At 48.0% G+C, this 57,671-nt stretch carries 44 protein-coding genes (2 of these 44 cut by a window edge); 28 read left to right on the forward strand and 16 right to left on the reverse strand.

Translation table 11 applies throughout. The features are described 5' to 3' along the window. On the forward strand, window positions 1–886 hold the 3' portion of the coding sequence (locus HI950_RS24135; protein ID WP_169088309.1) for a glycosyltransferase family 2 protein. 407 nt of this gene lie to the left of the window's left edge; only the last 886 of its 1,293 coding nucleotides appear in the window; the start codon falls outside the window, past its left edge; it ends in the stop codon at window positions 884–886. Here HI950_RS24135 and HI950_RS24140 read toward each other — a convergent pair. Both HI950_RS24140 and HI950_RS24145 read right to left on the reverse strand, forming a co-directional pair. Further along, a complete protein-coding gene (locus HI950_RS24140) occupies window positions 883–1,086 on the reverse strand; it encodes a hypothetical protein (RefSeq protein ID WP_187768158.1) in 204 nt (67 codons plus the stop codon). The genes HI950_RS24135 and HI950_RS24140 overlap by 4 nt on opposite strands. Window positions 1,087–1,107: 21 nt before the next feature. Continuing rightward, the gene (locus HI950_RS24145; protein ID WP_169088311.1) at window positions 1,108–1,578 is read right to left on the reverse strand and encodes a hypothetical protein; all 471 of its coding nucleotides are present in this window, start codon (window positions 1,576–1,578) and stop codon (window positions 1,108–1,110) included. 250 nt (window positions 1,579–1,828) lie between these two features. Here HI950_RS24145 and HI950_RS24150 point away from each other — a divergent pair, with 250 nt between their 5' ends. The 3 genes from HI950_RS24150 (at window position 1,829) to HI950_RS37090 (ending at window position 5,553) form a co-directional block, all read left to right on the forward strand. Further along, entirely contained in the window at window positions 1,829–4,450 is a 2,622-nt protein-coding gene (locus HI950_RS24150; RefSeq protein ID WP_169088313.1) for a glycosyltransferase, read from the forward strand. Next, on the forward strand, window positions 4,426–5,202 hold the full coding sequence (locus tag HI950_RS24155) for a sulfotransferase (protein ID WP_169088315.1): 777 nt from the start codon (window positions 4,426–4,428) through the stop codon (window positions 5,200–5,202). Before HI950_RS24150 ends, HI950_RS24155 begins: the two co-directional genes overlap by 25 nt. 105 nt (window positions 5,203–5,307) lie before the next feature. Then, the gene (locus tag HI950_RS37090) at window positions 5,308–5,553 is read left to right on the forward strand and encodes a DUF3934 family protein (protein ID WP_169088317.1); all 246 of its coding nucleotides are present in this window, start codon (window positions 5,308–5,310) and stop codon (window positions 5,551–5,553) included. Between the two features lie 81 nt (window positions 5,554–5,634). On the opposite strand, the gene HI950_RS24165 is transcribed toward HI950_RS37090, so the two are convergent. After that, on the reverse strand, window positions 5,635–6,243 hold the full coding sequence (locus HI950_RS24165) for a TetR/AcrR family transcriptional regulator (protein WP_169088319.1): 609 nt from the start codon (window positions 6,241–6,243) through the stop codon (window positions 5,635–5,637). A 198-nt stretch (window positions 6,244–6,441) separates the two neighbouring features. Between HI950_RS24165 and HI950_RS24170 the strand changes: the two genes are divergently transcribed. Together HI950_RS24170 and HI950_RS24175 are read left to right on the forward strand one after the other, a co-directional pair. Then, the gene (locus HI950_RS24170) at window positions 6,442–7,200 is read left to right on the forward strand and encodes an SDR family oxidoreductase (RefSeq protein ID WP_169088321.1); all 759 of its coding nucleotides are present in this window, start codon (window positions 6,442–6,444) and stop codon (window positions 7,198–7,200) included. 268 nt (window positions 7,201–7,468) lie between these two features. Then, a complete protein-coding gene (locus tag HI950_RS24175) occupies window positions 7,469–9,844 on the forward strand; it encodes an EAL domain-containing protein (protein ID WP_169088323.1) in 2,376 nt (791 codons plus the stop codon). A 29-nt stretch (window positions 9,845–9,873) separates the two neighbouring features. Here the strand turns inward: HI950_RS24175 and HI950_RS24180 are convergent, their stop codons facing one another. After that, complete coding sequence (locus HI950_RS24180) at window positions 9,874–11,454, reverse strand: response regulator transcription factor (protein WP_317618439.1); 1,581 nt, start codon at window positions 11,452–11,454, stop codon at window positions 9,874–9,876. 1 nt (window position 11,455) lies between these two features. Then, on the reverse strand, window positions 11,456–13,225 hold the full coding sequence (locus HI950_RS24185; RefSeq protein ID WP_169088327.1) for a sensor histidine kinase: 1,770 nt from the start codon (window positions 13,223–13,225) through the stop codon (window positions 11,456–11,458). A 230-nt stretch (window positions 13,226–13,455) separates the two neighbouring features. Here HI950_RS24185 and HI950_RS24190 point away from each other — a divergent pair, with 230 nt between their 5' ends. From HI950_RS24190 to HI950_RS24205, 4 genes are all read left to right on the forward strand, one after another. Continuing rightward, on the forward strand, window positions 13,456–14,394 hold the full coding sequence (locus HI950_RS24190) for an ABC transporter permease (protein ID WP_169088329.1): 939 nt from the start codon (window positions 13,456–13,458) through the stop codon (window positions 14,392–14,394). 19 nt (window positions 14,395–14,413) lie between these two features. Further along, window positions 14,414–15,370, forward strand: a complete 957-nt coding sequence (locus HI950_RS24195; RefSeq protein ID WP_411268137.1) for a carbohydrate ABC transporter permease — start codon at window positions 14,414–14,416, stop codon at window positions 15,368–15,370. Window positions 15,371–15,470: 100 nt separating this feature from the next. Then, complete coding sequence (locus tag HI950_RS24200; RefSeq protein WP_169088331.1) at window positions 15,471–16,976, forward strand: ABC transporter substrate-binding protein; 1,506 nt, start codon at window positions 15,471–15,473, stop codon at window positions 16,974–16,976. 57 nt (window positions 16,977–17,033) lie between these two features. Then, window positions 17,034–21,701, forward strand: coding sequence for an endo-beta-N-acetylglucosaminidase (locus HI950_RS24205; protein WP_169088333.1), 4,668 nt, complete (start codon window positions 17,034–17,036; stop codon window positions 21,699–21,701). A 1,134-nt stretch (window positions 21,702–22,835) separates the two neighbouring features. Here HI950_RS24205 and lplA read toward each other — a convergent pair. The 3 genes from lplA to HI950_RS24220 form a co-directional block, all read right to left on the reverse strand. Beyond that, entirely contained in the window at window positions 22,836–23,828 is a 993-nt protein-coding gene (gene lplA, locus HI950_RS24210) for a lipoate--protein ligase (RefSeq protein ID WP_169088335.1), read from the reverse strand. A gap of 127 nt (window positions 23,829–23,955) precedes the next feature. Next, window positions 23,956–24,360, reverse strand: a complete 405-nt coding sequence (locus HI950_RS24215) for a bactofilin family protein (RefSeq protein ID WP_169088337.1) — start codon at window positions 24,358–24,360, stop codon at window positions 23,956–23,958. A 1-nt stretch (window position 24,361) separates the two neighbouring features. Continuing rightward, complete coding sequence (locus HI950_RS24220) at window positions 24,362–25,339, reverse strand: M23 family metallopeptidase (RefSeq protein WP_169088339.1); 978 nt, start codon at window positions 25,337–25,339, stop codon at window positions 24,362–24,364. Between the two features lie 126 nt (window positions 25,340–25,465). On the opposite strand from HI950_RS24220, the gene HI950_RS24225 reads away from it, so the two are divergent. Beyond that, window positions 25,466–26,158, forward strand: coding sequence for an NUDIX hydrolase (locus HI950_RS24225; protein ID WP_223285476.1), 693 nt, complete (start codon window positions 25,466–25,468; stop codon window positions 26,156–26,158). 74 nt (window positions 26,159–26,232) lie between these two features. Here the strand turns inward: HI950_RS24225 and HI950_RS24230 are convergent, their stop codons facing one another. Continuing rightward, window positions 26,233–27,150: an AraC family transcriptional regulator gene (locus HI950_RS24230; RefSeq protein ID WP_169088341.1), complete on the reverse strand. Its 918-nt coding sequence runs from the start codon at window positions 27,148–27,150 to the stop codon at window positions 26,233–26,235. A 132-nt stretch (window positions 27,151–27,282) separates the two neighbouring features. Here HI950_RS24230 and HI950_RS24235 point away from each other — a divergent pair, with 132 nt between their 5' ends. The 9 genes from HI950_RS24235 (at window position 27,283) to HI950_RS24275 (ending at window position 39,058) form a co-directional block, all read left to right on the forward strand. Further along, a complete protein-coding gene (locus tag HI950_RS24235; RefSeq protein ID WP_169088343.1) occupies window positions 27,283–28,338 on the forward strand; it encodes a Gfo/Idh/MocA family protein in 1,056 nt (351 codons plus the stop codon). Continuing rightward, window positions 28,338–29,069, forward strand: coding sequence for a ThuA domain-containing protein (locus HI950_RS24240; RefSeq protein ID WP_169088345.1), 732 nt, complete (start codon window positions 28,338–28,340; stop codon window positions 29,067–29,069). Before HI950_RS24235 ends, HI950_RS24240 begins: the two co-directional genes overlap by 1 nt. A gap of 190 nt (window positions 29,070–29,259) precedes the next feature. Beyond that, window positions 29,260–30,582, forward strand: a complete 1,323-nt coding sequence (locus tag HI950_RS24245; protein WP_169088347.1) for an extracellular solute-binding protein — start codon at window positions 29,260–29,262, stop codon at window positions 30,580–30,582. A gap of 82 nt (window positions 30,583–30,664) precedes the next feature. Continuing rightward, window positions 30,665–31,624, forward strand: a complete 960-nt coding sequence (locus HI950_RS24250; RefSeq protein ID WP_169088349.1) for a carbohydrate ABC transporter permease — start codon at window positions 30,665–30,667, stop codon at window positions 31,622–31,624. A 12-nt stretch (window positions 31,625–31,636) separates the two neighbouring features. Then, complete coding sequence (locus HI950_RS24255; RefSeq protein WP_169088351.1) at window positions 31,637–32,470, forward strand: carbohydrate ABC transporter permease; 834 nt, start codon at window positions 31,637–31,639, stop codon at window positions 32,468–32,470. Window positions 32,471–32,492: 22 nt separating this feature from the next. Further along, complete coding sequence (locus HI950_RS24260; protein ID WP_169088353.1) at window positions 32,493–34,280, forward strand: glycoside hydrolase family 66 protein; 1,788 nt, start codon at window positions 32,493–32,495, stop codon at window positions 34,278–34,280. A 136-nt stretch (window positions 34,281–34,416) separates the two neighbouring features. Then, window positions 34,417–36,186: a cache domain-containing sensor histidine kinase gene (locus tag HI950_RS24265; RefSeq protein WP_169088355.1), complete on the forward strand. Its 1,770-nt coding sequence runs from the start codon at window positions 34,417–34,419 to the stop codon at window positions 36,184–36,186. A 46-nt stretch (window positions 36,187–36,232) separates the two neighbouring features. Then, on the forward strand, window positions 36,233–37,780 hold the full coding sequence (locus HI950_RS24270; protein ID WP_169088357.1) for a response regulator transcription factor: 1,548 nt from the start codon (window positions 36,233–36,235) through the stop codon (window positions 37,778–37,780). Between the two features lie 18 nt (window positions 37,781–37,798). Next, entirely contained in the window at window positions 37,799–39,058 is a 1,260-nt protein-coding gene (locus HI950_RS24275) for an extracellular solute-binding protein (RefSeq protein ID WP_169088359.1), read from the forward strand. Window positions 39,059–39,133: 75 nt separating this feature from the next. Here HI950_RS24275 and HI950_RS24280 read toward each other — a convergent pair whose 3' ends face one another. Beyond that, window positions 39,134–40,147: a zinc-dependent alcohol dehydrogenase family protein gene (locus tag HI950_RS24280; RefSeq protein ID WP_169088361.1), complete on the reverse strand. Its 1,014-nt coding sequence runs from the start codon at window positions 40,145–40,147 to the stop codon at window positions 39,134–39,136. A 114-nt stretch (window positions 40,148–40,261) separates the two neighbouring features. On the opposite strand from HI950_RS24280, the gene HI950_RS24285 reads away from it, so the two are divergent. Beyond that, a complete protein-coding gene (locus HI950_RS24285) occupies window positions 40,262–40,654 on the forward strand; it encodes a winged helix-turn-helix transcriptional regulator (RefSeq protein ID WP_169088364.1) in 393 nt (130 codons plus the stop codon). Between the two features lie 65 nt (window positions 40,655–40,719). Here the strand turns inward: HI950_RS24285 and HI950_RS24290 are convergent, their stop codons facing one another. Together HI950_RS24290 and HI950_RS24295 are read right to left on the reverse strand one after the other, a co-directional pair. Then, the gene (locus HI950_RS24290) at window positions 40,720–44,055 is read right to left on the reverse strand and encodes a DEAD/DEAH box helicase (RefSeq protein WP_169088366.1); all 3,336 of its coding nucleotides are present in this window, start codon (window positions 44,053–44,055) and stop codon (window positions 40,720–40,722) included. 411 nt (window positions 44,056–44,466) lie between these two features. Further along, a complete protein-coding gene (locus tag HI950_RS24295) occupies window positions 44,467–46,530 on the reverse strand; it encodes a methyl-accepting chemotaxis protein (RefSeq protein ID WP_169088368.1) in 2,064 nt (687 codons plus the stop codon). A 167-nt stretch (window positions 46,531–46,697) separates the two neighbouring features. On the opposite strand from HI950_RS24295, the gene HI950_RS24300 reads away from it, so the two are divergent. Beyond that, window positions 46,698–47,672 carry an aldo/keto reductase gene (locus tag HI950_RS24300; protein WP_169088458.1) on the forward strand — a complete coding sequence of 325 codons (975 nt, stop codon included), beginning with the start codon at window positions 46,698–46,700 and terminating at the stop codon, window positions 47,670–47,672. 108 nt (window positions 47,673–47,780) lie between these two features. Here the strand turns inward: HI950_RS24300 and HI950_RS24305 are convergent, their stop codons facing one another. Further along, complete coding sequence (locus tag HI950_RS24305) at window positions 47,781–49,154, reverse strand: YheC/YheD family endospore coat-associated protein (protein ID WP_169088370.1); 1,374 nt, start codon at window positions 49,152–49,154, stop codon at window positions 47,781–47,783. A 114-nt stretch (window positions 49,155–49,268) separates the two neighbouring features. After that, window positions 49,269–50,021, reverse strand: coding sequence for a YheC/YheD family protein (locus HI950_RS24310; protein ID WP_169088372.1), 753 nt, complete (start codon window positions 50,019–50,021; stop codon window positions 49,269–49,271). 222 nt (window positions 50,022–50,243) lie between these two features. Between HI950_RS24310 and HI950_RS24315 the strand changes: the two genes are divergently transcribed. From HI950_RS24315 to HI950_RS24325, 3 genes are all read left to right on the forward strand, one after another. Beyond that, a complete protein-coding gene (locus HI950_RS24315; RefSeq protein WP_169088374.1) occupies window positions 50,244–51,287 on the forward strand; it encodes a YheC/YheD family endospore coat-associated protein in 1,044 nt (347 codons plus the stop codon). A gap of 158 nt (window positions 51,288–51,445) precedes the next feature. Then, window positions 51,446–52,477 (forward strand): NlpC/P60 family protein, encoded by a 1,032-nt coding sequence (locus HI950_RS24320; protein ID WP_223285477.1) that lies wholly within the window; start codon window positions 51,446–51,448, stop codon window positions 52,475–52,477. Between the two features lie 223 nt (window positions 52,478–52,700). After that, on the forward strand, window positions 52,701–53,789 hold the full coding sequence (locus HI950_RS24325) for a CapA family protein (RefSeq protein ID WP_169088376.1): 1,089 nt from the start codon (window positions 52,701–52,703) through the stop codon (window positions 53,787–53,789). Window positions 53,790–53,933: 144 nt separating this feature from the next. On the opposite strand, the gene HI950_RS24330 is transcribed toward HI950_RS24325, so the two are convergent. Continuing rightward, window positions 53,934–54,452, reverse strand: coding sequence for a C40 family peptidase (locus tag HI950_RS24330; RefSeq protein WP_169088378.1), 519 nt, complete (start codon window positions 54,450–54,452; stop codon window positions 53,934–53,936). 584 nt (window positions 54,453–55,036) lie between these two features. Between HI950_RS24330 and HI950_RS24335 the strand changes: the two genes are divergently transcribed. Genes HI950_RS24335 through HI950_RS24345 form a run of 3 tightly spaced genes read left to right on the forward strand, consistent with a single transcriptional unit; the run spans window position 55,037 to window position 57,582 of the window. Beyond that, a complete protein-coding gene (locus tag HI950_RS24335) occupies window positions 55,037–56,185 on the forward strand; it encodes a Ger(x)C family spore germination protein (RefSeq protein ID WP_169088380.1) in 1,149 nt (382 codons plus the stop codon). Window positions 56,186–56,206: 21 nt separating this feature from the next. Continuing rightward, the gene (locus HI950_RS24340) at window positions 56,207–56,452 is read left to right on the forward strand and encodes a hypothetical protein (RefSeq protein WP_169088382.1); all 246 of its coding nucleotides are present in this window, start codon (window positions 56,207–56,209) and stop codon (window positions 56,450–56,452) included. Window positions 56,453–56,481: 29 nt separating this feature from the next. Further along, entirely contained in the window at window positions 56,482–57,582 is a 1,101-nt protein-coding gene (locus HI950_RS24345) for a GerAB/ArcD/ProY family transporter (RefSeq protein WP_317618441.1), read from the forward strand. A 20-nt stretch (window positions 57,583–57,602) separates the two neighbouring features. On the opposite strand, the gene thpR is transcribed toward HI950_RS24345, so the two are convergent. After that, window positions 57,603–57,671, reverse strand: the final stretch of a protein-coding gene (gene thpR, locus HI950_RS24350) for an RNA 2',3'-cyclic phosphodiesterase (protein ID WP_169088386.1). Its footprint extends 507 nt past the window's final position; only the last 69 of its 576 coding nucleotides appear in the window; its start codon lies beyond the right edge, outside the window — the gene reads right to left on this strand; the stop codon is at window positions 57,603–57,605.

Genomic DNA, 57,671 nt, shown 5'->3' on the forward strand with positions numbered 1-57,671 from the left:
ATTAGCGCTAGAGGAAAGCTGGCCATTCAAATGTGTAAAATCAAATCAATGGCTTCCGAGGCCTCCGCATTCTGAGGGCTGGAGGAAGCGTGATATAGAATCTAGCGTCATCCTGCCTATTCTTCGCATGAAGCAACCCGGCGAACAATGGGATGAAGCTCCTATTATAACGGTCGTCATTTGCACGTTCAATAATGCGGATTATTTGCTCTGGGCGATACGCAGCGTCTGTATGCAGTCTTATCCAGCATGGGAACTCCTAATTGTAGATGACGGATCGACGGATGGAACACAAGCCATATGGGAGTCGAGCCCTTACGCGATGCATCCCCGAATACGGTTTATTAGAAATGGAACGAATAGAGGAAAAGCTGCCTGTTTGAATCAGGCTCTGATTGCGGCTAAGGGAGAATGGCTGCTAGAGCTTGATGCAGATGATTGGCTGGATACGACATGCATGCATACGCTTATTAACCATATTGCGATATCGCCGGATGGCGGAATGGTCTATGCCGACCATATGGATTGGTATGAGCGGAGTGACAAAAGCTTAGTGCTAAACATGACGCAGCATGAACAAGGCGATATGACGGTGGACAAATTGCTAAAAAACGCCATTCCTCTCGCACCGAGAATGTACAGCATCCAAACCGTAACCGATCTGGGCGGCTGGAGCGCTGCCGATCCATTCCATGGGCGCCTCTACGAAGACTTTCAAATGCTGGCCCGCATTATGCTTGAGCGGCCTGCAGCCTACATTCAGAAAGCACTATATCACCGAAGAATTCGGTCTTCGAGCATTACTCATCAGCATCCTGATAGCTACAGCGTTTGGACTAACTGGTTGCTCGAATTCATTTGTTCAAATAAGCGCATGGACACTTAGGCGGCAAGAACGCGGACATACTCTACATTTTGCATTAGCACAGTGGACTGTGTAACGGGAGTGCTGTAACTTGGGCTTGCGACCTGTAAAGTGAAAAAGCCATCTCCAACGCTTACTAAAGTGCCCTGCACGAATTGATTCGTTAAAAAAACTTCAATACGCCGTCCCGTATAGCCTCTTAACATTTCCGTGAAATTCATAAAGCTTCAACCTCCATTTCGTTATGCGATCGTTGTAATACTGCTAATCGGAATAATGACAATATCGCCAGCGGGCTCCAAAATTTGCACAAAATCGATCCCAACCGCGAGCGTTGTTCCGGAAATGCTGCCGGCATTCGTTTCAATCGTAACGGTAGTTCCGATTCTCGCTTGCAATAACGCCCGTGTACCTTGATTCGGGCCAGTAATGGCATTCACTTCCGCAGCAAGCACGCTTACCTGTTGATTTAACTGGGTTACTTGATTTTGTGTTTGATCCGAGTCAGTGGCTACCTTTCTTACACTGGCCGCTAATCTATTGATCCGCCAAGTAATTAATCGTGAAAACTTTAATAAACTGCTGCGCAAAGCTAGTATTTTTTTTAGAAGAGAAGGCTTCTTCGAATGGGAAGGCTTCTTTTTTTTGTTAGTCGTTTTTCTGCGGCCCGCATGGGACGGAACGCATCGTAATCTTCTTTTGATCAAATACATGCCAGCAACACTCTCCTTGGTGAGTTATGTAGTACGGTATGGTTTTATCTAATTTCTGGAAACTTGTCTGTCCTAAATTAAGCAAACAACCTATATCAAATCGACGCAAAGGTACAAGTATGACGGGAAAAGGGTATTTCGCCATGGCCAATCATCCATTCGATGAGAAGGGCGTTTACATAATATGAGAAATGCATTGGGATTTTCAAAAAAATGTTTATTCTTTTTCCTTTGAAGGAGGTCCACTTCTTTGACTGCTGGAACCATTCATTTCCGGTCTCATTATTTAAGTCGTCAGCACATCTACAATGAGTTTGTCCATGGCCCATTCGTGCCACAGTCTCTGGAATTAATGAACCTGTTGGGGGAAAAGACGTATAACGCAATCGTGGTTTATCCGGAGGCTGTGTACTGGGAGCCGAATCAGCGCCCTCATCAAATGCTGAGGGAATTGGCGAAACGAGGCTATCTTTGTTTTTTTTGCGAATCAACCCCTGGTCCTTTCGGGTTGCGCGAAGTGGAGCCCAATCTCTTTATCGTTAATGGCGATAAATATCTGTTATCCGTTCTCCGAAGCCAATCGGTCATCGTGCTGTGCAGCTGGTTGGTTCAAATGGCTTGGGCGGATTTCTTGCCCCATAAAACGCTTTGGTACGATGTACTGGATCAGCTGGAGTTTTTTTCGTTATACGATGATCAAATGTTACAAAAACATAATGAAATCGTGGAACAAGCGGATATCGTCACGTATTCGGCACAAGCTCTTCACGCTTACGTTGCCTCAAGAAGCGATGCTGTTCTATTGCCAAACGCAACAAGAAGCGAGGATTTTCTAGCCTCCTCCGCTTCGGTGCCCGAGGATCTCGCGCCTATCATCGCCAAGGGATCGCCGGTCATCGGTTATTTCGGAGCCATCGAAGAATGGTTCGACGCGGATCTATTGGAAGCATTAGCAGCCAAAAGGCCGGATTGGCAGTTCGTGCTCATCGGCAAATTCGGAATGGATAATCAGCGGCTGCAGGCTCCTAATATCCATTTGCTTGGCATGAAGCCGTACCGGCAGCTCGCTCAGTATGGGCAGCACTTCGATGTCGCGATCATTCCGTTCCTAGTCAATGATTTAACCAATAGTGTCTCACCTGTTAAATTTTTTGAATATGCGTCCCTTGGCTTAACGGTCGTTTCTACTCCAATAGCGGAGATCAAGCCACTCCAATCCGATTGGGTTTTTATCGCGGAGGGAATGGACGGCTTTGAGAGAGCGATTATAGAAGGGTTAAAGCCTGATGCCGCTCGCAGGGCGAAGGAGGCTGGCCGGATTTTTGCCAATCAGAATCAATGGGCTGCCAGGGCCGAGCAATTGGAACGATGCTTGATGAATAAGCCAGCGGCTTGGCAGGCATACGCCAATTACGATGCAACCGGGAAAATTGCGGTTATGGCAACGACGTTTTTGGATTTTGATGGTGAAAAATTTTACTCTGGGGGCGCGGAAAGATACCTTATGGATCTGTTTCAATTATTTAAACAGAAGGGGTATCAGCTTGCGATTTATCAATACGGGAATTCCCCTTGGATACGCAGGTTTCGGGGAGTGGATGTCGTCTCCTTATCCAGAGGAGGACAGCATGCGAAGGAATTAAGCATCAGCGCGGTGAAAATCTATAATCGTTTGTTTCAAGAACAAACGGCTGAACGTTCTATTCTGAATGTATACTCCGCGTTTTTCAACGCGTGGCCTTATGAGAACGGAAAAGCAAGCATTGGCATTATACATGGGGTTGCGTGGGATAACCCAGCTAGCCATTATGTGGATGGTCATTCCTTTTGGGAAACGAACAGGCGATTTATCGAAGGGGCGAGGCTGTGCGAAAGCCTAGTTTCGGTAGATAACAATTCGGCAAACTGGTTTCAGACGGTAGACTACTCCCTTCGCCAAAGGATCAAGGTAATCGCAAATTACGTAGACCCGGTCGAATTTTCCTCCAGCAAGGATGACAAGCAGGACGATCGGATCGTCATTTTATACCCGCGCAGACTATACCATGCGAGAGGTCTTCATCTCGTTTTGCAAATTATTGACGAAATTCTGATCAGGTACCCGCATGTTGATTTTCATTTTGTCGGTCAGGGCGAAGATGAAGATATTCGTATGGTGATGATGAAAATGAACCGATGGCCTGGTAGGATCAAAACCTACTCGCTCCCCTTCGATAGAATGCCACAAGCGTACAAACAAGCGGATATTTCTGTAATTCCGACGCTGTACAGCGAAGGAACAAGCCTGTCCTGCCTGGAGGCCATGTCCTGCGGAAATGCCGTTATCGCTACTAGAGTCGGGGGATTGTCGGATCTCGTCATTCATGAATATAACGGTTTATTAATCGAGCCCCATGCTCATGCGCTAAAAGAGGCTATTACGGACTTGATCGAAAACCCGAGTAAGCTGGCCTTATTTAAACAAAGAGCAGAAGCGGTGTCGCTAAGCTTTTCCAAACAAAGCTGGGTACAGCAGTGGTCCAAATTAATCGATGCGGTGCTGCAAAAAAAGCAAAACCTTTCTATTGCAAGGGATAAAAGTCTATTGATTGACGTTTATTTATCATCGTATCCGCAAAATGACGGCATCGGAAAGACAATCATCCGGCTTTTAAACCAAGGGAATTTGGTTTATGTGAAGCTAAAAAGCTTGCCGGCAGGTCACATGCCCAGCTTTGGGCGCTTGCAGTGGTTGAATTGGAATGCGGTCTCTCATTCCAATCCTGATCTAGTCATTGCCGATGAGGCTGCTCAGGCGGAGTTAAATTTAACGGCTCACGCGCGATTCAATGAGGGTGGGGATTTGGAATGGATGTCATCATATCCGCTTTGACGCAGCGGACGGGATCAACGCTGGTGCAGCGAATATTCAACTGCCGAAAAAACACGTTGATATGGGGAGAGCATGGCGGGATTGTATCTGAGTTTATACGGATCCAGGATCTCGCCTCCCACTTCTCTACGCACAGCGAGGACGAGAAGCTTGCTTTCTTTCAAAATGGCAGCGATCCTAACCAATGGACAGCCAATATGACGCCTGATGTACCCTATATTGAGGATGCCGTTGAGCAGGCTGTTAAAGCGCTGTTTAATCAAATGTATATCCAATACCGGGATACGCATGACCGTATCGGATTTAAGGAAGTCCGGTACGGGAGACGCGAGCTTATGCTGCTGCAGAAATGTTATCCGAATGCCGTCATCATTCTGCTTGTCCGAAATCCGATTGATATATGGAGAAGCGAGACCGCGTATTGGGAGGGCGACGTCGAACAATTCGGACAGATCTGGAACGAGCGTGCCAAACAATATCGGGAGCTTGTGGATGAGCTGCCGCATGCACACTTGATTCGTTACGAGGACATAGTCGGCCGCAATGAAACGACGCTTCAATTATTATCGAAGCTTGCCCGTGTTTCCTTAGACGAGATTCAGCAGGTGTTGTCCATTCGGCTTAATAGTACACGAAGCTCTCGCCCGCAGGCGGAAATGGATCAAATCAACCATTTATGCAAAGAGGGAATGGACCTTTTCAATATGAGCAGCAAGGGAACAAAAGCGATAAGATTTTATAAGCGGAATTAATGGTATAATGATTAGGAATGATAACGAGGATCAAGGTTCTGATAGATGCTGTGGCTGCATTTTATGAAATTTAACTCGGCATAGAAGATATAATGGAGTGATGTTATGAGCAGCGCAAAGGGCAAGGGCGGAACCGGCAGAGGCACGGACAAGAAGGGCTGGAATCGTTGGCAAGCAGGGGAAAAGAAGAAATTAGCCAAAAAGGTGTTCGGCAGAAACCAAGGCGCTAAAGGAGCCGAGGGCGAAAAAGGCGCAGCAGGTGCAGGCAGCACAGCCAATGCGAAAAGCGCTAATATGCCAAAGGGCAGCACCGCTTTTAAAGGCGGCAGCGCGGCTAAAGGCAAAAAATAAGGATATGCTTTGAAAAAATGCGATGCAGCTCGCAAATAGAGCCGCATTGTTTTTTTTTGCAATTTAATAGGTACCGAGAGCTTATTTTCGTTCTTTTTTATTGATCATAATTGTAGAAGGATGCCAATTGATAATGCGCACCAATTGTTCCTGCATATAGGCCGGTGAATAGTTGAAACCGCCTTCAATCCAGTGGAATACGAGGCCAAGTACGGCGTGGATCGAATAAATGACATGAAACTCGCGGTTCAAGCCGTTAGCGGAGGCGGAGTCATCCAGATCCTCGATTAGAATCTGTTTTAAGGCAAGGAACATCTTCTCTCTAATATCCGATAATACTTCTGAGTTCATTAGAACAGTATATATAGAGGCATTTTGAAAGATATGGTCAAATATCATGACGGCATTAGCCGGCAGCTCATCGATACGGAACAATTCCGAGGCTTCGTAAGGAGCGCGAAAAGATTTTACAAGCTCAGAAATCAGCTCATTTAATATATCGTCGAGCAGCCCTTCCTTATTTTCGTAATGGGAATAAAAAGTGCCGCGATTATAATTGGCAAGCTCCACGATTTCGGTAATGGAAATAGACGCGAAGGGCTTTTGGGACATAAGCGTCAGCAAAGCCTGCTTTAATGCAGCCTTGCTGCGTACAATACGCCGATCTGATTTGATGATATCTGCTGCCATTGTAATCATCCCTTATATTTTAATCAACAACTTGCTTGCCGTTGTGCGTTATTGTACAAACAGAAAGTTTTTACTGATTGTTGGCTTTGTAATAAATTATTATACTTTAAATAACAACTCGTTGTATATTCAACAAGTGTTCGATGACTTTCATTTCAGTAGCCATTTATACGAGTAAACACTACAGGAGGAATGTACATGAAACTCTCTGGAAAAGTAGCAATCGTTACAGGCGGAGCATCAGGAATGGGTAAGGCGATTGCTGAGCTTTACGCTGCCGAAGGCGCTAAAGTCATCGTGTCTGATATTAATGCAGATGCTGCAAAGGCAGTTGCTGCCGATATTGAGTCGAAGGGCGGCTCTGCAATAGCAGTTGCAGCTAATGTGGCGAAGGAAGAAGATGTCGTGCAATTGATTGATACTGCCGTATCGACTTACGGAACTTTAGATATACTAGTAAACAATGCGGGCATTATGGACAACTTTGTTCCCGCGGGAGATATGACCGATGAGCTTTGGGATCGCGTTTTTGCGATTAATACGACAGGTCCCATGAGAACGACACGAAAAGCTCTGCCGATCTTCATCGAGAAGAAAAGCGGAGTTATTGTGAATATTGCTTCTGCTGGAGGCTTGTACGGATCTAGAGCCGGAGCGGCCTATACAGCATCCAAGCATGCGGTTGTCGGATTTACGAAGAATGTAGGGTTTCAATATGCTAATTTGGGCGTTCGCTGCAACGCGATTGCGCCAGGCGGGGTAGCTACAAATATCGCTACCTCCATCAACACGCCTAATGAATTTGGAATGGGGCGGGCGATGGCGGGCATGCATTTGAATCCGCGTACGGGCGAGCCGCTAGACATTGCAAAAGTAGCGTTGTTTTTGGCTTCGGATGATTCCAGCTTTGTGAACGGTACGGTAATTACGGCGGACGCAGGCTGGACAGCTTATTAATCTTTGGCGCTAGGCAGCAGTATAGAATTAGGATGATTCGAAGCCGCATAACTGCGGCTTCTTTTTGTTTGGTATAAACCATTGAGATAGTCGGAATATGGATTGTCCTGCCGAGCGTAAAGCTCTATAATAGGAATAGAGGTTTGGATAAATATGTGAAAATATGATTATATATTCGATACTGCCAAAGTGCAGCAGGCAAAATAGTAGACTTGATGAAGCGTCGCAAATCCCATTTTATTCATACTAAGCGAGGAGGCATCAAGCGATGAGCGAGTACCAATCTGTCCTGCTTCTGTTTTTATTCATGCTGCCTGTCATCTTCATGGTCGATACTTCCTTGGTCATGATAAGACGGGCCCCCCTCCATATTGAGAATCGTCTAGCTGCCATCACGACCAGCCTGCTCGCACTCATGATCTTTTTACGGTATATCCAGCAGCTACTTCCAGCTGATCAGACGCTGACCATAGCGGCATATGGGGTATATCCGCTCGGCATCGCTTCTTCTAGCATGAGTGTTTTGCTGCATATGACAACGACGTCTAAATATCTTCGTTTTTCTCGCCTGAGCAGCATCGGCGCTGCTTTCGCCCCGCTTATTCTTTACTACCTGCTGCTATTTATAAAAGGGAAGCACTTTTTATTTACAGGTGTTAGGACAGAGGCGTTCTGGAAGCAGGCTCTCTTTGCACCAGCCATGCATGTCGTATTGGGAACTATTTTTTTATTCTCCATATTCAATTTGACGGTCAGCTTGATCGCGAGAGCTAAAGCGATAAATATCGTAGAGAGCAAACGCTACACGGTGCTTTTTAAGGCGAATCTGTTTTATCAGCTGGCAGCCCTCTTGGCAACTTTGCTCTTTTTTGGCTTTTCCCCACAGATTTATATTCCGGATACGTTCATTTTTTTGGCTATCATTATTTGGTGCATATCGCTTCGTATATTTATGAGATATGATTTTTTACCTTCTGCAGAAAAAAAGTATGAGCTTCTTTATCATTTGTCTCCAGCTGCGATTGTGATGCTTGACAAGAAAATGATCATGAAGGAGGCAAATCCCGGCGCGCTCCGTTTGCTGGGCGTCTCCAAAGAGGAGGAGCTTAAAGGCCTTTCTCTGTCTGCGTTTATTAACGAGTCCGAACGTAAAGGCGTGGAAGAAGACTATGCGGCATCCTTTCCAAGGGAAGCTTGGAGAAATCGCGAGCTGACAATCAGGGACCGGCAGGGACAGAAGCGGACGATACTGGTAGACACGGAAACGATGTCCGAGAGCGAGGAAGGGTTTGTTCTCGTGGTCATTCGCGACATTACGCAGCAGAAGGAAGAGGCGCGTCTCGTACATTTTTTGGCACATCACGATGCGTTGACTAAGCTTCCAAACCGCTATCATTTCAATAGAGAGCTCGAAGCATCGCTAGATGCGGTCAAATCGTCCAAAGCGCTGCTTGGCGTTATGCTGATCGATCTGGATCGGTTTAAGCTGATTAACGACACGCTCGGGCATCATTATGGCGATGAAGCTTTAAATGAAATTGCCAAGCGGCTGCTGAACAATATCAATGATGATCATCTGCTCGCCCGGCTTGGCGGCGATGAGTTTATTATTTTGATTAGAGATGCTAACGAATATGACGAGATCGTATCGTTTGCCGAAAAGATCCATCAAGCTTTTCAGCATCCCATTACGCTTCAAGGGCAAGATTTTTACTTAGGCGGAAGCATCGGCATCAGCGTCCATCCATTCGATGACAACAGCTCTGCCGGATTGATCAAGAGAGCTGATATTGCCATGTATAATGCCAAGAACAGCGGCGGCAATCAGTACCGTCTATATACGAGCGATATGATTGTGCTTGTCCAGCGTGACGTCAAGCTGGAGAAGCATCTGCGCAAGGCTCTTGCGCGAAATGAATTTGTACTTCATTACCAGCCGCAGATCGATTTGCTAAGCGGACGATTAATCGGTGCCGAAGCGCTTATTCGCTGGCAATCGACGGAGCTCGGAATGGTCCACCCGGGGGAATTTATTACGCTTGCGGAGCAGACCGGATTAATCAATGAAATTGGGCAGTGGGTCATTGCGGAGGCATGCCAGCAGGGAAGGCATTGGCAAGAGCTGGGCTGGGATGATTTTATACTGTCGGTCAATGTCTCTTCGAGGCAATTCATGCAGCCCGATTTTGTGGACAAGGTACAGGAGATTTTACGCTCCAGCAGCTTGGAGCCCGCAAGGCTGTGCTTGGAAATAACGGAGAGCATGGTGGTCAACAATTTGAATGTAGCGCGGAAAATGCTCGATGAGCTCGTAGCGCTAGGCATTCATATCGCGATTGACGATTTTGGAACGGGCTATTCCTCATTGAGCGTGCTGAGACAGCTGCCAATCGCTATCATTAAAATTGACCGCTCCTTTATTACAGACATGGACGCCTATCAAGGCGGGATCTCCATTGTAAAAACGATCGTGTCCATGGGCCATGACCTGCAAAAGCAGGTCGTAGCCGAGGGCGTAGAAACGCTAGACCAATTGAAGCAGCTAAAGCTGCTAGGCTGTGACAAAGCGCAGGGCTATTATTACCATAAGCCGCTTCCGCTCGTTGAATTTAATAAGCTGCTAATCAACAAGTGCGGTGCTTAAACGAAGCGAATAAGAACGAGACCGCCAGCTTATAGCAGCTGACTGCCTCGATACTCCTTCGGAGAGACGCCGGTATATTTCTTAAATTGTTTATAGAAATACCCGGGCTCCAAATAGCCGATATTTTTGGAAATATCGCTTGTTTTCATCGCGGTTGTTTTCAGCAGCTTCTGCGCTCTGCTGATCCGGTACGTATTTACATAGTCGGAGAAGCTTTCGCCCGTTTCCTTCTGGAACAGCTGTCCAAGGTAGAACGGGTGGATGTTCAACGTCTGGCTTAACGTTTTGAGCGACAGCTCCTCCGAATAGCGCGTCTGAATTTGATGAATGACCTGCTTGATAACTGGACTGAAATCATCATCCTCGACCGATAAATAGTCCATCGCGGAACCGGCAATAAATTTGACATGCTCCGTCAGCTGCGTGATCGTTTGAGCCTTGAATAAAGCGGCAAACAGCTGCTTGTAATCGCTTGTCGCAAGCTCATGATTGAGCTTATTTTCCTTCACCGCTTGCTTCGTAAGAAGAATAAGCTCTATGGCGTAGTTATGAATATGGGCAGGCGAGAGTGTCTCCTGCGCTTGCAGCAGCGCAAATTGTTCATCAATAAAAGCATTTAGCGCCGCCTTGTTGTGGCCAAGCAGAAGCCTTTCGAATTCCAGCATGTCTACCGTAACCGACTTCGTCGAAGGGCGGTCTGCCGCAATCATTTTCTCATATCGGATAATCTCATCCTCTGAATTAGTCAGGAAATACTCCTGAAGGCGCTTCGAATGGTCATAGCTTTGCGACACGCCAGAATAATCGGCTTCCACGCTGCCAAGCGTAATAAGAGCTTGTACGCCAAGACGCTGCTTCAGCTCTTTGCGAATGGCTGTAAGCAAGGAGAGGGCTTTCTCCTGCACTTGCTCGGAGCTCATTCCTGTAAAGATCATGACGATATCGCCGTCCCGGTCGCTGATGCATATCGCATGCCCCGCCCAGTCCGCTTGGCTTCTACAAATGCTGTAAACCTCGTTGTCCCAGTGCCCAGGCAGCCAAAAGTCGCCGCCCGTATAAATCGGCATATCCCGTACCGTCTTGATGGAAGCTGCCGCATAGCAGCTGTTCTCCGTCGGAATGTCCAGCAGCTGCAGCCTGTTTTTGAGCTCCGTTTGATCGATCTTCCCGCTCACCCAGCGGTTAACGACATTGTCGCGCAAAATATCAAGCTGATAGGAGCTCGTTAATGCGGAACCCGCAGCCGTATGTATTTTTGCGACCGTGCTCGCAACCGTCTCCTTTAATTCCCCGATATTAATCGGCTTCAGCAAATAATTTTCGATGCCAAGCCGCATGCCCTCCCGGACATAATCAAACTCATGATAGCCGCTAAGAACAATAAACTTCATCTCCGGATGGATCGGTTTGAGCTGTCTTATCAATTCAAGGCCGTTCATATGGGGCATCATAATATCGGTGACAAGAATATCGGCGGCAGACATGCGAAGCGCCTTAAGCGCTTCCTCGCCATTGGAGGCTTGACCGGCTAACGTAAGACCGTATTCCTCCCAATCGATAATAGAAGCTAATCCTTCCAAAATAAAAGGCTCGTCGTCCACAATAAACACCTTACGCAAATTGTTGTCCCCCTTGGCCTGCCGGAATTTTTACAGAAATAACAGTGCCTTGCCCAGGCTCGCTGTTAATATGCAGCCCGTAGCCGCTGCCAAAGCATATTTTTAACCGCTCATTTACGTTGATAAGCCCAATGGAATCCGATGTCTGCGGCGGATGCTGCTCCAAGCTGCTTCGCAGCTGCTTTAGCCTCAAAGGCTCAATGCCGTTGCCGTTGTCGCTGATCAGCAATTGCAGATCACGGCCATCCCATTCGGCGGAAATCGAGAGATGGTTGTCGCTTTGCGACATTTTCAGTCCATGGATGATGTAATTTTCAATAATAGGCTGGATCGAGAGCTTTAGAATCGGAATGCTCATCCACTCTGGCTCGATGTTGATCTCATAGGTGAATTTCTGCAAAAGGCGAATCCGGAATAGATCCAGATACAAGCGGCAGTATTCGATTTCATCGGAGATCTTCACGATCGTTTCGCTCTTGACGGAGTACCTGAATAACGTTGCCAAAATGTATATCATCTCGCCGACGTCATCCGCTTTTTTGGACAATGCCCGCATTCGGATCGCCTCAAGCGTATTGTATAGAAAATGGGGCTTTATTTGCGCCTGAAAGGCTACGAGCTCGGCATGCTTCTCTCGAATCTCCGATTTGTATACCCGATCGATATATTGCGTCAAATCCTCGCACATTTGATTAAAGCGGCTTGAGATTTGAAACAATTCATCCTCCTTCTCGCGCGGAATTCTGACGGACAGGTCGCCATCCTGTACTTTTTTCATCGCTTGAACGATGACCTTCGTCCGTCTAGAGAAGTTGACGATCGTGAAATAGGTGAGGGTCATCGCCGCTGCAATGCAAATCACCGTCACTAAAATAAGCGTGTTTTTGAGTCCCTTCATATTGCCGTTAATCGTGGATTTCGGAATAATGCCAACGATCCAAAAGCCAAACTTATTCGTCGTTTGCAGGTTCATATACGATTCCTCCTCAAATCGCTGAATAGAAGAGGGGTTGTTTAGAAGCGGTGCAAAGGGATATTTCTGCCCATAATAACGGTTCGAGGAATCGAAAATGACATTCCCCTCAGGCGTCAGCACGACGACATAACCTTTCATTTCATCCGTTTTATCTTGAAACGTTCGGTATATTCCCGTTGAATCGTAGTCGATGATCAGGTTGCCCACGCTCTCCTGCGTGGTCATGTTATTAATGTTGCTAATCGTCGTATAGCTTCGATCGGTAGAGATGTATTTGCTAATAACGGTTTGCAGATCGGCATCATCGAAATAATAGTTTTGCGTATCCTTCGTCAGCGTAAATATAAATTTTTTGTCCTTGCTGTAAAGCGCGACCGCACGTATATCCGGATTGTTAACTAGCAGCAGGCGCAGAAAAGAGTTGATGTCCGGCGTTCGGACACCAGTTGCGCTGTATTGCAGCAAGCGTTTGTTCAAATAATCGGAGAAATTGTTTTGCAAGAAAGAGAGGACATCGCTCAGCAAAGCCGAGGATCCATCCCGGTAGATTTGTTGAATAATTTGCTGCGAGGTCGCATGCTTGATATCCAAATGGCTGCCTATGTCCGCTAGTATCTGCTTGTTCAAATCCAATTCCTTCTGTACCTGTGCAGTATTTAAATAGGTGTAGACAAAGGCAGAGAGCGTCGCCAGCGACACGATCGTTATGATCGCGTACATCGTTAATATTTTGTTGAACAGCTTTTGCTTATAGTGCTTTCTATAGAAATCAACGAATCTCTTCATGAAACGGGGCACCCCCTGCCGCTGTCATTAACGTTATTAAGTATACGCTTTCAATTTGAAATTGCACGGATTTTCTCTAGAAACTAGAGTACCACAATTTCCTAAAAATAGGGGAGCCTCCAAATTTGTTTCTTTGTTTTATCCACTTTTTTATTGATTTGTTCACTTTGGCAAACGCTTTCATTATGCTAAATTTAGGTCAACAATGACAAGGATTTGGGAGGGACAACATGTCGAGTCTAATGCGCGAGCTGCGAATGATAGGCCGAAACAAAGCTTTATTGCTGATGGTGCTTCCTGGAGCCATCTGGTTTTTTCTCTTTTGTTATCTTCCGATGCCGGGAGCTATCATCGCTTTTAAAAATTATAAATTTAGCCGGGACGGCTTTCTCGCAAGCCTGCTCAACAGTGAATGGTCGGGCTTTAAAAACTTCGAGTTTCTGTTTACGACGCAGGATGCCTTTATCATTTTTCGGAACACCATTCTCTATAATGCCGTTTTCATCGTGCTCGGAACGACTTTATCGGTATTTGTAGCAATCGTCATTCACGAGATTACGAACAAGAAGATGGCGAAAATTTATCAAACCGGCATGTTTTTGCCGCATTTTCTATCTTGGGTAATCGTGAGCTATTTTGTGTTTAGCTTCTTAAGCGTTGATCGGGGCGCACTGAACCAAATGCTTGATTTCTTAGGAATGAAGCCGATTTATTGGTATTCGGAGAAGGCATATTGGCCTTATATCCTAGTGTTCGTCAATTTGTGGAAGGGCGTCGGGTTTGGAAGCGTCATCTACTTGGCGGCGATTGTCGGCATCGACAAATCCTATTTCGAGGCAGCGATGATCGACGGGGCGAGCAAGTGGCAGCAGATTAGAAAAATTACGATACCGATGATTACGCCGATTATCGTTATTCTATTTATTCTCGCAATCGGCGGCATATTCAGAGCGGACTTCGGCCTCTTCTATCAGGTGCCTCGAGATACCGGAGCGTTGTATCCCGTAACGAATGTGATTGATACCTTTGTTTATCGGGGGCTGAAAGTAACGGGGAACATCGGAATGAGTACCGCAGCAGGCTTATATCAAGCTGTCATAGGCTTTGTGCTCGTTATCGTAACCAATATGATCGTTAGAAAAATAAACAAAGAGCAAGCTTTGTTTTAAAGGAAAGGGGAGCTTCAACTTGGCTGAAAACATAATCGTCAAACAGCAGAGCAAACCGGTACGAACAAAGAAGACAAGAGATATTCATAAGCTGCCTCCGTTTTGGAACGGGCTGGCACATCTGGCTATGGGCTTATTCTCCTTCATGTGCGTTTATCCGTTCCTGTTCATTATCGTCATTTCCTTTACGGATGAGCAATCGCTCGCGGTGAACGGCTACAGCATTTTTCCGGAAAAATGGTCCACATCGGCTTACGTATACATGTTCAAGACGGGTGACCAGCTGCTGCGTTCCTATGGGGTTACGCTATTTGTCACCATCGTGGGGACATTGCTGACGATTGCGATCGTCTCCCTTTATTCTTACGCAATCTCACGCAGCTATTTTAGATATCGCGGCATTTTTTCCTTTATCGCCTTCTTCACGATGCTGTTCGGCGGGGGATTAGTTCCCTCTTATATCGTAATGACGCAGGTTCTTCATTTGAAGGATACGGTGTGGGCGTTGATTCTTCCGATGTGCGTAAGCGCATTCTCGATACTGATTATGAGAACTTTTTTTAAGACGATGGTTCCCGATGCCATTATTGAATCGGGGAAAATCGACGGTGCGAGCGAGTTTCGCGTGTTTTTTTATCTGGTGCTGCCTATCTCGCTTCCGGGCCTAGCTACGATCGGTTTGTTCGCAGCCTTAGGCTATTGGAATGATTGGTTTAATGCGCTTCTCTATATTGATAACGCGAGCCTGGTGCCTTTGCAGTCGCTGCTCATGAAGGTTGAGAACAATATCCAATTTATTATTCAGAACTCGACAAGCGTAGCCGGTACAGAGCGCTCGGAGCTCATCAGGACGCTGCCGATGGAAACGACGAGAATGGCAATGGTTGTACTTGCAACGGTGCCGATCGTGTTTGCTTATCCTTTCTTCCAAAAGTATTTTGTGCAAGGCTTGACCATCGGAGCTGTCAAAGAATAGCTCCATAAGCACGGTTCACGGGTGTTATTAAGGCGCACGAGCCGGCAATCGGCATCGACGTATTAATATATATTTTCACAATTTAAGGGAGGAACAAAGAATGGTAGCAAAGAGCAGAAAAAGTATGCTTACTGTACTTGTTTTCATTATGATTGCTGTTGCAGCGCTCGCGGGCTGTTCTAGCGGAAAAGAGAATAGCGGCAGCAACGAGAAGTCGGAGCCTACCACCAATGCAGGAGAGAAGCCGGCAGCAGAGAAAAACGAAAAGCCTGTTAACTTGATTTGGTACACCATTGGCGGCGTACAGGCTGATCAAGATAAAGTAATTGCTGAAGTGAATAAGTACCTCACAGAGAAAATAAACGCCACGATTGAAATGAAGGTGCTCGACTGGGGCGATTACACGCAAAAAATGCAAGTGATTGCAGCGTCTGGCGAGCCTTTCGATATCGCGTTTACTTCTTCCTGGGCCTTCAACTATGTAGAAAGCGCAAGAAAAGGCTATTTCTACGAGATGGATGCGCTGCTTGATGAGTATGGCAAGGGGATCAAAGAAGTGCTCGATCCTGCTTTCCTAGAGGGCTCCAAAGTAAGCGGCCATAACTATGCGATCCCCACGAACAAGGAGCTGCCCGCACAAGCGGTATGGCGCTTCAACAAAGATCTAGCAGATAAATACAACCTGGATATTACGAAGGCGACTACGCTTGAAAGCCTTGAGCCGATGCTGAAGGCAGTTAAAGCAGGCGAGCCGGATACATATCCAATCCCGAGCAATATTGATCCGTTCCTGCCGTTCGATTATGCGCTTGAAGGGCTGCCAATTGGCGTGCCGCTGAATACGACCGATTTTAAAGTAGTAAATGTATGGGATACTCCTGAAGCGAAGCAAATGTTCGGCACGATGCACAAGTATTACAAAGCAGGCTATTTGCCTCCTGACGTTGCAGTCAAGCAAGGAAATGAGCATGAGAAAACAGGCAAATGGCTTGTAGATAAACAGCATACGGTACCTTTTGCAGATATTCTTTGGACGGACAGCATGCAATACCCGATTGCGTCCACGCCAATCCACGAGCCAATGGTATTTAACTGGTCGGTTACCGGCTCGCTGCAAGCGATCTCCGCGCAAACCAAATACCCAGAAAAAGCAATGGAATTTCTAAATCTGCTTAACACGGATGCTTACCTTCGCAACCTGTTGAATAACGGAATTGAAGGCGTGCATTACAAAAAGCTTACGGAGGACACGTTCGAGCCGATTCCAGATTCGGGTTACTCGATGCCGGCATTTACGCTCGGAAATATGTTCCTTCTCGATAAGCTCGCTAACGATCCGGCAGACAAGTGGGAGCAGTACAAAACGTTTAACAGCTCCGCAACAAATGCGCCGCTGCTTGGATTCCAATTCGATCCAACGAACGTCATGTCGGAAATTGCAAACGTAAAAAATGCGGTTGACGAGTATGGCAATGCTCTAAAAACAGGCTCTGTTAACCCGGATGAAATTCAGCCGAAAGCGGTTGAGAAGCTGAAAGCGCAAGGGATTGACAAGATTATGGCTGAAGTGCAGAAGCAACTGGACGAATGGCGCGCAAGTAAATAGAGAAATACGGAATCAGTTACAGATAGGGGAGAAGGGAAACAGAAAAGGGGAATTGAAATGATCACGAAGTTAAACGGGTATAAGTTTATAGCGGGTTTGTTTTTAGCTTGTTCGATCTGTATGGCATGGAGCGGTACGGCCAGCGCGAAGCAGCCGACCGCATCCGCATGGTTCGTTGATGATCTTCTGCAATGGTCGCCGGAGACAGACCCGGATGCCGCATTCAATCGAGCTTCAATCCCGCTTGCTAGCCGGACTAATGGAGGGTATCAAGTCAATCCGAATGCGTCGACAGCACCAAAGTTGGCAGCTCTTTCCGCTATGTATCAATCAACCAGCAAGGTGCCTTCCCAAGGCTCGGAGCAATTCGACGTTTACGCGTTTCAATACTGGCAGTATGTTGATCTGCTGGTGCACTGGGCAGGCTCCTCAAGCGAGGGCATTATCGTTCCGCCAAGCGCCGATGCAATTGACGCGGCTCACAAAAACGGCGTGCCGATTCTAGGCAATATCTTCTATCCGCCAACGGCATACGGAGGGAAGTTCTCTTGGGTAACAGACTCGCTGCAAAAGAATCCCGACGGCTCCTTCCCGTTTGCCGACAAATTGATCGAAGTGGCTGATTACTACGGCTTCGACGGTTGGTTTATCAATCAGGAAACCGCGGGAGGAAATGCCGCTACCGCAACTCTGATGCAAGAGTTTCTGAAATATTTGCAAGCGCACAAAAAGCCGGGCATGCAAATGCAGTGGTATGATGCGATGAACAGTACAGGCGCGGTCGGGTGGCAGCGCCAGCTGAACAACAATAATGCCATGTTTGTCGAGGACAACGGCAGAGTAACCGATAGCATGTTCATCGACTTCTCATGGAATCCGACCGGCCTTAACAACTCCAGAGCCAAAGCGGAAAGTCTGGGCAGAAGCCCTTACGACATCTACGCCGGCATTGATGTTGAGGCAAATGGAACGGGCTCGAATCCGAACTGGGGAGCGATCTTCCCGAATGGCCAGCCGGCAACGCTCTCGCTCGGCATTTACCGCCCGGACTGGGCGTTCAAGGTGCATAAGAGCAGAGAAGATTTGTATGCGAAGGAAAACCTGTTTTGGGTTGGTCAAAATGGTGACCCTAGCCGTACAACTACATCAGCGAGCTGGAAGGGCATAGCTAATTATTTTGTGGAAAAAACGCCGGTTACGAAGCTCCCTTTCCTTACTAACTTCAATACCGGCAATGGCGATTTCTTTGCGGTGGATGGCGAGGTGCTGCGCACGAAGCCTTGGAACAACCGAAGCTTGCAGGACGTTATGCCGACTTGGCGCTGGATTGCGACCAGCCAAGGAACCGCATTGAAGCCAAGCATCGATTTCTCGTCGGCTTATTACGGCGGAAGCTCGCTGAAGGTAGCGGGAAATCTATTGAATGCCAAAAATGCTACGCAGGTTAAGCTCTACAAAACAGAGCTTCCGGTAGCGTCAGACACAAGCCTGTCTCTGACGTTCAAAACGAATACGCCGGGAATGACGGACTCCAATATGCAGGTGGGGCTCGCGTTTGCCGATGCTCCCGAGCAATTTGTATTTCTCGATGTTGGGGAAGCAACGCCTAGCGAATGGCGTACGAAGAGTATCCCTCTCGAGGCTTACCAAGGAAAGACGATTGCTGCGATTTCCTTGAACTTCACAAGCCAGAAGGCCGTACTTGATTATTCGGTCAACATTGGGCGATTGTCGGTGACCGGCTCCGCAGCGCAAGGGGCTGGAGCGGGAGCGGTTGGAGAGCTAACGGTTCAGAATGAATTCACGACGGATATTTCTGCCGACGCCCGGATTAAATGGAGCAAGTCGGACTCGAATGCGGCTTATTACGAGATTTATTTGATTAAGCAAGACGGCAGCAGAGAGTTCCAAGGCGCGACGCCAAATACAGCTTATTATGTGCCTTCCATTAAGCGTATCGGCAAGGAACTGACAAGCGTCATTGAGGTTGTTCCTGTTGATGAGTACTACAGGCAGGGCACGGGAACGCAGGCTATTATCGAGTGGCCGGATTATCCGAAGCCGGAAGCGAAGTTTACGGCTGATGCTTGGTATGCCGCGCCGGGTGATGCCATTACCTTCTATGATCAATCGTTTGAGACGAAGGAGCGGGTCGTTTGGGAATTTCCGGGCGGCACGGTCGATTACAGCTCAGGAAATCCGAAGGTGACCTATGCGCAGGAAGGCATTTATACGGTTAAACTAACCGCCATCAATAGTGCTGGGGAGGATACGGCAACCGCGCAGGTTACCGTAACGAGCGACATTATTGGCGGAAAGCTGAATATGGCGTTAGGCAAGCCGGATAGCGCCTTTACCGCCGATTCGCAATGCGCGGCAGGCGAGGCCGCCAAATTTGCTTTTGACGGCAATGCCAAAACCAAATGGTGCGCCAACTCAGGGACTAACCCACACTTTGTGAAGGTTGATTTGGGACAAAAAGCGTTAATCAGCGAGTTTAAAATCGGTCATGCCGCATATGGCGGAGAAGCCGATGCGATGAATACGGATAGCTATAAGATTCAAGTCAGCAGCGATAACGCGACTTGGACAGATGTAGTAACAGTTGAAGGAAATACGAAGAGCGTAACCGAGCATAACATACCGTTAACGGAAGTCAGATATGTAAGGCTGCAGTTGGACAAAGCGACACCTACGGATAATACCGGCCGAATTTACGAATTTGAAGTATATGGCTTCAAAAGCCGGTTTGTCGAAATGATGAGCAGCGTCCAAAGCGCCGCCGATATGCAGGCCGCGCTGGAGTCGCCGGGGCTTAATCTGAATTTGAGCTTGTACAACAAGCTGGACGACTATACGAAGCGAGTCGTTTCCTATGAGGTATGGGAGAACAAGCCAGCTGATGGATTCATGGATAAAGCATCGCTGCAAGCGGCTGTGGACGCGGTTGTTCAAGGGTACGTCGAAGAAATGATAAGGGCTGCTGTTGAAGCGGTTAACGGCGCGCAGGATGCAGCTTCTATGAAGACAGCTCTGGAGGCTTCTGGGCTCGGATTGACATTGGAGCTGTACAGCCTGTTGGAGGATAGCCAGAAGTCCTATGTCGCTTCGGAGCTATTAACCAATCGTCCTGCTGAAGGATATGCGGATCAAGAGAGCATACGAGCAGCATTTGAAGCTCGGGTGTTTGGCGGCATAAGAGGCCACTGGGCGGAAAGCGAGCTTTTAGACTGGATCAAGAAAGGCATCCTTAAAGCGGATGACAAAGCGGAGATAGATCCGAACCGGACGCTGAAGCGATCTGAGCTGATAAGTCTGTTGAATAAAGGGCTGATTAAGGAGCTTACATTCGAGAGCGTTATGGCGCAAATTGCGGCGGATTACAGCATGGATGCTGAACTGCTTATAAACCGCGAGGAGCTTTTGGCGATTATTTCGAAAACGTTAGCGCTCGATACGGCTGTTGATGCCGATGCACTAAGCAAGTTTACAGATGCGGATTTAGTGAAGCTGCCATTTAAGCCATTTATTAACGCGCTGCTTGCAAATGGGCTTGCACCGCTATTTGCGGCAGGCGAGACGCTCTCTCCGCAAAATGAGGTTACGCTAGCGGAAGCCGTCATCTTGCTGCGGACTGCTCTAACCTATGACGGCGGCGAATCGCCGGGGGATGGGGACGGTGATGGAGATGGAGATGGAGACGGTGGCAATCCGCCGGTTGATGGCGGCGGCTACACGCCTCCAGTTACTCCTCCTGCTCCTGCAACGAAAGCAGACCAGACCATTACGGCAAACGGCTCGGGTATCGCCAAGCTAAATGATGAAATATCGGTGGCTGTAGCTGCTGGAACATCGGCTCAAGAGCTTCGCATCAGCATCGAGAAGCTGGCGAATGCCTCACAATGGATAAGTAATTCCGATATGGTGCTCAGCCCCGTTTATGAGCTGTTGAAGAACATAACTGGTAGTTTTGATAAGCCTGTAAGCTTGTCGATTACCTTCGATTCATCGAAAGTAGGAGCAAACCGTGTGCCGGCGATTTTCTACTACGATGAAGCCAGCAAGAAATGGATTAAAATAGGAGGAAAAGCTGCAGGCGGCATCATTACGGCTGAGGTCGATCATTTCACCAAATTCGCAGTCTTTAGTATCGACGCGAAGGACGCCGAGGAGACTAAGCCTCCTGTATCGTTTACCGATATTTCCGGACACTGGGCGGAGAATAGCATTAAGGATGCTGCCGCAAAAGGGATTGCCAGCGGTTATCCCGACAGCAGCTTTAAACCGAATGCGCAGGTTACACGTGCGGAGTTTACGGTGATGCTGGTCCATGCTCTACAGTTGAAAGGGGAAGCGAAGCCGCTAACCTTCAAGGACAGCGATGAGGTGCAAGTCTGGGCGAAGGAAGCAATAGCATTAGCTGCAGAGGCCGGCATCATCAGCGGTTATGAGGATGGAACGTTCCGTGCCGATGCAGTCATTACCCGCGCTCAAATGGTGACGATGATTGTTAAGGCAGCAGCCTTGCCGATAAGCGAAGTCGACAGCACCACTTTCGCTGACGATGCGGCGATTGCTCCTTGGGCGAAAGGCTATGTGATGACGGCTATACAAAGCGGCATTGTTCAAGGACGGGGCGGCAACCGCTTTGCTCCAAATGATTCGGCAACAAGAGCAGAGTCGGTTACCGTTTTGCTGAAAATGCTGGAGCTTATCAAGAAGTAAGCGAAGGCTGCGCCATTCTTTAGCCATACGCGATAGAGGGAGGGCACTGAAAAAGTAAAATTTTTCAGTGCCCTTTCGTATGCCGGGAGAGTGTTTTTTTGCAGCCGAGCCATCTTGAAAGGCTTCACTCGGTTTAGTGACCGATTGCTCCTTTTGAAAAAGTTTCCTTATTTACTCAATCGAAACTGTTTGGGAATGCTGGTTATACGACTCTCCGTAATAAACGGCCAAACCTTATTTCACCGCTGCGCTGGCGAGTGATGCTGAGATTGAAGAATGAGCTTCGGCTGGGAGAAAATAACGCTGAGGAAGCACATTATAAGATTGATTGAACAAATCCTGCCCAATGTGGATATGATCGTTCGAGGAAGTACCGAGCATTTCCGCACGCAAGTGCAGCCTCTCGAGCCATGATTAACGGGAAAAACTCCCGTTAATTCATACGATTTTGGGCGAAAATCAGGTTTAGATGGATTTTCTCCCGTTAATTCCTTGCTTCCGGCCCTATTTCGGTGAAAGTGCTCCGATTAACGGGAGTTTTTCCAGCTAATTGGACGATTTACCCTCCCACTAGGAAAATAGATGGAGATTTTCCAGTTATTTCTACTCAACTGAAATGGTTTGAGGATGCTGGTTATACGACCCACATCCGCTAATAAAAATCAGCTTAAACATAATTACGCCGCTTCGCAGGCGAGTGATGCAGAGGTTAAGGCTGTAACCTCTCGAGCTAGAATTAACGGGAAATACTCCCGTTATTTCATACGATTTTGGGCGAAAATCAGGTTTAGATGGATTTTCTCCCGTTAATTTCTAGCTTCTAGCCCAATTTCGGTGAAAGTGCTCCGATTAACGGGAGTTTTTCCAGCTAATTGGACGATTTACCCTCCCACCAGGAAAATAGATGGAGCTTTTCCAATTATTTCTGCTTAGTCGAAATGGATTGCGGATGCTGATTATATTTCTAACTTATCGCTTAGAATCAGGAGTGCTGGAATAAGCGGAAAAAGCCGATACGGATAGCAAGGTTAAGGAGCAAATGGCGGCGGCATTCCATAAGCTGGTTAGAAGATTTTATGGTTAGAAGCAGCAAACAGCCCCCAAGCATAAAGCTTGGGGGCTGTTTGAGCGATGTTATACGAGCAGCTCCATCCATTGTTCCTTCGTGACGGGGCCAAAATAGAACGGCAAATCGATGCCGTCGATGAGCTCTTTCAGCGCGGATGCTTCATAACGCGTGCCGATGAGCTGCTCTGCCACTTCATTGCGATCGCCGCGGCCGAAGAAATCGCCGAAAATAGCAGCGCCAACGATCACGCCTTCCTCCACCTGAAGGCGAACATCAAACGTTCCGGCTCCTTCAATCCGTTTCTTCTGCTGCACATTGAAGGCAGGAGAGCGGCCGTAGTTCCATTCCCAGCTGCGGTATCTCTCATCCGCAAGCTTATGAACGTTTTCCCAGTCCTGCTCCGTTAGCTCGTAGAACGGAATTTCTTCCGAGTCCTCGAAGATCGATTGGAGCAAGCTTTGCCTGAACTGCTCTACGGTCAGCGGCTCCTTCAAAAATTCCGAAATATTTGCGACACGGCTGCGGATCGATTTGGTTGATTTAGATACGTATTTCTCGGCATTGACCTTCAGCGCAGAAACGACATTTTCGATTTCGGAATCAAATAGCAGCGTTCCGTGACTGAACATTTTGCCCCTTGTCGAGAACTGCGCGTTGCCGGATATTTTTCGCTCGCCGACCTGAAGATCATTCCGGCCCGTCATTTCCGCCTCCACGCCGAGCTTATGCAGCGCGCGCACAACGGGCTCGGTGAACTTCTTGAAGTTGTGGAAGGATTGGCCGTCATCCTTCATAATGAAGCTGAAATTTAAATTGCCGAGATCATGATAGACGGCTCCGCCCCCGGAGAGTCTGCGGACGACGTGAATGCCGTTCTTCTCTACATACTCCGCGTTGATTTCCTCAACCGTATTCTGATTTTTGCCGATGATGATCGAAGGCTCGTTGATATAGAAAAGCAGGTAGTCGTCATTGTCAGGCAATGAACGCAATATATATTCCTCTAACGCCAAATTCAGCGATGGATCGTTAATGCCGTTATTGCTTACAAAGCGCATCGTTATTTCCTCCTATGTAGTAGCTCCTAAGGGCAATTATACCTGCACGAAGAGCTAGTTATCAAACCGGTCAAAAAAAAGCATTCCAGAGAACGGAGTCCCGCGGAATGCTTCTGTGCTTTGCTAATCAAGCGGATGTCGCCTTTGCAGCGGTTGCCGCAGCTGCTTCTGCGTTTGTCTCCTTAACAGGCATCTTGCTTGTTCCCTGGAATATGCCGCCAGCTTCGATCAGCAGATTCTCAGCCGATAGATTGCCGATTAGCGAGCCAGTCGCACGAATCGTAAGTGTCCCTTTCACCTCAACGTTGCCGAATAATTTGCCTGCAAGGATGAGGTCGCGAGCGCTAATCGTTGAGCGGGCGCTTCCGTTTTCACCAATGGTGACAAGGCCTGCGGACTCAATGTCGCCAATGACATGGCCATCTACGCGAATGCTTGCCTCGGATTTGATCTTCCCCTCGAAGGTTGAGCCTTCTCCGACTAGCGTATCGGTGGTGTCTGGATTTAGTTTGGCGCTTTTATTTTTAAACATGCTAGGGCTCCTTTCTGTCTGCTTTAATGTAAGGAACTGGATCTACGTTTTTGCCGTTGATGGACACCTCGTAGTGCAAGTGAGGTCCGGTGCTTCGGCCCGTGCTGCCTAGTTCTCCGATGACTTGGCCTTTCTTTACCTTGTCGCCAACTTCTGCGATATTCTTATGTAAGTGAAGGTAACGGGTGCTGATGCCTCTGCCATGATCAATCATGACATTAATGCCAAGGACACGGTCTCTCTCTGACAAAGTTACTATACCGTCTGCTGCGGCATATATTGGATCGCCGGTATTGCCGCCGATATCGAAGCCGGAATGATAGGTAGCTCGTCCCGTAAAGGGGTCTGTACGTATGCCGAACAAGGATGTCACCTTGCGTGAATCCGTAGGCCAGATCGTAGGCGTGATTTGTAAAATTTCCTGATAGCTCACTACCGCCTTTTTGGTATGCTGAAGCTGAGGTATTATCGCATCCATCTGCTGCAAAACATCCGCATACTGCTTGCTCGTCTCTAGGATGAGATCAGTCCCTGCCTCTTCCGGCAGCGGCAGCTCCTCGCCGCCTTGTCCGCCTTCCACCGTACTGAGGCTCGAAATGGAGACGGGAGCTTTGGTATCGATGCCGGCGAGCTGCTTCAGCTGCGATTCGAGCTCGCTGATCTCTACCATTTTGTTTTCCATCGCATGCGCTTGCTCCGAAAACAGAACGAGGTTCGTTTGCAGCTCGGATATATGGCTTTCATTCTCGGACAGCTGCTGCTCATATTGGAGAGCGGATGCCGCGAGCTGATTTTTCAGCGTATCAGTTACTGAAGCGTGCCGTGACAACAATAGAAAAAATAAAATGGCGCATGCAGCAAGAAGCGCGATAGTAATCGGCAATAAAATGATAATAAGACCGGATAGCCGGAATCGCTGAACGGATTGATTCGCATCCGGTATGATGACAAAGGTGAATTTTTTTGAAAGCCAATTCATGACGTTCCTCCTAAATTTCCCATAGCTTACCGACATGAGACATTCGACACTCTCCTACTAAAGTCCTTTATTTTCGAGTGAAATTTTGGTAATTTTTATTATTTCATCCCATTAGAGTGTCGGTATATGTCGAATTATTTCGTTAAAGGGTGGAGCGAGAAGCGCAGCAGCAAGCTTGTGGCTGGGCGAGGCAGACTATGCAGCGTCACAAATAATTCGTATAATCTGATGAGATCGAAGCTTATTACAGAGGTGATACAGGTGGAGGCAAAGTTTTGCATGGCATGCGGTCATGAGCTGGAGACTCGCGATGTTGACGGTACGATGAGAAGGGCATGCACGAGCTGCAGCTTTGTTCATTGGGGCAATTACAGCATTGGCGTAGGAGCGCTTGTCGTCAAGGATGATAAAATTCTGCTCGTTCGCAGAGCGCAGGAGCCGGGAAAAGGGAAATGGACGAATCCAGGCGGATACATTGAGCAGCTGGAAGCGATTCAAGATACCATTAGGCGAGAGGTGGAAGAGGAGTGCGGCGTGCAAGCCATCGTCAAAAACGTCTTGGCGCTGCGCGACCAGCCAAGAAGCATACATAATCTCTACGTCGCGTTTGAGATGGAATATGTGAGCGGAGAGCCAACACCGGATGATGTGGAAGTTGATGCGGCTGGCTTCTTCACCAAGCAGGAGCTGGAATCGATGGACGTTGCCAGCTTTACGCAGTGGCTTGTTGACGTCGCATTCAATGCCCGTTCAGAGGGTTTAAAAGTGGATACGGAGCCCGTCGTTCCGCTGAACGGCTACGGATTGTTTCGGGCATAAGACTCTCCAAATGATAGACCTCCACGAAGGATAAAAGCCAATAAAATAACCTCCGAGCATGCTTCGCTCGGAGGTTATTCGTCTATTTTCCTTGCTTGCTTAAAATATTGAGTGGGCGAGAGCCCGATATGTTTTTTGAAGACTTTGCTGAAATGATAGGGGTCATTGATGCCGATTAAATAACCGATCTCGCCAATGCTAAGCGGGGTTGTCTCAAGCAGCTCCTTCGCTTGATTGATGCGCACGGCATTGATATAACGGATTATCGATTGGCCGGTTACCTGCTTGAACGCGCGATTGAGATAATCGTAGTTGCTCTCGAACGCATGCTCAATGTCGCTGCCGGTTATTTTGGTTTGGTAGTTTTGATGGATGTAGTCAAGCAGAGCATTGATCTTCACAATCGACTTGGAAGGAATGAGCTCGCTCTGTTTCAGCTCATCCATAAAGTTCTCGCGCGATAGCTCGATGAGCAGCTGCATAAACCTTAATGCCGTTAAGCTTCGATTGTAATGCTTCCGCTTATAGAGCTGCTGCATTTCATTTAACGCATGCAGGGCGAGGCTAAACCTCTTTTTGTCCGCGATGGAATGGTACTTGGGGAAATAGCATCCATACGGATTGATATCGCGAATAGAAGGCTGATGCTGGGCAAACGGGGACTGCTCATGCTCGACGATAAAATAGTTGGCAAGAGCGTGCCTATCCTCGATCTTGATCGATTGGATATCCGAATGCTCGAAATGGATATAGTAGTAGTCGCACACATGCTTGGCCGTGCCCTCATGGGTCATATTGGGCTCAAGAATAAGGATGTCGCCTTTGCGCAGCACATAATGGTTGTCCTCTTCTTTCAGATGGAGCTCGCCGCTGCGGATGAAATAGAGCACATACTCGTCCACTTTTCGCTTGAAATGAATCCATGGGCTCTTGTAGGCGATAAAGCCCATCAGCTTGACGCGAGGAACGATATCGACGTTGATGGCCAGCAATTCCAATTCCCCCTTTGCAGAATAAAAAGTCGCTTTTGTACAAAAAGAGTCTCGATCCGACATTCCCGTTCATTCTAACACAAACTATACTGGGTTTGTAATTGAAGCGACTTTAAGGATAGGGTGATGCGGATGAAAAAGCTGAAAATCGGGGTTATCGGGCTTGGCGGCATTGCAAACTTTCATATTGAAGGCATATTGGCAAGCGAGAGCGCGGAGGTTTGGTCGATCTGCGACTGTAATGAAGAAGCGCTTTTGGCCAAAGGCGAGGAGCTGGGCGTGCCGCCGGAGCGCCGCTACGTAAACCATTTGGATCTGTTGAAGGATTCGGAGCTGGACGCCGTTACGATTGGCACGCCGAACAGCAATCATTTTACAATCGCGTATGACGCCATTAAGCACCGCAAGCCGTTTGCGCTGGAGAAGCCGATCGCGCTTGATGCGAAGGAAGCGATTATTCTACGGCAGGCACTAGCGGATGATCCACTCCCGCATATGGTGTGCTTCACCTACCGCTATAAGTCCGCGGTACGTTATGCCAAGCAGCTGCTGGAGCAAGGCACACTCGGCAAAATCAACCACGTGTACAGCCAGTATTTGCAAAGCTGGGGCATCAACGAGGATATTCCGCTCGTATGGCGATTCCGCAAGGAGCTGTCCGGTTCGGGCGCGCTTGGAGATTTAGGCTCTCATATTTTGGATCTAAAACGTTTTCTTATAGGAGAGACGGTTAAGGTCATCGCAGATGCAGGCACGATTGTGAAAGAACGCGCTCTCCTGGGCAGCGAAGGCAGGGGGGATGTGGACGTGGATGATTTCTGCCATGTGCTGGCACGATTCGCAAGCGGGGCATCCTCCTCGATGAGCATATCCCGTTTCGCCTTTGGCCGCGGCAATTATCAGCAGATCGAAATATACGGCACGCAAGGAGCGCTTGTCTATAACCTTGAGGAGGAGGACAGCCTTCATATTAAGCTTGGCGAGGAGCAGCAATTCCGTAAGGTTGATATCCCGGATTCATACAAAGCAAATCAAATGCAGTCGTTCTTCGATTTGCTAATCGGCAAGGGAGATGGCATGGACGCGACGATCGAGGATGGCTGCATCAATCAATGGACACTCGATGCCATCGTTCAATCCTTCACAGAAGAGAAATGGATTGCGATTGAACAGGAGGCTGCTAATTAATGGCGAACATAAAGGTGACCGTATGGAATGAATACCGGCATGAGAAAGTAAATGAGCATGTGGCAAGCATCTATCCGGATGGGATTCATAATGCGATTGGCGGATATTTGAAAACGGTGGACGGATTTGCTGTTGGAACGGCAGTCCTTGACGAACCGGAGCATGGCCTGACGGACGATGTGCTGACCAATACGGATGTGCTTATATGGTGGGGACATCTCGCACACGCTGAGGTGCAGGATCACATTGTTGAGAAAGTACGCGCCCGTGTTATGGAGGGGATGGGGCTCATCGTTTTGCATTCCGGGCATGGCTCGAAAATATTCGAGCGGCTGCTCGGCACGAAAACCGGCGATCTCAAGTGGCGCGACGATGGCGAGAAGGAGCGGGTTTGGGTCATTGAGCATGGTCATCCGATTGCTGACGGCCTAAATGATTATATTGAAATTCCGAAGGAAGAAATGTACGGCGAGCGCTTTGACATACCGGCTCCCGATGAGCTGGTATTCATCTCATGGTTCGAGGGCGGGGAAGTATTCCGAAGCGGCTGCTGCTACCGGAGAGGGAAGGGGAAGCTGTTTTATTTCCGCCCTGGGCATGAGACGTTCCCGATTTACCATCATCCCGATATTTTGCGAGTCATTGCCAATGGCGTACGCTGGGCGGCTCCCGTGCAAGGGGCAAGCATAACGTCAGGGAGGGTAGCGCCTCTCGAGCCGATTGGCAAATAATTGAATGCAAACAAAAGGTGTCTTATTTTTCTGCATGTATAGAAAAATAAGACACCTTTTTTGTTTTCCAAAAGATTTACAACTTGAACGCAGTAAAATGAGACACCATTTTCGCAATGAAAACGGTTTCTTGAGTGATCCCTTCATTTCATAATAAAGGAGCGACACAAATAAAAGGAGGGTCATTTACATGAAGTGGTACAAAACAATTTCCTATGGGGTTCTAGCGGCGGTTATGGCTTTTACAGTTACAGCATGCTCAGGCGGCAATAACGCACCTGCAAATAACGGAGGTAATGCTCCGGCAAATGAAAGCGGTAACGCGCCGGCTGCGGACGGCAAGAAGGTTACGATCGAGTATTGGCATACCTATAGCGATCAAGAAGAAAAGGTGCTGGCGGAAGAAATTAAGCCGCTCTTCGAGAAAGAAAATCCCGGCATTGAGCTGAAGCTGACCAGAATGCCTTATGAGGGCTTGAAAGAGCAGGTTATTGCCGGCGTGGCAGGCGATGCAGCACCTGATCTTATGCGGATGGACATCATCTGGGTTCCGGAATTCGCCAAAATGGGAGCGCTTCAGGATATCAGCAAAAACGATGGCTTCGATGAATTGAAAGCGAATACGTTCGAAGCGCCTATGGAAACGAATGCTTATAACGGCGGCTACTACGGCGTACCGGTTAACACGAATACAAAAATCGCGATTTACAACAAAGCGGTGCTTGATGAGATAGGGGTAAAAGAAGCTCCTGCGACGATGGATGAGTTCGTAGCGGCAGCGAAGCTTGCGGTTGCCAAAGGCAAGCCAGGCGGAATCGGCATCGGCGGAGCGAACGTATGGGCAGCATCTCCTTACTTCTGGAGCCTTGGCGGCTTGCTTACGAATGAGGATTATACGAAGGTTGAAGGTTTTCTGAACAGCCCGGAGAGCGTGAAGGCGCTTGAAACAATCGTGCAATGGAACAAGGACGGACTCGTAACACCTACCATCCTTGGCGGCGAGCCAGGCGCGTGGGACGGCATGAAAAACAACGAATACATGATGATCGATGACGGCCCTTGGTTTTACAGCATTCTCATGAACGAAGCGGAATCCGCATTCAAGCCGCTTGAGCAAACGGTACGCGGCTTGATTCCAGCAGGTGCAGGCGGCAGCCGCTCTGTTGTAGGCGGCGAAGATCTTGTAATCTTTGCTAACTCGAAGCATCCGCAAGAGGCTTGGACATTCTCGAAATGGATGCTTGGCGACGAGCCGCAGAAAATCATGAGCAAGCTTGGCCTTATTCCTACGAACAAAACAGCGGCAAACGATCCGGCATTCCTTGAGCAGCCATTCGTTACCGAGTACGTGAAGCAGCTTGAGACTGCATTGCCGCGTACGCCGATTCCGCAATATGGCGAAATGGAAGGGATCGTTAACCTTGCCTTTGAGAAAGCGATCCGCGGAGAGCTTGAGCCAAAAGAGGCGCTCGACGAGGCAGCAAAAAACATCGAAGCCATCTTGACGAAGTAAGCGCAAAGACAGAGCCTTCGTCTATCGCGGCAACGGGTAGGCGAAGGCTCAATTTAGATGAAGGATAGGAAGGAGCATCAATATGTCTATACCAGTGGCGGGACAGCCGAAGCAAGAGCCTCGAATTCCGGCAGGCGTAAAGTTGAAAAAAGGTTTGTTGCAATGGGCGAAGGTTCTGCCTTATATCTTTCTTGGTGTCTTGGGTACGGCCGTATTCGTCATCTACCCGATGATCAAAAACATTATTATCAGCTTTCAGGAATACAGCATTATGCCGAGCGCAGAAAACCCATTCGTAGGCTTTGCCAACTACGTATCCGCATTTACCGACCCGAACAATAAAGTGCTGATGGCGATCCGAAATACATTTCTGAACGTCGCCGTAACGGTGCCGATCAACTGGTTTCTTGCAATCGTGTTTGCAGTGCTTATCAATATTCACTTCGTAAAGCATAAAATCGTGTTTCGTACCATTTATTATTTACCCATCATTACGTCATGGATCGTAGTAGCCTTCTTGTTCCGCTTCTTGTTCGCGGGCGGCGAGTACGGCTTGATCAACTTTATCTTTTATAAGCAGCTTGGCTTATTTCATGAACCGGTTAATTTTCTATCGAACTATTGGTCAGCGATGGTCGTCATTTGGTTATTCCATATTTGGAAGACGGTTGGTTGGGGCGTTGTCATCTATTTAGCGGCCTTGCAGGGGATATCGAAGGAATATTATGAAGCGGCGCAAATCGATGGCGCGAACGGAACTAAGCAGTTTTGGGCAATTACGGTTCCCATGCTTGGCCCTGTAACGGCATTCGTTATTATAAACCTCGTTAACGGCGCATTTAACTTTTTCCCGCAGGTTTACTTTATTACGCGGGGCGGTCCGATGGATCAAACCCAGACGCTGCCGAGCCTTATGTACTTGCAAGCCTTTAAGAACTTTAACTTTGGTTATGCATCCGCAGTAGCCGTCATGATGGGGATCGCCGTGTTCTTGCTCACGTATTCCCAGATGAAAAAATTCGGCAATCAGCGGTTTTTGTAGGAGGGGGAAACGATGAAAACGAAATGGCATATTCAGCTCCTGGTTTACAGTATTATCGTGCTTGGAGCTCTGGCGTTCCTATTCCCCTTCGTATATATGATTATGACGAGCTTTATCAAAGGGGCCTATTCGCTCCCGCGGCCTAAGGAAGTATTTTCGGTCGTTCCAAACCTGTATAACTACCAGCTCGTATGGAGCAAAAATAACTTTGCGCGGTATTTCCTGAATAGCTCGCTCGTGACGATCGTGTCGATGCTCGGGAGCTTGTTCCTGGGCTGCCTAACGGCATACGGGTTCGCTAGATTTACGTTTCCAGGCAAAGAGTTTCTGTTCCGTATGTTCCTGCTGACGATGATGATTCCCGGCGTTATCAACATCATCCCGCAGTTTCTTATTGTCAAATCTTTTGGCTTGGTTAACACGTACTGGGGGCTATGGCTCATTTATATCGGAGGAGGCGTAGTCGGAAGCACGTTCTTCTTAAGGGGCTTCTTCCAAAGCATTCCGAAAGAGTATGAGGAATCCGTATTAATCGACGGCGGAGGCAGCTGGCGCATTTTCTGGAACATCTATCTCCCGCAATCGATGCCGGCAATCGCCACGCTTGCGGTTCTGTCCTTCCAAGGCACATGGGAAGAATATTTCACGGCACTCGTCATCATTAAGGATGAGGCGCTGCGGACGCTGCCTGTCGCGCTGCTGATGTTCAACGACAAATATGCGACCAACTATTCCTGGGTTTTTGCGGCGTCTATTATTGCGCTCGTGCCGACCGTGCTGCTCTATATTATTTTCCAGAAGAGATTCGTACAGGGCGGCTTTAATGAAGGTGGTGTGAAAGGTTAACGAGACCATGAGGGAAGGAACGATGAATGTGACCCGCAAAACAGTAAAGTCGGCTGCTTTAGTCGCGATGAGCTGCTTGTTTATTTTGGCAGCGGGCTGCAGCAAGCAGACGGAGATCAGGGCGGAGACGGTAGTCAGCCAAGGGATCATGAGCGGATTAACCACGGATAAAGCGGCTTACCGTCCCGGCGAAAAGGTTAGCTTCAAGCTGGATTTGAGCAAGCCGGAGCCTAAGGCGAAGGTGATCGTTCACTATCGTCATCTTGGCGAGAAGATCGGTGAGCAGGAGGTAAAGGCAGAGGAGGAGCAGATTACCTGGGACTGGACGCCTCCGAAGGAAAACGGCAAGGGCTATATGGCAGAGGTATTTATATCAGCTAAGGGCGAAGTGAAGGATCACCTGAACATTGCGGTCGATGTATCGGAGAATTGGAGCCAATTTCCCCGCTACGGATATTTGGCCGACTTCCACAGCATGACTAAGGAAGAGCAGACGGCTGTAATGGAGCGCTTGAATCGTTTCCATATCAATGGCATCCAGTTTTATGATTGGCAATATAAGCATCATGATCCTCTGAAAATGGACGGAGGCAAGCCGGCCTCCGAGTGGCCGGATATCGCGAATCGCCCGGTCTCATACGAGACGATCAAGGGCTATATTGACCTCGCGCATAGCAAAAATATGAAGGCGATGAATTACAATTTGCTATTCGGCGCGTATGAGGGCGCGGAAGCGGATGGCGTTAAAAAAGAATGGGCGCTGTACAAGGACCCTTCGCAAACGAATCAGGATAAGCATCCATTGCCGGATAACTGGGCCAGCGACATTATGCTGTATGACCCAAGCAATCCCGAGTGGCAGAACTATTTGATTGAGAAGGAAATCGAAGTGTTTGAGCAGCTGCCTTTTGACGGCTGGCATGTCGACCAGTTGGGTGATCGCGGCTCACTTTGGAACGCCAAGGGAGAAAGCGCGAAGCTGACGCAAGGGTATGTGTCTTTCCTTAAAGCGGCTAAGGAGAAGCTTGATGTCGATTATGTCATGAATGCGGTTAGCCAATATGGCCAGGCGTTCATGGCCCCGCAGGCTCCTCTTGCGTTTCTGTACACGGAAGTATGGGACGGGCATCCGAAATACAGCAGCCTGAAGGATATCATCGACCAAAATAGCAAGTATAGCAAAAATAAGCTGAACACCGTGCTTGCTGCTTACATGAACTATGATTTGGCCGATTCCAGCGGCGCGTTTAATACGCCGGGCGTCCTGCTAACAGATGCCGTTATTTTCGCAGCAGGCGGCTCGCATCTGGAGCTTGGGGAAAACATGCTTGCCAAAGAATATTTTCCGAATAAAAATTTAACGATTCCAGCCGAGCTGGAGGAGCAGTTGATTGGCTATTATGACTTCCTTGTCGCCTATCAAAACATCCTTCGGGATAGACTTGCGGAAACGGAAGTCGTCGTATCGAGCACGGGCAGCACGGCTATCTCCGCTGCTCCAGAGCAAGGGAAAATATGGTCCTTCGCGAAGCAGAAGGATGGCAGCGATATCGTTCATTTCATTAACTTCTCGGATGCCACGACGATGAATTGGAACGACAGCAAAGGAGAGCAGGCGGCGCCTGCGGAGCTCGGGAATGTAGGCATCTCCATTCAGACAAAGCGGAAGGTAGCGAGCATCATGTTCGCTTCGCCGGATTATTATAACGGATCGCCTGTTAAGCTAGACTTCGAGCAGCAGGGCGATGAGGTTGCGATTAAGCTCCCGAGTCTTAAATACTGGGATTTGCTTACGATTCATTACAAATAGAACATCATGAGAGCAGCAGCAGACCAGAGCGACACGAAAGAGCGTTTTTCGTTCGCTTTGGTTTTTATTACATTCTATTTATATCGTAATGAATTAGGTAAACTAGGAGTATCTTCTTACGCAGGGTGGACAGTCTATGGCGCGTTTCGAGAAAATATCCAACCGATTTGCATCAAAAATGATTTTGGCCTTCTTATTGATTATTCTCATTCCGACCACTTTATCGGGGTTCTCCTTCTATTTGGAATCTTCCGCGCTTGTGAAACGAAATGTCAGAGCATCTGCCGTTCAGGTGACGAAACAAACCGCGGATGCTTTGTCTTCGATTTTCAACGCGGGAAGCGATACATCCGATTTAATATACAGTGATTTGCAGGTGCAGCAAGCAGCGATGAATTATAGCGCAAGCCCGCTGAACGTACAGCTTGAAATGTCGCACTCCTTAGATACGCGGCTTAATAATATCGTATATTCTAGCTCGTTTGTAAGAATCGTTTATATTTTAAAAAGCGGCGGATTCGGCTGGGGAAGCGGGACATTCTCTACGCATAAGCTGCGAAAGATTGATCTTAACCAGCAAGAGTGGGTGTCGGAGTCCAAGCGGCAGGATGGCGGGCTCGTATGGCGGGCGATGCACAAGGACCCTTTTAGCGGCGGCGGTGAAAATACCGATCTTGTGCTGCCGATCAGCCGTACGCTAAAAGACTTTGATTCGCTTAAGCAAATCGGCTTGCTCGTCGTTAATTTAAACGGCAAAGCTATTTTGAATACGATTAACCAGGTTAAGCTTGGCGAAACAGGGCGTTATATGGTCGTCAATCCCGAGGGCCGAATTATGATCGATGCCGATCTGTCGCGCATTGGCGAGACCGTTCGGGACGAAAATCTACATGAGCTTATCGTGAACAATGATGAGGTTGAATTCGAATACTTTAATAAGGGCGTCCATTATTATGGCGTGAAGCAATTGCTTAGCAACGGCTGGCTGCTGGTAGGTACGGTGCCTACAGTTGAAATAACCGGCGCGCTGGATAAGCTGCATACCCGCATTTTATTGACCTCGGCCTGCTTTGCTTTATTAGCGGTTCTCATAGGCCTTTTAATCGCTAACCGGGTTACAAAACCGATTAAGCAATTGACGAAAGAGATGAAGCGCGTTCAGCAAGGCGATTTAACGGTGCGAACAGCATTAACCTCAACGGATGAGATCGGGCTTATGAGCAGGCATTTTAATAAAATGCTGGATGAAATCGAGCAGCTTATGGTACGAGTGGAGCAGGAGCAAAACGAGAAGCTGGAGGCAGAGGTGCGTGCGGTTACTTACCGGATTCACCCGCATTTTCTCTATAACACGTTAAGTACGCTAAGGTGGCTTATTCGGGCGGGCGAGACGGAACGGGCGGATCAAGGCTTGGCGGCTCTGACCAGATTGCTCCAAGCGAATATGGGCAAGAACGGCCAATTGATCACGCTTGAGGAAGAGCTTGAAATCGTCCAGAAATATATCGTTATTTTAGAAATGCGGTACGAGCAGAAGTATGCTTTGTCTGTTGATGTGCAGCCTGGGGCGGAGCAGGTGAAAATACCGAGAATGCTGCTTCAGCCGCTCGTTGAGAATGCGGTCTTTCACGGCTTCGTGCCGCTTAACCGCGGAGGCGATATTACGATAAAGGTATCGGAGCAGCATGGCGAGCTTCATATTCTGCTCTATGATAATGGATCGGGCATAGCGGCGGAGAAGCTAAAGCAGTTGAATGCCAAGGAAGGCATAACGAAGCCGGGAATAGGGCTTCAGCATGTCCACGATTCCTTGAGACTTTATTTTGGAGCAGGCTCAGGCATGTCGGTCGCTAGCGAGATAGGGAGCGGCACGCAAATTCATATCGTCATACGTCTTCAAGGCTAGCGCTTCCGAGACTAATCCTGCAGTTACAACTAGAGGGGGGAATTACGTGTACGATAACGTGTTGATTGTGGACGACGAGCCGATCATACGAAACGGACTTAAAAGCTTTATCGATTGGGCGGAGCAGGGGCTTGCCTTGGCGGGCGATTGCGCGAACGGGCTTGAAGCCTTAGAGCTGCTTCGGTCCCGTCCGATTGATATTTTAATAACCGATATTAAAATGCCGGTCATGGATGGCTTGGAGCTTACGCGGCATGCGCTCGAGATTAATCCTCTCATGAAGGTTGTGCTTATTAGCAGCTACAATGAGTTCGAGTACGTTCGCGAGGGGATGAAGCATGGCGCGGTAGATTATTTGCTTAAACCGACGCTGGAAGCGGGCGAGCTCATTGCCGTACTCGGCCGATGCAAAGAAATGCTGCAAAAAAACCGCAGGCAAGCGGTTCAGAAACAGCAATTTGACGAGCAATTGACCTTGCTGGAGCGAAGGCGCTCCGAGCAGGAGATTATACGATTGCTCGCATCCAGCCAATCGGAGGCTAGCTTATTCGATATTTTTGGCAAGCAGAAAGAAAGCTACTTGTGTGCTTTTGTCGTATCGGACGGACTAAACGAGTGGCAGGAGCGGTACGGGAATTTGCATATCAGCATGATGTACGAGGATATGCAGGCGATCTTTTACGAGCAGTTCCAGCATGGGAGCGCGCCGATTTTAACAGGAGAAGGCATCTTTATGATCTATCCTTATGAGAAGGATGCCGAAGCTGCGCTTGAGAGCTTCAAGGCGCGTGTGGCGGCTGAACTATCCACTTCTATTTCAATAGGCTACTGCATCGTGAAGGAAACCGATTGGGTTGAGATTGGATTGAGGAGAAGCCGATCAGCGGAAAAACGGCGTTTTTTTGAAGGCACAGGCAAGCTATTTGCATGGGAGCAGCCTCTGAATGAGCATGAGGACGAGCAGGAAGCAGAGGAAATGAATATGCATGCGATGGTTGAATGGATACGTGCCGAGAGCAGCATAAAAACAATCATCGACCGCTTCGTAGCGAAATGGGCGAAGGGCGACCTGGCACCAGAGCTCGTAAGAAGAGAGGCGTACGAACTGTTATCTGCTTATGCGTATTTAAATGGAAATTCCAAGGCGCTATCGGATTTCCGTGAACATATTTGGCGATGCGAGACGGTTGTCCAGCTTGAGGCCGCCCTTCGTCATTTGTTCGTGGAGATGGAGCATCCGAGCCGGCTGCGCTTGAACGATAAAGGCCACGGCGGACAATTAATAACGAAAGCGATTGAATACATTAAACTTCATTACCGCGATGAGCTAACCCTTCAAGAGGTAGCCGATACGATTCATGTCAGCAAAAGCTATTTTTCAAATTTGTTCAAAAAACAGTCGGGTCAAAACTTCATCGATTATTTGATCGATTTGAGGCTGCATGAGGCCAAGCGGATGCTGGTTCAAAATGAATACAAGATTTATGAGGTAGCGGAAAAATCGGGCTTTAACGATGTGAAATATTTTAGCAAGCTATTCAAAAAAATGACGCAGATGACGCCTGTCGAATACCGCGAAAAGCATCAACAGTAGTTGGTGGAGGAGATTTACATGCAAGTAAAAAGGTTGATTATGATCGTATGGATGCTCATTGTTGCTTCGGGCTGCAGCCAGCAGTCCATCATCTCCAAGGATAGCCCTGTGGAGAAGGTGAACCATAAAAAGGACTATGAGGTTGAGTTCTGGCATACGTACAGCGATGAGGAGACGCGGATTTTGGAGGATGTGCTCATTCCTTCGTTTGAGGAAGCATACCCGCATATTCACGTCGTCCCTGTGAGGCAATCGAACAATGCGGAGCTGAAGTATACGCTCATCTCCAAGGCCTCCGCGAATAGAGCGCCTGATGTTGTCCGTATGGATATCGCTTGGGTGCCCGAGTTTTCTCAGAGCGGGCTTTTGCAGCCGCTTAGCAGCTACGATGATTTTGAAGACGTCACGCAAACGCTGCAGAGCAACACAGGCTCCGCAGGCTATTATGAGGGCGCCCACTATTCGTTACCCGTAAATATGAATACGAAGGTCGCGATATTTAATCGCGCGCTGCTTACGAAAGCAGGGTTGTCGGAGCCGCCAGCTACCTTTCAGGAGGTCATCGAGCTTGCTAGAAAAGAACGCTACTTGATTGGCTTAGGCGGGCTGGAGTCCTGGAGCAGCTTGCCGTACATTTATGCGCTAGGCGGGCGCATGACGGATGATTCTTATACGAGGGCAACTGGCTATCTCGATGGGGATGCGACAGTAAAAGCAGTGGAACAGCTCTTATTGCTGTATAAGGAGCATTTGATCGAACGGACGGTCATTAACGGCGGCGCCGATAATTGGGAGGGCGTGAAGTCCGGGAAGGTACTGGTCACGGATGATGGGCCGTGGTTTTACAGCGTCTTTCAAGGCAAGGAGCTTGCGAGAACAATCAACGCCACGATAGCGGTTCCTTTTCCCCCGGTATTCGGCCCAGCTTCCATACTCGGTGGAGAAGATCTCGTCATTATGAAGGGCTCTAAAAGTTCGGAGCAGGCGTGGATCTTTATGAAGTGGATGATTAATAAGCAATCGCAAATCGCAATGTCGCAGACCGGCTTGATCCCGACCAATCTGGAGGCCAAGGAGATTAAGGTGCAGGGCGAATCCTTCATCCATCCGTTTGCGGAAGCGCTCAATCATACGTTTTTGCGTCCGCCAGTGAAAAACTACAGCCGTATCGACGCCATATATATCGCGTATATGACTAAAATTTTTCAAGAGGAGCTTACGGTTAAACAAGGCTTGACGGAGGCTGCGGTCCAAATTGACCGGCTGTTGAAGCAGTAAGGCAGCGTATTGGAAAAAGAGATAAGCGGGCTGCTTGAATAGCCCGCTTGTCTCGTTTGCTTATTGTTGACCTGATCAGAAAGTTATGCAGACTTTCCCAAAATGCGTACCCTTCGCCAAGTATCGGAGCGCATCGACGGATTGCTCAAACGGAAATACACGGTCAATAACTGGACGAAGTTTGTTTTGTTCAATCGCTCGGTTCATAGACTCGAACATGTCCCGGCTGCCGACATTAATGGCTTGAAGGCGTGCCGTCTTGATAATCGCCGCGATAATATCAAAGCTCTCCACGCTAGCCCCGGATAGAATGCCAATCAAGCTAATTTGCCCGCCTACCCGAAGCGCTCTTAGCGATTGATTAAGCGTAGCGGCGCCGCCAACGTCGACAACATGATCAACGCCTCGGCCATGTGTCAGCTCAAGCGCTGCTTTCTCCCACTCCGGCGTGCTTCTATAGTTGATGCCGAAATCGGCCCCAAGCGATTTGGCGCGCTCCAGCTTATCGTCGCTGCTCGATGTTACGATGACGGTTGCGCCGTGAAGCTTCGCAAATTGGAGCGCGAAGAGGGAGACGCCGCCCGTTCCTTGAATGAGCACCGTATCGCCGGATTTGACCTTGCCTTCCTCAGCGATGGCATGCCACGCGGTCACGCCGGCGCAAGCAAGCGAAGCCGCTTCCTCATCGCTTAAATGCTCAGGCACGCGAACGAGTCCCTGCTCGTTCAGAACAACGTATTCAGCGAGCAGCCCATCCAGCGGATTGCCAAGCGTGCTGACCCAGCCTTCCTGCGTCGGTTCCCCGGAAATCCAGCTTTGCGTAAAAATACCGCTAACCCTATCGCCTAGCTTGAAGCGGCTTGTCTGTTCCCCGAGGCCGACCACCTCGCCGACTCCGTCAGAAACGGGGATGAGGGGCAGCTGCAGGTTAGGATTGTAAAATCCTTCGATGACGCCAAGGTCACGGTAATTGAGCGAAACGGCGCTCATCTTGATAAGCACCTCGCCGGTACCGGGAACAGGAACGGGGCGCACTGTCTTCCTTACGTGATCAAGTCCAAAGCCATCTTGTATTTCAAATACGTTCATGGATAATCTCTCCTTAATAGTTGGTGTAGACATACATTAATACATATACTAATATTTAGTAAGTAGGCACTTTATCGTTCGCTACGAACCTTCAGGTGCGCAAGGAGGAGAGTTATGGCAAATACGGTTCAAGCGAAACAAGCGGATATTTCGATAACGTCATGCAGCTACAGCAGAGTGCTTGAAATCATTTCAAATAAGTGGTCGGGTCTAGTCCTTTATGCTTTAGCAGACGGCACCCTGCGTTACGGAGAAGTAAGAAGACGAATCGAAGGCATCTCGCAAAAAATGCTCACCCAAACGCTGCGGCAGCTGGAGAGGGACGGACTGGTCGGGCGCGACGTAACGCCGTCTGTGCCGCCCATTGTTGATTACTCATTGACTCCGCTCGGCGATACGTTAATAAATACGATGACACATTTGAAGCTGTGGACGGCTGAATATTATCCGCATGTCGAGAAGGCAAGAGAGAAATATGACCGGGATAACGGCGAGAGCGGGCTATAAGAAGCACAAAAAAACGGAGGGATCGATGCGATTCCTCCGTTTTTTATTTGCGCCCTAGACTCGTCTTATTCAAGCATCAGAATCTCTCGAATTTCCTGCTCCGATAGGGAGGACAAAGCCTCCTGCCCTGGCTGAATAACCTCGTCGATCAGATTTTTTTTCTTCTGCTGCAGCTCATACATCTTGTCCTCGACCGTTCCTTGCGTGACGAGGCGGACCACCTGCACGACGTTTTTCTGCCCGATGCGGTGTGCGCGGTCGGCAGCCTGCTGCTCGACGGCGGGATTCCACCATAGGTCGTACAAAATCACGGTGTCTGCTCCCGTGAGGTTTAGCCCAGTGCCGCCGGCTTTGAGCGAAAGCAGGAAGACATCGCGCTCGCCGTCATTGAATCGGTTGCATAGCTCGACGCGCTCGGAGGCCTTAGTTTGTCCGTCCAAATAGAAGTATGGCACGCCTTGGTAGCCAAGCTCTCTCCCGATTAGGCCTAGCATTTCGGTAAATTGCGAGAATATAAGAACCCGTTTCCCGGCACTTTGGCACTCCTCGATAATTTCAAGAAGCTGCTCGAACTTGGCAGAGCTGCCCTGATAGCCCTCGACGAACAGTGCAGGGTGGCAGCAAAGCTGGCGAAGCCTCGTAATGCCGGCCAAAATCCGTATCCGATTTTTTTGAAAGCCCTCCTCGTTCAAATGCTTCACCGTCTCCTGCTGCAGCTTGGCGAGGAAGCCTACGTACAGCTGCTTCTGCTCCGGCAGCAGCTCGGATGCCTGAATCGATTCGATCTTCTCAGGCAGCTCCTGCAGCACATCGCTCTTCAGCCGGCGCAGCAGGAAAGGGCGAACCCGCTTCGCAACCGCTTCGCGAGAGAGCTCATTAAACGCCTGCTTGCTTGGGAATAGCTCAGGGAATACGGCGCCAAAGATCGACCATAGCTCCTCCAGCGTGTTTTCCACCGGCGTTCCGGTCAACGCGAAGCGGTAGGTTGCCTCAATGGCTTTAACCGCTTGCGCGGTTTGAGTCGTGTGGTTCTTGAAGTACTGCGCCTCGTCCATAATGAGCGTATGGAAGCTTTGGCTCGTATACTGCACAATGTCCCTGCGAAGCAAAGGGTACGAGGTGATGATCACATCCGCCTCCGCATTGCCCTTCAATACGCCGCTGCGTTCCGCTTTACTGCCGTCTGCGATGGTCGCGCGAATCTCGGGAGCGAATTTTTTGAGCTCATTGAGCCAATTGTAAACGAGCGAAGCGGGGGAGACGATTAAGACGGGCTGCTCCCGCTCGCGAATGTCGGGCAGGACGGAGAGGATAAAAGCGATTGCCTGCACCGTTTTGCCAAGACCCATATCATCCGCTAGAATGCCGCCAAAGTGATAGTGTGCCAGCGTCTTCATCCATTGATAGCCATACTTCTGATAATCCCGCAGCACGGGCGCAAGGCTCTCCGGTACGGAGAAATCCAAATTGTCGGGATTCCGCATGTTCTCCTGCAGCCGGCGGAATGATTTGCCGAGCTTTACGGCGCTCCCCTTCTCTAGCGAGTCGATAAGATGCAAGCCTCTTACCGCAGGAATGCGGAATTCAGCCCCCTCAATATCCCCTTTGCGCAAGCCGACTTCGTTTAAGAAACGAATAATTTCCAGAAACTCTGCGCCTTCAAGCGGCAACAGCGAGCCATCCGGCAGACGGTGATATTTGCGCTTCACCTCAAGCGATTTAAGCAGGCTGCGTATTTCCGACTCAGGAATGCCGTCCATCGTAAACTTGAATTCAAGCCAGTCGGTGCGCTCATCTACGTTAACGGTCACTTTAGGCGGCGCATGCTTGGTTACGATACGCACCTTCACAGCGGAGGTAGCATACACGGCAAGCAGCTGCTCGAGCTGCGGGATGACGTTGTGCAGAAATTCGTATTCGGCATCCTCGTCCTCCATGAAATATCCGCCTTCGGTTTTGGCGAACGGAACCAAATCCATAAGCTCCAATATGCGCCGCTCCTGTTCCCCATCACGCATGAGGATACGGTCGGTGCCGCGTTTATTATCGCTGATTTCTAACGGATTAATGACGATATCGCCGTATTGGAACTCTAGCCCAGCGACTAGCCGATCTCTAACCCGGTCTAAATACAGCTTCGCTTTAAGCTGCGTTTGCAGGATGCGGTCGGAGATCGTCTCTGCGATTCCGACACTGCCGAGCTTCATCAGGCTCGGAACAACCCTCTCCATAAAAGGCTCCATTTGCTCAGGGGCAATATGGATTTTAGGCTTGCGCGAGGTATCGAGCAGATGCTTAAGCTCTGCAAGTCGCTTGCAGGGGTCCGGCTGTAGCTTAAGCAGCTTGCCCTCGGAAATGACAAGCTCGTACTCTTCCATGATGACGATTTGGTCTAAGCCTTGAATATCGAGCTGGTAGCCGTCGCTGGTCGCTTGATCGAATGCAAAATGCAGCGGTATCGCCTCGTCGCTCAGCGAAATGCCGGCAAACGTCCGATTGCCGTAAACGAGCTGTACGTTAGGAGCAGCTATGAGAAGCGGGAGCAGCGCTCCCCAAGAGAAAGGGGGCACAAGCAGCATTCGGTCATCGCTGACTGGGGCTTCTCTACTGAATGAACGAGCTGTCGTTTCGCGGATAAAGGTTTCATTCCGATAGATTTGATAGAGCTGCCTGAGCACCGCATCGTTCTCCGGTTGGATGCTGTGGACGGCTGGGTCATACGTAAAATGCTTTGAGAAAACGAATGCCTCCCGGCGCTCCACCTTCTCAACAAATTCTCGTATGCGCTGCACGATATAAAGCCGCTTCGGCCCAACCTTCAGCTCGATGCCGAACATATGCTTTCGGTAGCCATAGGGGTAGAGCTTACAAGTGAGCTCGACCTCGAGTGAAGTCCTCGTATCTAAAAGTGCCCGGCTGCGGCTTGCGCGAAGGGGCCGTCCGCCGAACAAGCCGAGCAGGCCGCTAGCAATCCTTGTGTCTGCAGCTTCCATTCCTGCGTGTCCAGCATACCGAGGGTGAAGGTGGGCATCCTCTTCTTCCTCCTCATCGTCGTACGGCCTATCCTCCGGATGAAGGAGGGAGGGGAATTTGCGTGCTGGTTTGTCCTCTTGATTCTGGAGCTCAAGGATTTGCAGAAGCGCTGCTGCCACATGCTTGCAATACTTGTCGTAGGAGCTGAATGCGAGACATGTGCAGGACGCATCGACGTCTCCATCCCGGTCGATATCGACCGCAACCTCGCAGCGCCCTTCTCCGAGTACGACCGCATCGTAGCTGGACGCCTGCGGATTAGAGCCCGTGATCGTTACTTTTCCATCTCTATAGTAAGCTTCGCCGCGCTCATAGAACGTGTCGCCGCAAAGCTGCTTAATGATACGTGTGGTCAATAGAACGCTCATTGTCTAGTTCCTTTCCGTAAACGGAAACGTTTGTTCCGATTTGCTAATTCTTATCATATCAGAATTTAAGAGCAAGGTCATAATCGGAGAAGCGGCTGCTGTAGTTTTTACAACAGAGACCTCATATGAAGCATAAAATAGAAGACTACGCTGCAAAAATGCAATAGAATAGCTGCTCATCAACAATTCGGGGGCTGCGGGGGCGATTCTGCTGCACAAAGTGCAGCGTAGGAACAGGAGAGTTAGAGTAGAGTTAGAGTTATTTCGGATTGCTGCTATTAAACGACTGAATCTGTCCTATTTTTCAGCAATTGGAAAAAAGACCTATGCTTCCGTATTAGGGATGCACAGGTCTTCCTTTTAATCTATTTTATAATTTAAGCTAGCTAACGTCATTATTATCGCAGGTCGTTATGCAACCTTGAATTTCGCCGCTGCCTCCGCAAGATTTTTGGTAAGGTTGTCGATGGTGTCAACCATAGCAGCTAGTTGTTGCACCGTTGCAGATTGCTCCACCATCGTAGCGGTAACCTCCTGTACGGATGCCGATACTTCTTCTCCTGAAGCAGAAAGGCTCTGCGCTGACTGCTGGACCTCGTCTTTATCCATTTCCATGCGAGCAACATCGCTGGTCATTGCATGAATTTGATCTGAAATTTCCATAATTTTATCCAAAATGGTTTTGAACGCTGCTTGCGTTTGTCCTACAAACTCATCCTGCTTCACGGCAATATTACGAATTTCCACGACGCTATCATTATTCTCGATGACGAACGATAGGTTTTGCTGGATAATCGCATTGATCTCAGAAGATTGCTTGGAGCTTTGATCAGCAAGCTTACGAATTTCAGAAGCAACAACGGCAAAGCCCAGGCCATGCTCGCCAGCTCTTGCTGCTTCAATGGATGCGTTCAGAGCGAGTAAGTTCGTTTGGCCCGCAATTTCACTAATCGCACCTGTGATTTTGCTAATTTCGTTAGAGCTCTCCTGCAGCTTTAACGTGATCGCAGATATTTTTTGAACTTCTTCTTCATTTTGATTATTGATTCGGATTAAGTTATGTACAACTTCATTGCTTGTGTAAAATACTTCGACGATTTCCTCCGCTCTTTCTTTAACCGCTTGAGCTTTGTCGCTCATTGAAGCAAACTTCTCTCCGAATCCGTAGAACTTATCAACGATTTGCTCGGTATCATGCGACTGCGATTCCATCGCTTTGGCAATTTCCATGGATGTCACCGAGGTTTCGCTAATGGATTGTGCCGTCTGCTTAGAAGATTCCTCCAGCTCGCTCGTGCTTTTATTGAGCACCGAAATCGATGTATTCATATTGGTAATCAATTGTTTGTTTTGCGTGACCATGCTGTTGAAGCTGTCAGCCAAATCCTTGAACTCACTATCATATTTCCCGTTTGCCGCTACCGTCAGATCTCCGGATGCTAGCTGTTTAAAGAGCATCGTTAATTGAGCAATCGGATTTGTAATGTATCTTGAAAGAATGAGCCCGAAGCCAACTGCGACAATAAGAGCTATAGCTGTAATGTACAGCATTTTTTGAAACATATCTTGGATCGGACGTTTGATGTCCTCATAGGAATCAACAACAGAAACGATAAGGTCGGAATTAGGGATTTTATTAATTCTAAGGTAGTCGTTGCCAAGCTCAGTGGTCAGTAATTTAATTTCCAAGGCAGCCTTGTCCGCTAAAAAAGCTTTCGTTTCTGGACTATCGCCGATGCTTTCTCCATGCTTGGAAGGGTCTATCGAATTATAAAGAATAATACCGCCGCGGCTCAGTATTTCAATTTTCCCTTGGCCGTTAATTTTGATGGCGCCTAGCTTGTCCACAAAAAACTTACTGTCTACAGTGGTTGCAAAGACGCCGATGGTTTGTCCATTTTCGTCTTTAATGGGATGCGAGAAAGCAAGTAATATTTTTCCGCTGCTCTTGGATAGGATGGCATCCGATATAAAGCTTTTGCCTTTCATCGCTTCAGTAAAGTACTCGCGGTCAGCGCGTGATTGGCCGATGTTTTCCGTATTCGTTCCCGATACGATAATGCCTTTATGATCGAGAAGCAGGAACGACTCATTTCCGTGTGTGCCCTCAAAGCTATGCAAAATAGTTGAGTTTGCTTTTGCAAATAGCTCATTCGACGAAGCGAAAAACGCTGCATCAGACAAAGTGCCTGCTTTACGAAGGATCAATAGATCACGATAGGTATTATGATCAGATGCTAGAAAGGATGACTGCTCTTGCAGTTGCATGGCCGTCATCAATCCTTCGGCAATACGGTCTGCATTCGCGTTAATTTCATCCTTGCTTTTTCTAAGCAGCAAATCCGACGAGAACATGTACATAGCTATAGCCGTTGCGAATAAGACGATTACGACTAACAGACTTATTAATACAGGAAGCTTAACCCTCAAAGAAATGTTTCTCACCTTATTGAACAGCCCTTTTTGCATGATCATGATGTTCGAAATCCCCTATTCCATATTCTTATTGGTCAACTACGGTCAACTACATATATCGGTTAAATTTTCAATTAAATGAAAGGGATAAATATTCCAGTAGTTGAACTGAGGTTATAATAGGGAGAGAAGTAAGCTTGTATAAGAAAAATAAGGAGCTGATCAACATGCAATACAGGCGTCTGGGCCATAGCGGCCTTCACGTTTCCATTCTCGGATTGGGGACAAACGCATTCGGCAAGCGGGCTGATTATGAGACATCCAAGCAGATCATTCATCATGCATTGGATAACGGAATCAATTTCATAGATACGGCAAACATATATGCGGGCACCGAGTCCGAGAAAATAATCGGGAAGGTGCTGGAGGGAAGCCGCCACAATGTCGTGCTGGCGACCAAAGCCGGGCTAGTCCGCGGAGCGGGCATCAATGAGCGAGGCTCGTCCAGGTATCATTTGATGGCGGAGCTGGAGAGCAGCCTGAAGCGTCTGAAAACAGACTATGTCGATCTCTATCAGATTCATACCTTTGATCCCGCAACACCGCTTGAAGAAACGCTGCGGGCGCTTGAGGATATGGTTCGCTCAGGTAAGGTTCGCTATATCGGCGCGTCCAACTATTTCGCGTGGGAGCTCATGAAAGCGATAGGGATCAGCGAACGGCTTGGGCTGAACCGGTTCGTATCGACACAAGTAAGCTATTCGCTCGCTGACCGAACGCCAGAGACGGAGCTTGTCCCGATGTGTCTGGATCAAGGGGTGGGCATCATTCCTTACTTTCCGCTGGCAGGCGGTATTTTGTCGGGCAAGTACAGCGCCTCAAATAGAGCGCCAGAAGGCTCAAGGGCGCAGACCGATCCGAATTTCGGCAGGTTTCTGAACGACAAGACCCTAGCACTCGGCGAAGAGGTCAGCAAGCTCAGTAATGAACTAGGCTGTACTTCAAGCGTGCTGTCGCTGGCTTGGCTGATGCAGCAGCCTGTCATTTCTACGGTTATCGTAGGGGCTGCGCGAGTAGAGCAGCTTGTAGAAAACGTAAAGAGCGTTGCTCTTCAGCTGGATACGGAGACTCAAATGAAGCTGGATACACTCAGTAGTCCGTTCCGCCATGGCGAGCCTTTTGCCCTATACCGATTGCCCTAAGCGGGAAAGGCTTATCCAATGCTAAAAGCTCTGCCCCGCCAAGATAGGCGCCTTACTGCAAAGGCGACCATCTTGGCTTGCGCAATTGGGCTTTTTTTGCGTGGACAGCTATTCTTTGAGGCTGGAAGAGTAATGAGCATATTGCACAAACTTTTTCACGGACGGCCTAATTTTATTTTCGGTGGACAGCGGAGCAGTATCGTCCTTCGACGGTTTGGAGTTGACCTCGATCAGCCATACTTGGCCTCTCGAATCAAGCGCCAAATCAATGCCTAGCTCGGCAAAATGCCCCGCCATTCGGTTTTCGATGCCTTTGGCTATATGAAGTGCGGCCCGCCGAAGCTTCGATAAACCGCCAACTGCTGCGGAGGCATTTGAACGTGCAAGAGCGGCCCTGACGGTCGTTATTGTTCCGCCGCGGGCTAGATTGGACACGAATTGCTCATTGCCGGCTATTCTTGCGACGATAGAGGTGATGCTCCATTGGCCGGTTTCACCGCGCTGTACCAGTGCCCGGAAGTCGACTGGCCTGCCGGCTACCGTTAAAAGCCTGAGCCCTCGCTGAATCTGATAGCGGCTTTTTCTCACTTTGCTCGAGATGGCATGAAACAATTTCTCTATGCTCATGTACGTTTGCGTTCGAACGCCGCTCAAATGGTTGAAATGGCAGGTGTACGTCTGATTAGCATTTCGGTGGATACGAATGATGCCAATGCCCAAGCTTCCGGTTGTCGGTTTTAGAAAGACGACGTCATACTTATTGCACATCGTTTTTAGAGCCTGGAAATTGCGGAGCAGATGGGATTCCGGAAGATAAACATGCAGCTCGGGCTCTTTTTTAAGCGCATGGAAGACTTCTATTTTGTTTAAGTATTTTTCATTGAAAAATACTACGTTATGGCGAGCTTTAGCGTATTTGACAAACTGCTGGAAGCTTGCCCTGCGCTCCAGCTTGCGGGAAGTAATGCGGTTATAGATCACCTTGGGAATGGGAAAGCGTCTTGAAACCCATTTATTCGTATAGACCCAGCCCTTGATGCTATCGGTCTGCTTCTGCACATCCTCCTGCGTGAAAAAAAAGACGACAGAGCTTTCAAGCTTGCATGCATCGCTTAGCTCTCGGCAAAAAGACGTATTGACGCCGAACGGCTTATAAGGCGCTTTTCTATTGATACGGCTAACGATTACGCCGATAAGCGGCCCGATCTGAATCGTTTCCGAAACGGGTTCATATTGAAGGCGCAGCTCGTCGTCATGAGCGAGTCCCCATTTAGAAGCAAGCGCCGCACTTACGAGCAATACGCTGTCCTGTGACGATGGTTCGACCGTTACCTGATGGCTGGCTGATCCGAAGCATAGATTCAAAGGCTCGTGAAAGGGGATCGTCCAATTTTTTCCGATTTCTTCGCTGAGCATGAGGGTCGATTCATCTGACGAGTTGCTGGAATTTTGTATTTGCAGCGTTACCTTTGTTAGATTCATGCGAACTCCTTCCCAGCACTGACTTGTCGCACTAACGGTTAGGGCTTGTAGGAAGCGGGACCGAGCAAGCGGCCATTCGCCGAGCTGATCGTCTCCTCTGCATCCCGCCCTTATTTAAACAGAGTTATTTCTGATCGTGCGAACAGAAGAGGCGATTTGCGCAAACAAGCGCGGGTCTGAGTGATATCTGAAAAGTTGAAATTGAGGTCTCGTGTTCGCTTCGAGGAGCCAAATTTGTTCATTCGTATCGATGGCGATATCTAAGCCCAGCTCTGTTATTTTCGGAAAATGCCGCTTCATGGCATGGGCGATTAAGCCAGACATTATTTTGATCCGCTCATCCCATTCTGCCCCTTCTTCTTTCGTCACTTGAAGAGCTTGATACAGCCGTATCGCCCGTCCGCCGCTGCTGTGATTCGTCACAAAACGGTTCGGAGCCGCTATCTTCCCCATAATGCCGAAGAACCTCCATTTTCCGCTTGGCCTAAGATGCAATAAAGCTCGGAAATCGATCGGTTTGCCGTCGATTCTAATTAAATCGATCCCTTGCTGTACGAGATATCTCTCTTCACCGATCATTTGCTTCAGCTTTAAAGAAGCTTTCTTTACGCTGCGGTATGCCATCTTTTGCGATGCCGTTCGGATGACATAGTTTTCTCCCTCACGGGCAACTTTCATAATGCCTTGTCCCTGCATGCCCACATCAGGTTTGATAAAAAGGACGGCATGTTTTTCAATCATTTGAATAAAAGCTTCCGGGGTAAAAAGCTCTGTTTCGGGCAAATATTTACGGAGTTCCGGCTCGCCCCAGAGTGATTCGTGCTTCAGCCATTTCCTCCCAGGATATTTAATCAATCTAGCTTTCACTTTGGAATCTCCTCCGCTTGTTAACAGCTGTTCACGTCATGAAATAAGCTGCGATCGACGTTATTCATGTTATTCCGGTATTAATCAAAGAGTACCTGCCCGCAATATTATTCATAATTTAGGCGATTATCCAAGGCGGGACGAATGTCTTTGCGCATAGGATATTAAACGGTTCCAAGCTTGCGAGAGCCTTGCAGACGAAAAAGATCGGAGAAAACAAATATGAATAATATTTTAGGCATTATGACACACCGAATTATGCGCCCGGAAAACTTTACCCGCCATGCACGGTCGGCGATTGCCGAGAAATTTGAGGGAGTCATAATTTACACCCCAAAGGATGTGAATCTGCAGAAGAGGCAGATCCACGGCTGCGTGTATCAAAGCGGAGGCTGGACCCGAAAAACGGTTCCTTATCCTAAAATCAATATGGACATCGGTTTTTATCCTCCAGCGCTGGAGGGAAGAGCGAGTCTTGTAAAGAAGAGCAAGCAGCTGCGCTTTACCGGCTACGGCTTAGGCAACAAATGCAAAATTCAAAGCCATTTGGTCGGCTCCTCGGTTCTTAAGCCGCACTTATTGCCAACCGAAAAAATAAATAGCTCGCAGCAATTCATTCAATTTTTGAAAAAGCATGAAATCATAATGGTGAAGCCGATCAACGGATGGGGCGGACGCGGGATTATAAAGGTAACGCTGGAGAAGGAACGTTTTGTGGTCCAAAGAGATGGCGCAGGCAAGCAGAGCTTGCCAATCGACAGACTGGATTCCTACATTAGAGGCGTTTTGAAAAGCGGCAGGCATTTGATGCAAAAGTGGATTGATATTAGAAACAAAAACGGGAAAGTGTACGACATACGCGCGCTCATGCAGAAGAAGGATGACGGAGAATGGGTAATGACAGGCATGGCCGTCCGAGAAGGCATGAAGAACAAAATCACCTCAAACATTAAGAGTGGAGGCGACGCCTATAAAGTAGCTGAATATCTGGAGGGCGAGCAGGGCAGCGAGGAGGGGGAAGCGCTCACGAAATCGATTGTTGAGGTAGCGGAATATATTCCGGATTTTGTGGAAAAATCATACAACTCTCGCTTGTCTGAGCTTGGGATCGATCTCGCTGTAGATCGTAGCGGAAAGCTTTGGCTAATCGAGATCAATATTAAACCGGGGAAAATGATAATTAAGCGATTATATGGGAAAAAAGCTTGGGAACAATGCCTTCATATTCCCTTTCATTATGCCCGAAATTTGCTTGAAAAAAAATGAACTTGAGCCCCCTTCAGCCGCACTTGTGCAGGCTGGAGGGGGCTTTATTTATGGTAAAAGATTGAAGCTTACCCATGCTTGGATATATGTACCAGCGAAATTGATTAGTAAAACTTGCTATTATAGGAATACATCACATATAAGGAGTTGGTAGATCTATGAAGAAAAAGATTATTGGCTTGACCTTAGCATTGTCTTTAAGCACGACTGGAATGGCTTTCGCTGCTACTAATTTTTCTACATCCGAAGCTGTGGCTAAATATAATAAGTATATTAAAGCTGATAGCTATGTAAAAGACGAATTGTATAATGTAGCAGACTTCCGCAGCAAGTATGCAAGCCAAAAAGGTACGCTTGCTTATCAAGTTGTGGAGCGCGCGATATGGTATATGGAGAACGGTTACTTTATTTATGGACATGGCTCGAAAGCCTACGGGAAGTATGGTTACGAGGATTGCTCGGGGTTTACTAGCCTTGTTTATGGCGACTTCGGCTATAATATTACAGAAACATCGAGAAATTATGACTCCGTTGGAACGAAGGTTGCTGGCGTTGGCAAGAAAAAGGTAAATGGCAAATGGCAGCTGACAGGCATCCAAAACCTTCGAATTGGGGATATTCTGACTTGGCAGCAGAGCGATCACATCTCTCACGTCGCCATCTATATGGGAACTAACCGAGAAGGCCAGCCCGTCGTCATCGGAACAAGAGGTGATGGCAACCCTACGGCACTTGGAACGGTTGACAGCTGGTCTTATTGGTGGGGCGAGAAATTCCATTCCGCGAGACGGGTATTGCCTAGTGCAGCCTTAAGTGGAATGGCGGGTAAAACGGCAAAAGCGCCAGTCATACCGCAGTCCTATGTGCTTCCGCCGCAGAAGAAGATTGCTGCCTGGCCAAATGGAAGTACATCTACACCGCAGCCAACACCGCAACCGACGCCGAAGCCGCCGGCAACTTCAAAGCCGGATGATCAACAATCACAGAAAAAGTATGTGGTAACGAAAAATGGCTGGGTATCTCTGAAAGCGGCAGCCAAACAAAGCTCAAGCACGGTAGGTAGGCTGGAGCTCGGACAGAAAGCGGAGCTCGTTAAGGAAGTTAATAGTTATTGGTATCAAGTGAAAGTAGATGGCAAAAACGTATACATAACGACAAACAGTACTTACACGAAAGTAGTTACTGGGTAGTCGGCCATTTTAAACTTATAGGTGTGAGCGTTATGTTAAGAGCAGACTGTGATTTTTCAGCAGTAGGCCTCGCAACAGACGCTCATGCCTTTTTTCTATTTCATAATTGAAATGGCAATATAGGCGAATATCCAATGCGGGACTAGTGCCCGGATCATATGATATGGTGTGGCTCCGCGCTAGTTCGAGAGTTCATTAAAGATTTAGAGAACGGAGATGAATCATGAGTACGGACATTACGATCGCCGCGGTCGGAGACTTCCTCATCAAAACGAGGATTATTAACTCCGTCAAGGTTTCCGGTGAAAGAGGCTACGATTTTGATAAGCTATTTGAACAAGTCGCCCCTCACTTGCGCAATGCAGATTTTACGATTGGCAATCTTGAAACGAACTTTGGCGGAAAAACGAGTGATAACGTATACTCCGTTGTGAAAAGGCATCCTAAAACCAATTGGCCCATGTTCAATTGCCCAGACCAGTTCGCCGGCACGTTAAAAAACCTTGGCTTTGACGTGCTTTCCACTGCAAACAATCATTGTATGGATTGCGGAATTAACGGTCTCAAACGGACATTAAAGGTGCTGGATTCCCATGGCCTTGCTCATACAGGAACGTTTCGATCACATAGTGATTCGCAGCAATTTTTAATTAAAGATGTGAAAGGAATTAAGATCGGCGTCTTGGCCTATACGAAAACGACGAATCAAATTCCAGTGCCCGAAGGCCAATCCTGGGCTGTCAATTTGATTTCACCAAATAAAATTGTTGCGGATATTAAGAAGCTGAAATCGCGAGCGGTAGATCTTGTTATTGTATGTATGCATTTCGGAAGAGAATACGGCATGTTCCCAAATGATCAGCAAAAGAACCTCGTCCCATTATTATTCAAAAACGGAGCGGATATTATTCTAGGGGCGCATTCCCATGTCATCCAGCCCGCTTTATTTTATAAGGTTAAGGACCATACAGGCGAGAATAAGCAAAGGTTTGCCATTTATTCCTTGGGTAATTTTATATCCACACGGTTATATAGAAATGATCACACACTAACGGGTCTCATTACAAGACTCAAAATTAGGAAACATGATGACGGCACGACCCAAATCATGAGTGCAGATTTTATTCCTACCTGGGTGAGGATCACCAAATCAGGAGACAGGAGTGTATTTCGGGTACTGAATTTGAAGGAAGAATTGAAAAAACAAGCAAATGGAAATAGTAATGAGCTGACTAGAATGAGAAAAATGTATGAGCATGTCAAGCACCATATTAAGCGAAGCTCAGATGCTCCTGAGTTAAAAGTGTTGTAGCCATTTCATGTTAGCCAGATAGAAAAAGATCACCCTTCCATCCCGCGCTGCGGGTTAGTAGGGTGATCGTTTAATGTTAAATTCCGAGTCATAGGAATTGGTTTGTCCACATTCATGATAGCGCTTACTTTCGGCAATGTGCCGCTACTTGATTACACGTCTTGCTACGATAAATCTATCTTTGTAATAGCTGCTTTTATAGATGTTGGATACGATAACATCGTTTTTGGCACTGGCATTATGAATCATTTTGCCATTGCCGATGTAGATTCCGACGTGGCCGACATCTTTCTTGTTCTTGGAGCCACCGTTCCAAGTGAATATCAAATCGCCTTTTTCAAACTTGCCCCATGATACCTTTTGACCAACTTTTGCTTGAGCGTCATCATCTCTGTTGACAAGTTTCACACCAACATTTGCAAGTCTATAAGCAAGATATGTGAAGCCTGAGCAATCCGTTTTGTATGGTGCCCTTGTTTCTTGTCTCTTTGTCCAATGTACATAATCTACCTTGTTGGTTAAGCCAATTGCGGTTTGAACAAGCTTATTTCTTTTTGCGGATACGGATGCGGCATCGACGTCCTGTACTTGTAATAACGATGTTGCTGGCAAGCTGACGGCTAACATCAAGATTGCGATTTTTCTTTTGATTCCTGTATTCATATGATCTCTCCTCTGTGTTAGTCTCATCCGTATTATAAGTTTACTTTACAGAGGAAAAAACCTGAAAAAATTGGAACGTAATCGCTTCCAGCATACTAAAAGGCTGGAATAAGCTAGCTGCAATGCGGCTTTTATTCCTATTTTGCGAAGCGGCCCCAAAACGTATGAATAATTTTTTTCTTGTTGTAGCGTGCCCAGTATGTTAAAATGGCCGGCTATTGTTGAGAATAGCTGATTTCCCACAATATTTCCTGTCATATTTACTAGCCGAGAGCGTATTAGCGGATTCAATTCCGCTTCTTTACGGCTCTTTTTTATTTAACGGCATTGGAGTGAGAGACGATTTTAGGGGAATAATGTAAATAAATACGGATATATTGAGGGTTCCGTTGATTGGCTTCGAATCATTGCTTTCATCATCGCTATTGCGATTTCCGTTTATGATAAGCGCGGCTATTTTTCGGCGGCTTCATCATCAGAATTCCGCTAAAAACGCTGCTTCGTTTCTCAATAAACCATCATAAGCATAAAACGGCCAAGTAACGGTTAGCAAAGCAATATGCGGAAAGAATGAGGAATGAGAAATGATAAAAAAAGGGATGCTTCTTCTCATCCTGACGGCGGTATTTCTAATCCTCCCCGGATGTTGGAGCAAATACGAGCTGACGGAACGCGGTTTCGTAATGGGAGTCGCGCTGGATCAAGGGAAAAACGGAGATATCGAGATGCTTACGCAAATCTACCGTCCGACTTCAGCGCAAAGCGTATCATCCGCGACAACCGGTCCTTCCAGCATACATATTAAGACAACTGACCAGTCCGTCATGGAGGCGATAAGGGATATTCCCATTCATTTAGGAAGAAAAGCGCAATGGAGCCATTTGCGTGTCATTATTGTTGGAGAAAAGCTGGCGAGGAAGGTCAACGTTGGCAACCTGCTGGACCTTTTTTACCGCGATCATGAGCCAAGAAGCAGCGTTTCCCTAATGATCGCTAAGGGCTCGGCCAGCAAGCTGCTAATGAAGCAGCCGTTGATCGAGCAGACCTCTGCACAGCAGTTTTTGCGAGCGAGTGAATCCGCCTATAACACCGCATCCAAAACGATGGATATTTCGCTGCTTCATTTGCTGCTGCAGCTTAAAAGCGCCAATTCCGATGCCGTCGTGTCTTATGTATATGAGGATAAACAATCTAACGATATGTTTGCCGCAGCTGGCCTTGCTCTCCTCAAAGACGGGAAGATGAAAGTCATTTTGCCTTCGAAAAGAGTGGAGGGACTGCTCGTCCTTCGCAATGCTTATAAATCCGGCGTGATCGAAATTTCATGCCCCGGCAGGAAGGGAGAGAATGAAACGTCCGAGATTCTTGCCATGCAGGTCCGGGTAAAGCCGGTATTCAAGGGAGACAAGTTGACTATAAAAAGCAAAATCGAAGGAGACATAGCGATCGGTGAGCTTTCGTGCAGCACGATCAGCAGCCTGAAGGATGAAGAAGCATTTATTAAGCGTGTCGAAGAAAAATTGAAGGAACAAGTGCGGCTTACGATAAAGTTCCTTCAGGCAAACCAAATAGACGTCATTGATGTGGGCAATCACGTGTACAGAACGAATCCCCGGAAGTGGGAACGTATGAAAGGGGATTGGGGTAAGCAATTTGCTGAAGCTTCTTTTGACGTTCAAGCAAAATTGAGACTCGTCACAAACGGGACCATTTCCAGCAAACCTGCTAACTAAGCAAGGAGATGAGGGTTCGATATGGCTGAGCGAATAGTTGTCCTAATGGTTATTTTCGGCGGCATGCTGCTCCACTATTGGTTTGTTTTTCGAAACAAAATCAAAAAGCGTGAAAAGGCTGTATATTTTTTATTGCTCCTGATTGGTTTGTATTTAGGCATGGATTACGCTTTAAATAAAAACTGGTTAGACTTTAATGATATGATAAAGCCTGTTTTCGGAGGGGTATCCAAAGAGATCGACGATTTCTTAAATGTAAACAAATGATAATTTCGAAAGGGTAAGGAGGGAGCAGCATAGAAAAGCAAACCGTTAATCCTTTTCAAATGGGCGTGCTGTTTTTCGTTTTTATGACCGGCTCCTCCATCATCAATGTCCCAGGACCGCTCATTGGCAAAGCCGATAACGGAGCATGGATCTCCCTATTGTTGTCCGGCGGGATGGGCTTTCTGCTCTTAAGCTGCATCTTATTCCTGCATCGCCGTTATCCTGACCTGACTTTCGTAGAATACAGCCGCAAGTTAATCGGAACGACGCTTACAACCATCTTCTCCGTATTGACCATATCTTTTTTACTCCAGATGCAATCGGCGATGGTGATCGATGTCGGTTTATTTATGGTGAGTTCCATGCTAAGGGAAACGCCGATGTACGTGTTTACGCTGCTTATATTCATTGTATCGGCCGCAACCGCCTTTGCCGGTCTTGAAGTCATGGCGAGAATGTTCACGTTGACCATGATTTTGACCGCCTTATGCGTGCTGGTCGTTTTAGTGATCGCGCTCCCCGATTATAATCCTTCGTTCCTGCTGCCCGTTTTGCCGAAAGGAATCAAGCCGGTGCTGCATGGGGCATATTTTACGTTTGGTTTTCCTTTTGCTGAGGTCTTTTTGTTCTCGATGCTGCTGCCGTTCGTCAAGAAGACCTCGTTAGGCAAAATGCCCAGAACGTTGTTTATTACGCTAGGTATTAATATTCTAATCCTGTGCGCATCTACGGTAAGCGCCATTATGATTTTCGGGCCGTTTGCCGGGGAGAAGCCTTACGTTTTGTTTTCTTTGGCGCGCGTAGTCGAGTTTCAGGAAATTATACAAAGAGTGGAATCGATTATAGGTATGTCGCTTATTTTAGGCTCCTATATGAAAACGTCCATAACCTTGTACGTAATGAGCTTATATATAAGCAAGCTGGTTGGTTTGCAAGACAGCCGAACGATCGTCATGCCTTTGGCTTTAATCGGCTTTCTGATGGGACTCAACAGCTTTGACGGAGCAGCAGAATGGAGCCAAATTGTCTCAACTGTCCATCCCGTATGGGCGTTTGCTGCGTTTGTCGTTCCTTTGCTGCTGCTGACGGTCATCACATTGTTCAAAAAAGATGACAGCAAGAAGACATAAGCGATGTGATGTTGCCGTTTCTAATGCTCGGCTAACGGATATTCGCCGATGATCTCATACATCGGTGCTGCGTGCATATGGGTACGCAT

This window comes from Paenibacillus sp. PL91, assembly GCF_012935325.2.
Taxonomy (GTDB): domain Bacteria; phylum Bacillota; class Bacilli; order Paenibacillales; family Paenibacillaceae; genus Pristimantibacillus.

Excerpts from the sequence above, each read along its gene's own strand:
- HI950_RS24140 (WP_187768158.1), bottom strand. The coding sequence starts at position 1,086 with ATGAATTTCACGGAAATGTTAAGAGGCTATACGGGACGGCGTATTGAA.
- HI950_RS24145 (WP_169088311.1), bottom strand. The coding sequence starts at position 1,578 with ATGTATTTGATCAAAAGAAGATTACGATGCGTTCCGTCCCATGCGGGC.
- HI950_RS24155 (WP_169088315.1), top strand. The coding sequence starts at position 4,426 with ATGGATGTCATCATATCCGCTTTGACGCAGCGGACGGGATCAACGCTG.
- HI950_RS37090 (WP_169088317.1), top strand. The coding sequence starts at position 5,308 with ATGAGCAGCGCAAAGGGCAAGGGCGGAACCGGCAGAGGCACGGACAAG.
- HI950_RS24165 (WP_169088319.1), bottom strand. The coding sequence starts at position 6,243 with ATGGCAGCAGATATCATCAAATCAGATCGGCGTATTGTACGCAGCAAG.
- HI950_RS24170 (WP_169088321.1), top strand. The coding sequence starts at position 6,442 with ATGAAACTCTCTGGAAAAGTAGCAATCGTTACAGGCGGAGCATCAGGA.
- HI950_RS24175 (WP_169088323.1), top strand. The coding sequence starts at position 7,469 with ATGAGCGAGTACCAATCTGTCCTGCTTCTGTTTTTATTCATGCTGCCT.
- HI950_RS24185 (WP_169088327.1), bottom strand. The coding sequence starts at position 13,225 with ATGAAGAGATTCGTTGATTTCTATAGAAAGCACTATAAGCAAAAGCTG.
- HI950_RS24190 (WP_169088329.1), top strand. The coding sequence starts at position 13,456 with ATGTCGAGTCTAATGCGCGAGCTGCGAATGATAGGCCGAAACAAAGCT.
- HI950_RS24200 (WP_169088331.1), top strand. The coding sequence starts at position 15,471 with ATGGTAGCAAAGAGCAGAAAAAGTATGCTTACTGTACTTGTTTTCATT.
- HI950_RS24205 (WP_169088333.1), top strand. The coding sequence starts at position 17,034 with ATGATCACGAAGTTAAACGGGTATAAGTTTATAGCGGGTTTGTTTTTA.
- lplA (WP_169088335.1), bottom strand. The coding sequence starts at position 23,828 with ATGCGCTTTGTAAGCAATAACGGCATTAACGATCCATCGCTGAATTTG.
- HI950_RS24215 (WP_169088337.1), bottom strand. The coding sequence starts at position 24,360 with ATGTTTAAAAATAAAAGCGCCAAACTAAATCCAGACACCACCGATACG.
- HI950_RS24220 (WP_169088339.1), bottom strand. The coding sequence starts at position 25,339 with ATGAATTGGCTTTCAAAAAAATTCACCTTTGTCATCATACCGGATGCG.
- HI950_RS24225 (WP_223285476.1), top strand. The coding sequence starts at position 25,466 with ATGTCGAATTATTTCGTTAAAGGGTGGAGCGAGAAGCGCAGCAGCAAG.
- HI950_RS24235 (WP_169088343.1), top strand. The coding sequence starts at position 27,283 with ATGAAAAAGCTGAAAATCGGGGTTATCGGGCTTGGCGGCATTGCAAAC.
- HI950_RS24240 (WP_169088345.1), top strand. The coding sequence starts at position 28,338 with ATGGCGAACATAAAGGTGACCGTATGGAATGAATACCGGCATGAGAAA.
- HI950_RS24245 (WP_169088347.1), top strand. The coding sequence starts at position 29,260 with ATGAAGTGGTACAAAACAATTTCCTATGGGGTTCTAGCGGCGGTTATG.
- HI950_RS24250 (WP_169088349.1), top strand. The coding sequence starts at position 30,665 with ATGTCTATACCAGTGGCGGGACAGCCGAAGCAAGAGCCTCGAATTCCG.
- HI950_RS24255 (WP_169088351.1), top strand. The coding sequence starts at position 31,637 with ATGAAAACGAAATGGCATATTCAGCTCCTGGTTTACAGTATTATCGTG.
- HI950_RS24260 (WP_169088353.1), top strand. The coding sequence starts at position 32,493 with ATGAATGTGACCCGCAAAACAGTAAAGTCGGCTGCTTTAGTCGCGATG.
- HI950_RS24265 (WP_169088355.1), top strand. The coding sequence starts at position 34,417 with ATGGCGCGTTTCGAGAAAATATCCAACCGATTTGCATCAAAAATGATT.
- HI950_RS24275 (WP_169088359.1), top strand. The coding sequence starts at position 37,799 with ATGCAAGTAAAAAGGTTGATTATGATCGTATGGATGCTCATTGTTGCT.
- HI950_RS24280 (WP_169088361.1), bottom strand. The coding sequence starts at position 40,147 with ATGAACGTATTTGAAATACAAGATGGCTTTGGACTTGATCACGTAAGG.
- HI950_RS24285 (WP_169088364.1), top strand. The coding sequence starts at position 40,262 with ATGGCAAATACGGTTCAAGCGAAACAAGCGGATATTTCGATAACGTCA.
- HI950_RS24290 (WP_169088366.1), bottom strand. The coding sequence starts at position 44,055 with ATGAGCGTTCTATTGACCACACGTATCATTAAGCAGCTTTGCGGCGAC.
- HI950_RS24295 (WP_169088368.1), bottom strand. The coding sequence starts at position 46,530 with ATGATCATGCAAAAAGGGCTGTTCAATAAGGTGAGAAACATTTCTTTG.
- HI950_RS24300 (WP_169088458.1), top strand. The coding sequence starts at position 46,698 with ATGCAATACAGGCGTCTGGGCCATAGCGGCCTTCACGTTTCCATTCTC.
- HI950_RS24305 (WP_169088370.1), bottom strand. The coding sequence starts at position 49,154 with ATGAATCTAACAAAGGTAACGCTGCAAATACAAAATTCCAGCAACTCG.
- HI950_RS24315 (WP_169088374.1), top strand. The coding sequence starts at position 50,244 with ATGAATAATATTTTAGGCATTATGACACACCGAATTATGCGCCCGGAA.
- HI950_RS24320 (WP_223285477.1), top strand. The coding sequence starts at position 51,446 with ATGAAGAAAAAGATTATTGGCTTGACCTTAGCATTGTCTTTAAGCACG.
- HI950_RS24325 (WP_169088376.1), top strand. The coding sequence starts at position 52,701 with ATGAGTACGGACATTACGATCGCCGCGGTCGGAGACTTCCTCATCAAA.
- HI950_RS24330 (WP_169088378.1), bottom strand. The coding sequence starts at position 54,452 with ATGAATACAGGAATCAAAAGAAAAATCGCAATCTTGATGTTAGCCGTC.
- HI950_RS24335 (WP_169088380.1), top strand. The coding sequence starts at position 55,037 with ATGATAAAAAAAGGGATGCTTCTTCTCATCCTGACGGCGGTATTTCTA.
- HI950_RS24340 (WP_169088382.1), top strand. The coding sequence starts at position 56,207 with ATGGCTGAGCGAATAGTTGTCCTAATGGTTATTTTCGGCGGCATGCTG.